Genomic DNA, 57,671 nt, shown 5'->3' with positions numbered 1-57,671 from the left:
GGCCGCGTGGAGCTCGAGATCGTCTTCGATCCGCGCTTCGACTACGGCGCGACCGAGACCACGCTCGAGCACGGCGAGCGCGGCGTGCTCGCGCGCGGGACGAGCGGCGACCGCATGGTCGCGGTGGTGCGCGACGCGAAGTGGAGCGCGCGCGAGCGCGGCTCGGGGCTCGCGACGCGCGTCTCGCTCAAGAAGGGCGAGCGCAGGTGGATGGTGCTCTCGTACGCGGGTCGCTCGCCCGAGCCGATCGAGGCGTACCGTCCGTTCGATCACCTGCGCGCGACGCGGCGCGCGTGGCGCCACTGGACGAGCCACGTGACCTACGACGGCCCGTGGCGACACCACGTCGTGCGCTCCGCGCTCTTGATGAAGCTGCTCACGTACGCGCCCACCGGCGCGATCGTCGCGGCGCCCACGACGTCGCTGCCCGAGTGGATCGGCAACACGCGCAACTGGGACTACCGCTACACCTGGACGCGCGACGCCGCGATGGCGGTGCACGCGCTCAACCTCGTCGGCTGTCAGCGCGAGGCGCGCGAGTTCTTCTACTTCGTGCGCGACTGCATGGAGCGCGAGGGCGGCCTGCAGGTGATGTACGCGATCGACGGCCTCGCGGTGCCCGACGAGAAGGTGCTCGAGCACCTCCGCGGTTTCGCCGACAGCCGCCCGGTGCGCATCGGCAACGGCGCGAAGACGCAGCTGCAGCTCGACGCGACGGGCCCGCTCGTCGACGCCGCGTCGATGTTCGAGCGCATGGGTGGCTCGCTCACGCTGCGCACCTGGCGCCACCTGCGCGACGTGGTCGAGATCGTGCGCTGTCGCTGGCGCGAGCCCGATCACGGCATCTGGGAGCCCCGCAGCGGCGAGAAGCACAACGTCGACAGCAAGGCGATGTGCTGGGTCGCGCTCGATCGCGGCGCGCGCATCGCGCGGCTCTTCGGCGACGTCGCGCAGGAGCACGCGTGGAGCGACGCCGCGCGCGACGTGCAGGCCGACGTGCTGCGCGCGGCGCTCGATCCGACCGGCAAGCGCCTGACCGCGGCGTACGGCGTCGACGTGCCCGACGCGGCGCTCTTGAGGTTGCCGCTGCACGGCTTCCTCGAGGCGCGCCACCCGTACGTCGTCGAGACCACCGAGTGGGTGCGCAAGGAGCTCTCGGTGGGGCCGTTCATCCATCGATATCGCCTCGACACCGACGACGGCGTGGGCGGCGACGAGGGCGCGTTCCTGCTGTGCGGGTTCTGGCTCGCGGAGAACCTCGCGCTGCAGGGACGCATCGACGAGGCGCTCGAGGTGTTCGTCGCGCACGCCGAGGCGTCGAACCACGTCGGCCTGCTCGCGGAGGAGATCGACGCGTCGAGCGGCGTGCTGCTCGGCAACTTCCCCCAGGCGTTCAGCCACCTCGGTCTGGTCAACGCGGCGCTGCGGATCGACCTCGGGATGCGCCTCCGCGACGAGGGCTCGCACGCCGCGCCGCACCTCATGATGGATGGATCGCGGCAGGCGGAGCCGAGATGATCCCTCGGCGCTTGCACGTCCCAGGGCCCCGTGCCATTCTCGGCGCCCTTTTCGAGAGGAGCCCTTCGTGAGCGAGGAGACGCAGCAGCGCCCGGAAGGCGCCCCGGCGCAGAACGGGGACGCGATCCAGGTCGGCGACGCGGTGCAGTGCAAGCCCGTCGAGGTCGTGGTCGGTGAGAAGGGCGTCGAGCGCGCGATCAAGCACCTCAAGCGCAAGATGGCCGCCGAGGGCATCCTCCGCGAGCTGAAGCGCCGCCGGCACTACATGAAGCCGTCGGTGAAGCGCCGGAAGAAGGAGTCCGAGGCCGCGCGTCGCCGTCGCAAGCGCGAGAAGCAGCTCCAGGCGCGCTGAGCGCGTCGCGAGAGCGCAGAACAAAGCCCGGCCGCTCGTGAGAGCGCGCCGGGCATTCGCGTTTTCAGCGTGCCGGGTTTCCCGTTCGATGTCTGGGGGATGGTCTCGCCCGCGCCCGCCGCCGGAGCGGTCGAGATGATCAAGATCGTTCGGTCGCCGGGCGGCGGATACCTCGTGCTCACCCGCGAGAACGGGTCCGAGCGCGATGGATGGGTCGAAACGATCGAGGAAATCGAGGCAGACCTCGACGCGCTGCGGGTCGACTGGCCACCGGAAGGGTGACAGCCGTCGTCAGCGCGCGAACACGGCGCGACGATCCGTGATCTCCTCGAGCGCGTCGTCGGGCACGTCCGGATCGATCAGCACCGTGACTCGGGTGCGGTTCCCCTCGAGCGCGTCGGGGTCCACGCACAGCTGGGCCTCGCGCTCGAGCTCTTGGCCGCGCGCCGACAGTCGCGTGATCAGCGCGCGCTCTCGCTCCGCCATCACACGATCCCCGCGATCTTCGTGGCGGTTCGCGCGGTGCTGGCGCTCGAGCGCGAGCCGTAACGTCGCGGTGAGCTGCGAGAGCTGCTCGTCGACGCAGCTCGCGCGCCGCACGTCACCGGCGCGGCGCGTCTCGCCGAGCAGGTGCTGGATGCGCGTCGCGCTGCGCTCGAGCGTGCGTACGACCTCGGAGGATCGCTCCTGCGCGGCGGCGGGCAGCGCGACGAGCGACAGGAACACCACGAGCACGAACGAGCGGTGCAGCATGTGCGCGATCGTGTCGCGCGCATGCGCCGGCGTTCACTCGTGGACCGCGCCCTCGCGGCGGCGCGGCTCGCGGATCGCGTCGCGCGGGACGTCGGCGTCGATGATCGTCGTCACCCGGGTGCGGCCGCTCTCGGTGTCGGCGTCGGGATCCACACAGCGCCGCGCCTCGCGCTCGAGCTCGCGCGCGCGGGGCAACAGGCGCGTGACCAGCGCGCGCTCGCGCTCGGCCATCTCCACGTTGCGCTCGCGCTCGTAGCGCTGGGTGCGCTGGGTGCGCTCGAGCGCGAGCCGCAGCGTCGCCGTGATCTGCGAGAGCTGCTCGTCGACGCAGCTCGCGTGCTGGGTCCGACCGGCGCGCCGCGTCTCGTCGAGCATCCGCTGCACGCGCATCGCCGTGAGCTCGAGCTCGCGCACGACCTCGCTCGGTCGTGGCTGCTCGGCGGGCGCGGAGCTCGTGTCCGCCGCGCGATCGGCCTGTTGGGCCGCCGCGCCGATCGGCGAGACGAGAGTGAGCGCGACGAACGCGAAGAGCGGGAGACGACGCGGCACGAGAGCCTCCGGCGCGGGGCGGCACAACGACCCCGATCGGTCGGAGGAGAGCACTGGACGTTCCAATCGTCGAGTCACGATGAGACGGAACGACAAGGCCCACGTCCGGAGACGCAGGCCCGCCGTTCTTCTCTCGCGCTAGCGGATCACCCCCCGCACAAAATCGGCTCGCCCGCCGGGCCCTACCGTCCGCGCGCTTTCGCGCGCTCCCGTCCGGGACCGGCGGGACGAGCACTCCTGTCGGGGCTCACGCCTCGATGCGCGTCGCGGCTTCGGTCGCGCCGTCGGCGCGGCGGCGGCGGAACGTCAGGTCGTCGCCGCTGCGCTCCACGACGATCGTGTCGCCGGGCTCGAAGCGGCCCGCGAGGATGTCCTCGGCGAGCTTGTTCTCGAGGTGCTTCTGGATCGCGCGCTTGAGCGGGCGCGCGCCGAACACCGGGTCGTAGCCGACCTCGCCGAGGAAGTCCTTCGCGCCGTCGCTGATGTCGAGCGCGAGCTCGCGGTCCGCGAGGCGCTGCGCGAACCGGCGCAGCTGGATGTCGACGATGCCGCGGATCTGCTCGCGACCGAGCCGCTTGAACACGACGATCTCGTCGAGGCGGTTCAGGAACTCGGGCCGGAAGTGCGCGCGCACCTCCTCCATCACCGCGACGCGGATGCCCTCGTCGTCGTCGAGCGCGAGCGTGTGCGTCGAGCCGACGTTGCTGGTCATCACGATGACCGTGTTGCGGAAGTCGACGGTGCGACCCTGGCCGTCGGTCAGGCGCCCGTCGTCGAGCACCTGGAGCAGCACGTTCCACACGTCGGGGTGCGCCTTCTCGACCTCGTCGAAGAGGATCACGGAGTAGGGCCGGCGACGCACCGGCTCGGTGAGCTGCCCGCCCTCCTCGTACCCGACGTAGCCCGGCGGCGCGCCGATGAGGCGCGACACCGCGTGCTTCTCCATGTACTCGCTCATGTCGATGCGGACCATCGCGCGCTCGTCGTCGAACAGGAACTCGGCGAGCGCGCGCGCGAGCTCGGTCTTGCCGACGCCGGTCGGGCCGAGGAAGAGGAAGCTGCCGATCGGACGGTTCGGATCGCCGAGCCCGGCGCGCGAGCGACGCACCGCGTTGCCCACCGCGACGAGCGCGAGGTCCTGACCGACGACGCGCGTGCGGAGCTTGTCCTCCATGTGGAGCAGCTTCGCGCGCTCGCTCTCGAGCATCTTGCTCACCGGCACGCCGGTCCACTTCGAGACGACCGCGGCGATGTCCTCCTCGGTCACTTCCTCCTTGAGGAAGCTCTTCTCGCGCTGGACCTCCGCGAGCTTCGCCTGCGCCTCCTTCACGCGGCGCTCGGACTCCGGGATCTCGCCGTGCTGGATGCGCGCGGCCGCTTCGTAGTCGCGCGTGCGCTGCGCGCGCTCGAGGTCGACCTTGAGGTCCTCGACCTCCTGCTTCGACTCGCGGATCTCCTCGATGAGCTCCTTCTCGCGGAGCCACTGCGCGCGCATCGCGCTCTTCTTCTCGTTGAGCTCGCTGAGCTCGATCTCGAGCTCCGAGAGGCGCTTCTTCGAGGCGGGATCGCTCTCCTTCTTGAGCGCCTGCTTCTCGACCTCGAGCGTGACGATCTTGCGCTCGACCTGATCGATCTCGGTCGGCAGCGACTCGATCTCCATCTTCAGGCGCGACGCGGCCTCGTCGACGAGATCGATCGCCTTGTCGGGCAAGAAGCGATCGGTGATGTATCGATCGCTCAGCACCGCGGCCGCGACGATCGCCGGGTCCTGGATGCGGATGCCGTGGTGGACCTCGTAGCGCTCCTTGAGGCCACGCAGGATGTTGATCGTGTCGGAGACCGTCGGCTGACCGACGAACACCGGCTGGAAGCGACGCGCGAGGGCGGCGTCCTTCTCGATGTGCTTGCGGTACTCGTCGAGCGTCGTCGCGCCGATCGCGCGGAGCTCGCCGCGCGCCAGCGCGGGCTTGAGCATGTTCGACGCGTCCATCGCGCCCTCGGCGGCGCCCGCACCGACGAGCGTGTGGAGCTCGTCGATGAAGAGGATCACGCCGCCCGCTGCGGTCTCGATCTCCTTGAGCACGGCCTTCAGGCGATCCTCGAACTCGCCGCGGTACTTCGCGCCCGCGACCATCGCGCCGAGATCGAGCGCGAGCACGCGCTTGTCCTTGAGCGACTCGGGCACGTCGCCCTGCGCCACGCGGTGGGCGATGCCCTCGACGATCGCGGTCTTGCCCACGCCGGGCTCGCCGATGAGCACCGGGTTGTTCTTGGTGCGGCGCGAGAGCACCTGGATCACGCGGCGGATCTCCTCGTCGCGGCCGATCACGGGATCGATCTTCCCGCCGCGCGCCGCCTTCGTGAGATCGCGCGTGTACTTCTCGAGCGCCTGGTACTTGCCCTCGGGCTCGGCGTCGGTGACGCGCTGGCTGCCGCGCACCTCGTTGAGCGCGGCGAGCACCTTGTCGCGCGTGAGGCCGCGCTGCTCGAAGATCTTCGTGAGATCGTCGCCGCGCTGCGCGGTGATCGCGAGCAGCACGTGCTCGGCGCTCGTGTACTCGTCCTTGAGCGCCTCGGTCTCCTTCCACGCGTCGGTGAGGAGCTGCCGGGTGCGCCGCGAGAGCGCGGGCTCGGCGCCGCCCTTCACCTTCGGCATGGTCGCGAGGCGCTGCTTCATCGCGTCGGCGAGCGCGCGCTGATCGGCGCCCGCCTTCTGCACGACGGGCCCTGCGACGCCGCCGTCTTGCGAGAGCAGCGCGAGCACGACGTGCTCGGGATAGAGCTCCGGGTTGCCCATCTCGGTGGCGATCTGCATCGCCGCCGCGAGCGCCTCGCGCGTCTTGTTCGTCAGTCGGTCGAGTCGCATTGGCGTGCCTCTCGGTGGAAGCAGGCGCGCAACATCCGCGCCAGCGAGCGGCCAAGCTAAACACGCGATCCGAGCGGTCAACGGTGCACGCGCGCGCGACGGAACGACGAGGCCCCGCGACGCGCGCTGCGACGCGGGGCCTCGTTCGTGTGGGATCGCTCAGCGGCGGCGGCGGCGCGTGACCGCTGCGGCGAGCGCGAGCGCAGCGAGCGCGAGGGGCGCGCGGGGCGCGCGGCCCGGGTGCGCACCGGGGACGCTGCAGCTGCAGCCTTCGTCGCCGCCGTCGGGCGGCGTCGTGGTGCCGGCGTCGCTGCGCGTGCCGGCGTCGTTGCCCGAGCCGGCGTCGACGCCGATCGTTCCGGCGTCGGTGCCGCCTGCGTCGACGTCGGAGCCACCGTCGACGTCGGAGCCACCGTCGACATCGGTGCCACCGTCGACATCGGTGCCGGCGTCGGTCTCGCTGCCGGCATCGGTGTCGCTGCCGGCATCGGTGTCGCTGCCTGCGTCGGTGCCGGCATCGCTCTCGGTCGTCGTGCCTGCGTCGGTGCCTGCGTCGACCATCCCGATCACGCCCGCGTCCTCGGTGCCCGCGTCGACGCCGAGCGTGGTGCACGTGCCGTCGCTCGTGCCGCCCGCGGCGATGCTGCACACCTCGCCCGCGCCGCACGCGCGCTCGCAGCACACGCCGTCGATGCAGTGCCCGCTCGCGCAGTCCGCCGCGGCCCCGCACGTGGTGCCCGTCGGGTCGCGGCCGATCGTGCGGGTGCGAACCCGATCGACTCCGTCGACCGCGACGTACGTCGCGAGCCACGGCCCGCCGGTCGCGCCCGCGAGGCTCACGCCGCCCTGCTCGAGCGCGCCGGTCGCGATGCCGAGCGCGGGCGCGTCGAGCACCGTGCCGTCGGTCGCGACGCGCGCGCCGAGCACGTCCGCGTCGCTCGCGGTGCGGCGCGACCACGCGACGAGGTACCGCGCGCCGTCGAACGCGACCGAGGGACCGCTCTCGAAGTCGGTGCTCGTCGCGACGCCGAACCCGCTTCCGTCGAGCGACGCGCCCGCCGCGGAGATGCGCGCCGCGTACACGTCGTCGGGCGTCGCGCCCCCGCTCCGCTGGTCCTGCCACACCACGAGGAAGTTGGTGCCATCGGACGCCACGTCGGGAAGGCCCTGGAGCGCGGCGCCGCCGGCGAGCAGCGTGCCGCCCGCGGGCGTGGGCGAGCTGGTGAAGCGCGCGACGCGCACGTCCGAGTCGCCCGCGTTGCGCGCGTCGGCCCATGCGATCAGGAACGCGCTCGAGCTCGCGGCGACCGACACCGTGCCCTGATCGCCGGGCTCGGTGACGATCGGCGCCGGATCCTGCATCGCGCCGGTGCCGGGGGTGAAGCGACGCGCGTAGACGTCGAACTCCGACTCCGCGTCGGGCGCCTGCTCCCACGCCGCGAGACATCCGAGGCTCGCGTGGCACGCGACCGCAGGCGCGCCTTCGATGCGCGTCGGATCGTTCGCGAGCGCGAGCGGGGCCCCGGCGAGCCCGCTCGTCGTCACGGTCACGGCGTAGACGTCGTTCGCCTCCGAGTAGACGACGACGTAGCTCGTCCCGGTGAACGCGGCGTCGGACACGGTCTGGCGGTCCGGACCGTCGGCGATCGCGAACGCGCTGCCGACGAGCGCGCCGCCTGCGCCGACGCGCGCGCCGTACACGTCGACGACGCCGCCCGCGGTCTCGACCCACGCGACGAGGAACGCGGTGCCGCTCGACGCGACGGTGCTCGCGAGCTGTCGCGACGGACCCGTCGTGAGCACGCGCGCGGTCGCGTCGGTGATCGTGCCGGACGAGCTCACGCGGCGACCGACGATGTCGGTCTGATCGGTGCCGAGCTCGGTCCACGCGACGAGGAACGTCGTGCCCAGCGTCGCGACGATCGGCTGGATGTCGTTGCCGTCGCCGCCGAGCACCAGCCCACCCGCGGTGCCGAGCACCGCGCCGGCGGCCGACACGCGCGTCGCGCGCACGTCGGTGAGCGCGAACGTGTCGTCGAGCGACTCGAGGTACGCGACGAGGAACGTCGCGCCGTTGTACGCGACCGCCGGGACGCGGTACTCGCGCGTCAGGTTCGGGCTGAGCTGCACCGCCGCCGGCGTGCCCACCGGGCCCGCGCTCGGCACGGACGCGCCGTGGATCGCCCAGCGCGTCCCGGTCGCGTCCACGCCCGAGTAGGTCACGAGCCAGTTGCTCGCGCCGCCCGCGATCGCGACGTCGACGCCGAAATCGTTCATCGAGAAGCTCGCGGCGTCCGTGAAGAACGCGCCCGACGGCGCGATGCGGCGCCCCTGCAGCTCCGCCGTGTCCGCTGCGGGCCACGCGACGACGAACGCTGGACCGCCGCCGACGCCCGCGCTCTGCTCGGTCGTCGCGATCGCCGTCGCCGTCGCGTCGAGGCGCGAGCCGTCGCCGATCAGCCGGATGCCGAGCACGCCGAACGGCGCGGCATCGCCGCTGCGCCACACGACGAGCGAGGTCTCGCCCGACGACGCCACGCGAGGCGCGGTCTCGTTCGCGGCGCTGTTCGCGAGCGCGGTGCCGCCGAGCGTCGCGACGGTGCCCGCCGCGTCGACGGTCGTCGTGTACACGTCCCAGTCGACGCCGTTGCGGCCGTCCTCCCACGCCACGACGTAGCGCGTCCCGTTCCACGCGACGCTCGGCGTGCCCTGATCGCCGAGCGCCGGCGCGATCTCGACGACCGACCCGATCGCCGCGCCCGCGGCGGTGAGGCGCAGCGCGCGGACGTCCCAGTCGCCGAAGACCGAGTCGGCGAACACGACGAGCCAGTTGGTTCCGTCGCTCGCGATGGCGGGATCGATCTGGTCGTACGCGAGCGGGCCGTTCACCGGCGTGCCCACCGCGACCTCGGGCCCGATCACCGGATCGAGCACCGCGGGATACCGCGACGACTCGACGAGCTCGCTCGGGACCACGAGCACGAGCTCGCTGCCGCTCCAGCGCACCGGCACGTGCGTGCGCGCGCCCTCGCCGTCGATCCACGTGCCGTGCCCGTAGCGCACGCCGAGCCCGCTCGCGGCCTCGCGGAAGTGCGCGCCTTCGTGGTCCGACGCGACGTGCGCCCAGCCATCGCTCGCGAGCGCGACGTGGACCTCGAGATCGCCCGCGCCCTCGGGGCGACGATCGAATCGCCAGCTCTGCTCGACGCCCTGCGCCGAGTCGCGCACCTGCTCGATCACGGCGCCGCGCGCGAGCTCGATCGTTCCGTCGTGCAGCGTGCGCGACGCCGCGTCGGTGTCGGCGCGCGTCTCGCCGCGCGCGACGCGCGCGGTGCGCACCACGAACGGCGTGCGCGCGCGGATCGCGTCGTCCTGCGAGGGCGGCGTGACCTGTGGCGAGATCGGCGCGCGCTCCCGAGCCGTCCAGTGCGCGGGCGTGAGCGCGATCGCGTCGCCCTGGATCTCCGCGAGGTGCGTGTCGATGCCGGCGACGATGCGCCCGTCGTGCTCGCGGAACCGAGTGCGTGCCTGGAGCACGACGTCGGCGACCTCGAAATGCGGGGTCGTCGTGGTCGCTGGGGGTGTGGGCGTCGCGATCGCGGCGCCGTCGGGCGTGCACCCCGCGAGCACGCACCCGGTCCAGAGCGCGGCGAGCCGCGCGCGTTCGTGTCTTCTCATTGCCCCTCCTCGCCTGATGGCGGCGCGGGGAGGTTACGAGATCACGGCCGTCGCGATCCCCTTTCGCGGCGAACTGGACGCGCGAGATCGCAGGGAGTAGGCGAGGACGATGCGTCGGGAGCTGATCGCGATCGCGGTGCTGGGCATGGTCGCGTGCGACGCGCCGCGCGGGGTCGACGCGCGTTTCTCGACGCCCGAGCACACGATCGAGACGCTGCTCGCGAGCTACGGGCTCGAGGACGCGACGCAGGAGGACATCCGCGCGCGCATGGCCGCGCACGAGCGCTTCGAGCTGCGCGATCGCGCGTCGTTCGAGGCGTGCTTCGCGGATCTCCCGCCGGGCCCGGTGGGCGAGGGGCTCGCGGGGTGGGTGCTCGGTGCGATCGCCGCGGGGCGCGACGAGCTGCGCGTGGAGATCTTCGGCGACCGCGCGACGGTCGCGCCGCGCGAAGGCGTGCGCATCGCGATGCGGCGCGAGGACGGCGCGTGGCGGATCGTGCTCGACGAGAGCGTGCCGAGCGACGTCCGGCGCGCGCTGGACGTGGTCGCGGAGCGGCACGATCGACGAGCGAGAGAGCAGGGGCTCCCGACGGAGTGAGAGCCCCACGCCCCGCGCTAGAGCGTCCAGCCTCCGTCGACGACGACGGTCTCGCCCGTGAAGTACGACCCGGCGTCGCTCGCGAGCAGCAGCGCGATCCCGCTGATCTCGTGCGGCTGCGCGACGCGCTTCAGCGCCGTGCGGCCGAGCACCATGTTCATGATCTCGTCGTTCGCGGTCAGCGCCGACGCGAACTTCGTGTCGACCAGGCCGGGCGCGATCGCGTTCACGCGGATGCCCGCGGAGCCGAGCTCCATCGCGAGCGTCTTCGTCATCGAGATCACCGACGCCTTCGTCATCGCGTACACGCCCTGGAGCGGCATCGCCATCAGCCCGGCGACGCTCGCGACGTTCACGATCGAGCCCGGCGCCTTGCGCGACATGCAGTGCTGCGCGACCGCGCGCGTCGCGTAGAAGTAGCCCTTTACGTTCACTTCGAACGTCTTGTCCCAGGCCGCGTCCTCGATGTTCGTCATCGGGCCGAAGTACGGGTTCGTGGCCGCGTTGTTCACGAGCACGTCGACCTTGCCGAAGCGCTCGACCGCGGCCGCGACCAGGCCCTCGACCTGCTCGCGCGAGCCCGTGTGGCACGCGTGGGCGAACGCCTCGCCCCCGTCGGCCTCGATGCCCGCCTGGACCGCCTTCAGCGCGTCGATCTTGCGCGACGCGAGCACCACCTTCGCGCCGGCCTTCGCGAACGTGCGCGCGATGGACTCACCGATCCCGCGGCTCGCCCCGGTGACGATCGCGACCTTGCCTGTGAGTTGGATGACGGGCTCCACGCTCATGTCCTCCGTGCGAACGTTGTCGAAAGGACGCGCATGATAGCGGCGGATCGCGCTACGTGTATCTTTCGCCCCGTGACCGCGCTCCCCCGTGACCTGGCCGAGTGGCTGCCCGGCGACCTGCCCGCGGGCACCATCGCGGACTGGGCGCTGATCGGGCGCTCGTTCGATCGCAAGCAGGGCGAGGCGCTGGTTCTGCGGCTCGCCGGAGGCGCTCCGTGCCTGCTCACGCGGCCGGAGCGCTTCGAGGCCTTCCGCGCGCTGCCGCTCGCCGGTGATCTCCCGCTGAGCCTCGCGTGGCGCACCGGCGAGCTGCAGCTCGAGGCGCGCACCGTCGACGGACGCGTGCTCGTGTTGTCGCTCCTCGAGATCGAGCGCGATGCGGTGCGGCGGGTGCTCGAGCTCGAGGAGATCGTCGAGGTGCGACGCTCGCCCTCGAGCCATCCGCCGGCGCGCCCGCGCCGGTCGGGCTCGGATCGGCCGTCCACGATGCGCCCGCCCGAGAGCGCCGAGATGGAGGTCGTCCGCATCCCGAAGACCGTGCGCGCCCCGGGCACGCAGCCGCCCCGCGACGTGCCCTCGTCGAGCCCCGCTCCGCGCGCGCCCGCGACGAAGCCCGGCGCGACGCCGTCACCCGCAGCGAAGAAGCCGGCGCCGCTCGCGCGTCGCGACCAGACCCCCGCCTCGATCTCGATCGGCAAGACCGCCGCCACCCGCGAGCCGAGCTCCGAGCCCACGCGCATCGGCGCGTCGAGCGGCAGCGTCCATCCTCCCGCGTTCGCGTCCGAGCCCGCGCCGATCGTGCGCAGCTCGCGCGATCTCGACGCGCTGCGCGCGAGCTTCCGCCACCACTGGGAGCAGGGCGCGCTCGACGAGGCGAGCCAGGTCGCGCGCGCGCTCGCGCACCTCCACGTCGCCGACGCGATGGAGCTGCGCCTCTCGCGCCTGCAGCCCGAGTCGCCGCCCGGCTTCCCGACGCCGCTCTCGCCCTATCTCTTCCGCGCGTTCCTCGCGCACGACGACGAGGACGCGGAGATCGGCCGCCTGCTCGGCGCGCTCTGGCCCGCGTACCTCCAGATGCGCGCGCGCTCCGATCGCGAGCTCGGCCTGCGCCCGCGCGACGAGATCGATCTCGCGCACGTGGGCGGCGGCGTCGGTCGCCTCTTCGCGCACGCCGCGCGCGCGTTCTCGCTCGATCGCCCGCGCTTCTTCCTGCGCACCGACGTCCCGGGCGGCATGGCGCACCTGCACGCGTGGCCCGTCGCGAGCCTCTGCGGCGGCACGCTCGCGACCGGCTTCGACGAGGTGTCGATGCTGCACGTGCTCGGGCACCACCTCTCGCTCTACCGGCACGAGGCGTACTTGATCGCGCTCGCGCCCGCGCAGCTCGAGCTCGAGGCGATCGTGCTCGCGGCGCTGCACCTCGACGGGCGTGTGCCCTCGCAGGACGCGCGCATCGTCGGCCTCGCCGACGCGCTCGCGCGCCACATGGTCCCGCCGGTGCGCGAAGCCCTGCAGAACGCGACCGCCGATCTGCGCCTCGCCGGCGCGGATCCGCGCGCCGAGCTCGCGCACGCGGTGCGCCGTCATCGCCGCGCGGTGCACCACACCGCGGTGCGCGCCGGGTTCGCGCTGTGCGGCGGCCTCGCGGTGTCGGACCGCATGCAGCGCATGATGCCCGCGGTGCCCGGCGTGCTCACCGACGATCTGATCGACGACCTGATCACCTACTCGGTCTCGCCCTCGTGGATGGCGCTGCGCAAGGAGCTCGGCGTCGCGATGGAGCCCTCGGGCGCGAACCCGCCGATCGGGCGCGCCTGATGCGCGTCACGGTGCTCTACTTCGCGGGCGCGCGCGACCTCGCGGGGCGAGCCGAGGAGCGCGTCGACGTGCCCGACGACGTGCGCACCGTCGGCGCGCTCGCGGCGTGGATCGAGCAGCGCGTGCCTGCGCTCGCCGGTCGCGGCGGGTCGCTGCGATGGGCGCGCAACGAAGCGTTCGCCGCGATGAGCGACGCCATCGAGGAGGGCGACGTGATCGCGATCATCCCGCCGGTCGCAGGAGGCTGCGCGTGAGCTGCGTGTCGATCGAGCGCGCGGCGCTGAGCACCGAGCGCGTCGCCGCCGAGGTGCGCCGCCCGGGCGCGGGCGCGATCGTCGTGTTCGAGGGCACGGTGCGCGACGTGAACGACGGTCGCGCGGTGACGCTGCTCGAGTACGAGGCGTACGAGGCGATGGCGCTCGCGGAGATGCAGCGGATCGTCGACGAGCTCGAGCGCGAGATCCCCGACGCGCGCCTCGCCGCGGCGCACCGCATCGGCGCGCTGCACGTCGGCGACGTCGCGGTCGTGTGCGCGGCGAGCGCGCCCCATCGCGGCGAGGCGTTCCACGCGTGCCGCGCGCTGATCGATCGCATCAAGGAGCGCGTGCCGATCTGGAAGCGCGAGCACGGCCCCGACGGCGCGTACTGGGTCGGCTGGGAAGACGCGCGCTGCACGCCGGATCACGGCCACGGCGGCCACGGTCACCACCACGAGTGATTGCGCCGGCAACGGATTCGTCGGACGACACTGAAAGAAATCGCTTGCGCGTCCGCCCTCGGATGCGGTACGAACGATCGACGCTCGGTGGACCCGGTCCCGAGCGATCCCGGCGCGCGCGAGGGCTCCGCGCGTGCACGCTGGACGGTCGATCTCCGGCCGTCGCGCGGCTTCGTGTGCCCGCGGAAGGAACGATGGAACCGCTCGTCTCCTCGCGCTCTGCCGTCGACAACCGTCTGCTGGAGGACGCGTTCCCGATCATCGTGAGCGTCGCGCCGATGCGCTACGACGATCGCACCGTCGATCGCATGGCCGAGCTCTTCGAGCAGCACTTCCAGCGCGGCAAGCGCTACGCGATCATCAGCGTCACGCCCGCCGAGGCGGAGGCGCCCGACGCGCGCCAGCGCAAGCGCATCGCCGACTGGGCGAGCTCGCCGCGCGTGCGCGACATGTCGCGCAAGCTCTGCGTCGGCTCGGCGACGCTCGTGAAGGACGCGCTCGCGCGCGGCGCGCTCACCGCGATCCTCTGGGTCTGGAAGCCCGCGAACCCGCACCACGTCACGACGTCGGTCGACGACGCGCTCGACTGGTGCCTCGCGAAGCTCGCGGAAGAGAAGCTCGCGATGCCGCTCGGCCCCGACGGCACGCGCTCGCGCGCGCTGTCGCTGATCCGCAAGAACCTCTGATCGGAGCGCCGTCGGTTCCCGCGCGCGGTCTTGTCGTCGCGCGCTCGAACCTATGTGCGCGTTCCATGCGTGTGCTGCCGGTCGTGCCTCAGCTGCCGACACGCATCGGCGATCTGCGGGTGATCGCTCGTCTCGGGTGCGGTGGGATGGCCGAGGTGTTCCTCGCGCGGCGGACGGGGATCGAGGGCTTCGACCGACGCGTCGTCGTGAAGCGCATGCTGCCGCACCTCGCGCACGATCAGGCGCTGTCGATGGCGATGCTCGACGAGGGCCGCGTGCTCGCGCGGCTGAGCCATCCGAACGTCGTCGCGGTCGAGGAGATCGGGCACGACGACAGCGCGTACTTCCTCGTGATGGAGTACCTGCGCGGCGCGTCGCTCTCGGGCGTCGAGCGCGAGCTGCGCGCGGAGGGACGTGGCATCGAGCCCGCGGTCGCGGCCCACGTCGTCGCCGAGGTCGCGGCCGGGCTGCACGCCGCGCACGAGCTCACGGACGCGAGCGGCCGGTGGCTCGAGCTCGTGCATCGCGACGTCACGCCGCACAACGTGTTCCTCACGCTGCACGGCGAGGTGAAGCTGCTCGACTTCGGCATCGCGCACTTCGCCGATCGCTCGTCGCGCACCAACACCGGGGTCGCGAAGGGCAAGTTCGCGTACATGGCGCCCGAGCAGTTCGAGGGCGCGGCGCCCGATCGCCGCGTCGACGTGTTCGCGCTCGGCGTGGTGCTGCACGAGATGCTCAGCGGGCAGCGTCTCTTCGCGCGCACGACCGAGGCCGAGATCGTGCGCGCGGTGGTCGACCAGGAGGTCCCGCGTCCCTCCGAGGTCGCGCCCGACGCGCGCATCCCGCGCGCGCTCGAGGACGTGTGCATGCGCGCCCTCGCGCGCGATCCCGACGAGCGCTTCCAGACCGCGGCCGCGATGCGCGCGGTGCTGCGCGCCGAGCTGCGCTCGCTCGATCCTTCGCAGGACGTGCGCGATCGCGTGGCCGAGCTCGCGCGCGCCTACGCCGCCGACGCCGGCGATCGACAGGCGATGGTGCGCGAGACCGCGACGTTGCCCGAGGTGCCGTGGACGGTGCGCGGGGCCGACGAGGCGGGATCGATGCCGCCGCGCGACGTCGGGAGCGACCGCGAGACGGCGCGCGCGCCGTTGCGTCCGACGGCGCTGCAGCGCGTGCCGTGGATCGTCACCGGCGCGCTGGTGACCGCGATCGCGGGAACGCTCGCGACCCTCTCGCCGGCCGCGTCGATCCCGACGATCGCGAGCGCGCCCCCGCGCGTGCCGATCACGATCGACAGCGTGCCGAGCGGCGCGCAGGTGCGGATCGACGGCTCGGTGCGTGGTGAGACGCCCCTCACGTTCGACGCGTCGCGCGCGACGTCCGCCGTCTCGGTGCGCATCTCGCGCGATGGCTACGTGACGAGCGAGGCCGAGGTCGTGCCCGACCGTCCGGTGTCGCTGCGGCTCCACCTCGCGCGTGCGCACTGACACTCCCCCACGTCTTCCGTATCCGTCCGATGTGATACTTTCGAGCCTAGACGTCGGGCGTCGGGAGCCGCTCGTCGGATCACGAGGGACTCGCGCGATCCGACCGGGCCCCTCGCTCGGATGGCGCACGTACCGACGAGGCTTGCCTGGATGAAATGGGTCGTCTTCCCGCTCGTGATCGCATCGCTCTCGCTCGCCCGACCCGCGCACGCGCAGGAGATGCCGCGCGCGTCGTTGCTCCAGACGGGGCGCTCGGGCGGCATCGAGGAGGGCACGGCGCGCGCAACGGATCGCATGCTGCGCGAGCGCATCGACTCGCTGCACGTGGTCGACGTGAGCGGCGCCGTGGTGCTCGACCTCGAGCAGGTGCAGCTCGCGTTCGGGTGCATGGGCGAGAGCGTCTCGTGCCTCGAGCAGGTCGCGCACGAGCTCGACGTGCAGGTGCTCGTCGTGCCGTCGCTCGATCGCGCGGGTGACGAGATCGTCGCGACGCTGCTGCGCTTCGACGCGCGCGACGGATCGCAGCAGCGCGTGGTGCGTCGGGTGCAGAGCGACGCGGCGCTGCTCCAGGAGGTCGAGCCGATGCTGCGCGAGCTCTTCGGGCTGCCGCCGCAGGCCGAGGGGCAGGGCACGCTGGTCGGGACCCCGGAGGGCGAGCGCGACACGACGCCGGTCGCGCCGGTGCGCGAGCCGGCGGGGATCTCGCCGTGGCCGATCGTGGTGATGAGCGTGGGCGCGCTCGCGCTCGTCGGCGGAGGCATCGCGGGCGCGATGTCGTCGGACGACGCGAGCGCGTTCCGCGATGCCGATCCGAGCACCCAGGCGGAGGCCGACGAGGCGCATGATCGACTGTCGCGCGCCGAGACCGAGGCGACGGCGGCGAACGTGCTGTTCGTGAGCGGCGGGGTGTTGCTCGCCGGCGGGCTCGCGTGGCTGCTCGCGGCGGGACGCGAGGATGGGAGCTCGGTGTTCGCGCTCGCGCCGTACGCCGGACCCGAGGGTGGCGGCGTGGTGATGGCCGGACGGTTCGCGCTCGGAGGAGGTCTCTGATGCGCGCGACGTGGATCGCGATGATCGTGATCGCGGCTGCGGGATGCAGCGTCGATCGCGGCGCGCGCGAGTGCGCGGGCTACGGCGACTGCGCGGCGGGCGAGGAGTGCTACCGCGGGTTCTGCGTGGAGGGCGGCGGGATCGATGCGGGCGTGGACGCCGAGGTGGACTCGGGGCCGCCCGTGACGTGCGAAGAGACCGAGGTTCTCTGCAACACCGGGCGCGACGGCGTGTGCGAGCAGGGCGTCGAGCTCGCGTGCAGTGACGGCACGAGGCCCTGCGAGTCGCTCACCGTGCAGTCGAACGAGTCGTGCAACGGGGACGACGACGACTGCAACGGCGTCGTCGACAATGGCTTCCCGCTCGACACGGAAGAGAACTGCGGGATGTGCGGGGCGAGCTGCGCCGATGGCTTCGACTGCTGTCCCGCACGGGGCGGCGCCCCCGGCGAGCGCGTCTGCGTGAACCTGACCGGCGGCAACGACGAGTACTGCGGCGGGTGCAACATGCGCTGCCGCATCGAGATCGGTGAGCGCTGCTGCCCTGGCATCGGCTGCATCAACGTCCTCGACAGTCCGTCGAACTGCGGTGCCTGCGGGCGCGTGTGTGCCGCGGGCACGACGTGCTGCGACGGCGAGTGCGTCATCGAGGACACCGATCCCGAGCACTGCGGCGGGTGCGGCAACGAGTGCGAGATCGGACAGCAGTGCTGCCGCGGCCAGTGCGACGATCCCGAGTCGGCCCGCTGCGGCTCGTGCACCGAGGACTGCTCGCTGACCGGTCGCTCGTGCTGCAGCGGCAGCTGCGTCGACACCCAGACCGACCGCAACGCGTGCGGCGCGTGCGGCAACGTCTGCGGCGAGGGCGAGCTCTGCTGCGGCGGCGACTGCGTGCCCGACGACGCAGAGGCGAGCTGCGGTGCGTGCGGCGTGGTGTGCGGCGAGAATCAGCTCTGCTGCGGCAACCGCTGCGTCGACGAGAACACTGCGAACTGCGGCACCTGCGGCACGACGTGCGAGCCCGGCGAGAGCTGCTGCGGCGTGGACGGCTGCGCCAACCTCGCGAACGATCCGACGAACTGCGGCGATTGCGGCGTGGTGTGCGACGTCACGACGCCGGCGTGCAGCAATGGGCACTGCTGCCCCGCGGGTCGAACGTGGTGCGACGGCGAGTGCGTCAACACCCAGACCGACGGCGGCAACTGCGGTCGCTGTGGGCGCACCTGCCTGCTCGGGTGCACCAACGGGAGGTGCAACCTTCTATGAGCGCGATCGACGAGCACGACGACGACGAGGAGCTCGGCGAGAACGATCCCGCGCTCGCGATGATCGGGCGCACCGTCGCGGCGCGCTATCGCATCACCAGCGTGCTCGGCCGCGGCGGCATGGGCGTCGTGTACGCCGGCGTGCACCTCGAGCTCGAGCGCGACGTCGCGATCAAGGTGCTGCCCGGGGTCTACGCGCGGAGCGCCGAGGCGATGAAGCGCTTCGAGCGCGAGGCGCGCACCGCGAGCCGCATCTCGCACCCGAACGTCGTCACGATCTTCGACTTCGGGCGGCTCGACAGCGGCGAGCCCTACCTCGTGATGGAGCGCCTCACCGGGCGCGATCTCGACATGGTGCTCGTCGAGCGGCGGCGCGTGGACGCGCGCGAGCTCGTGAAGCTGCTCGCGCAGATCGGCGCGGCGCTCGACGCGATGCACGCGCAGGACGTGGTGCACCGCGACCTCAAGCCGTCGAACGTGTTCTACGCGGCCGATGGCACCGTGAAGCTCGGCGACTTCGGGCTCGCCGCGCTCGCGACCGGCAAGGGCGAGCGCCTCACCGAGCACGGCACCGTCGTCGGCACCGCCGAGTACATGGCGCCCGAGGCCGCGCGCGGCGCGCTCGTCGATGCGCGCGGCGACGTGTACTCGCTCGCGGCGATGGCGTACGAGCTGCTCTGCGGCGCGCTGCCGTTCCACGGTCAGCCGGTGCAGGTGCTCGTCGACAAGGTGAGCCAGCCCGCGCCGTCGATGCTCAAGGCGTCGGGGCTGCGCTTCTCCGAGGAGGTCGAGCGCGTCATCGCGCGCTCGCTCGATCGACGGCCCGCCGCGCGCCACGCGAGCGCGGGCGACTTCGTGCGCGAGCTGACCGCTGCGCTCGAGGCCTCGCCGGTGGTCGTGAAGGATCACTCGGTGCCGCCCGCGCCCCGCGAGCGTGGCGACTCGACCGACGCGGTTCCGCCTCCGCCGCAGAGCCGCGGCCGCGCGTGGATCGCGGCGGCGCTGCTCGTCGCGCTGCTCGGCGTCGGCTTCGGCGTGTGGAGCGTCGCGGGGGGTGGCGCGGAGACCGCCGCCGCGAGCACGCCGGTGCCGACGATCGTCGTCGTTCCCACGGTGCCGCTGGTGCCCGGGCCCGAGGTCACCGCGGTCACGCCGCCTCCGGTCGCCGCGCCGCCGGTCGAGGTGCCGAGCGATCCCGTGGTCGCGCCGACCGTGCCGAGCGAGCCCACGTCGCGCGGCGGCACGCGGCGCACGGCGGTGACGGCGCGCTCGCCCGAGCAGGTCGCCGCGACGAGCGGCGCGCCCGAGCGCATCACGCCGGCCGAGACCGCGCCGCCGGTGCGCGTCGATCCTCCGCCCGACGCGCCGCCGCGCGAGGACGGGGCCGCGCGCGCCGCGGAGCTCGTCCGCGAGGCACAACGCGCGCTGCTGCGCGGTGAGGTCCCGCGCGCGCGAGAGCTCTACCGCGAAGCCACCGGCGCGGCGCCGCGCGATGGTGCCGCGTGGCGCGGCCTGGGCCTCGCGAGCGAGCGAATGGGGCTCACCCCCGAGGCGATCCAGGCGTACGAGCGCTACCTGCGGATCGCACCGAGCGCAGGCGACGCCGACGCGATCCGCGAGCGCATCGCGCGCCTGCGGGGCTGATCCCGCTTGGGCGCACGCCCGCTGGCGGCTAAGTAGCGCGCGTGCGTAGCGAAGCTCTCCGAGCCGCGCCCGCGGTCTCCCCGGCGCGTCGCTTCTCGTCGTGGACGAGCAGCGCGCTCGTCGCGCCGTTCCTCGTGGCGCTCGCGCTGCGGCTCGCGCTCGCGGTCGCGTTCCCGGTGAGGCCCGTCTGGGACGGCGTGATCTACGAGCGCGCCGCCGACGCGATCGCGCGCGGTGAGGGCTACACGCGCGGCTCGATCGATCCCGACGCGCCCGATGCCGGCGAAGCGACCGCGTTCTATCCGGTCGGCTTCTCCGCGATGATCGCGCCGCTGCGCTGGGTGCGCGCCGCGCCCGCGCTCGACCTCGTCGCGCAGTCGTGCGCGGGCGCGCTCATCGTGATCGGCGCCGGGCTGCTCGGACGTCGGGTCGGCGGCGCGCGCGCCGGGCGTCGCGCCGCGTGGCTCGTCGCGCTCTGGCCGGGCGGGATCCTGCTCTCCGCGTCGTGGCTCAGCGAGCCCTTCTTCGCGCTCTTCGTGTGCGCCGCGAGCCTCGTGATCGTCTACGCGCGACGGCGCCACGCGCTGCGCGCGACCGCGCTCGCCGCGCTCATCCTCGCGGTCGGCGCGTACGTGCGGCCCACGTCGCTCCCGATGCTCGCGCTGATGGTGATCGGCATCGCGCTCGTCTCGTCGCGCGACCTCGCCGGACGCGCGCGCTCGCTCGTCACGCACGGCGCGGTCGCCGCGATCGTCGTCGCGCTCGTGCTCGCGCCGTGGGCGCTCCGCAACGCCTCGGCGCTCGACGGAGCCGCGCTCACCTCGACGAACGGCGGCGCGAACCTGCTCGTCGGCACGCGCGGCGAGGGCGGCTACTCGACGCTCGAGGCGGACGACGACGGCGACTGCGGCGGGCTCGGCGAGGTCGCGCGCGATCGCTGCCTCGCGGACATGGCGATGGCGCGCATCGAGGCGGACCCGCTCGCGTGGCTCGCGCGCGGCGTGCTCAAGCTGACCTCGACGTTCGGGCACGAGTCGAGCCCCGCGCAGGCGTGGGCCGAGGCGACGCAGCGCGCGGGCGTGAGCGGCGAGGCGCACGGGCTGTGGGCGCTCGCGATCGAGCGCGCGTGGTGGCTCGTGTTCCTCGCGGGCGTGATCGCGGGCGCGGTGATCCTCCTGCGTCGATCGCGCGACGGACGCGTGAAGGTCGCGATCTTCGCGCCGCTGCTCGGGCTCGCGGCGCTCCACTTCGTATTCCTGGGTGGGGATCGCTACCACGCGCCGGTCGTGCCGCTCATGGCGGCGCTCTGCGCTCTGGCGGTCAGCGCGGCGCGGCGTCCGGCGCGGTGATAGCTTCGCGGTCGTGCGACGCTCGATCTTCTCCTTGGTGCTCGTCTCGCTCGCGCTCGGTTGTGGTCCCTCGCGCACGCTCGACGGCGACGACACGCAGCCGGTGCGCATCGGCTTGGTCTTGTCGCTCTCCGGTGATCTCGGGGCGTCGGGCCAGCATCGCCTCGACGCGGTGCGGCTCGCGGTGCGCGAGGTGAACTCCGCGGGTGGCGTGCTCCCCGCGCGGCGCGTCGAGCTCGTCAGCGCCGATGGCGAGAGCGTGCCCGAGGTCGCGGTGAGCGCCTCGCGCGACATCCTCGAGGACGACCGCGTCGTCGCGCTGATCGGCGATTCGGGGAGCACGAGCACGCTGCGCATCGCGATGGACGTCACGCAGCCCGCGGGCATCCTCCACGCGAGCGGGAGCTCGACGTCGACGCTGCTGACCGACCTGCAGCGCTCGCTCGAGGAGGACGAGCGCTGGTTCTTCCGCACCGCGCCCTCCGACGCCGCGCAGGCGCCGGTGCTCGCCGAGGTCATGCACGCGCGCGGGTGCGAGAGCGTGATGATCGTCCACCTCGACAACGACTACGGCATGCCCTTCGAGGCCGGGGTGCGCGAGCGCTTCATGCAGCTCGCGGGCGCGGGCGCGCTGATGCCGTCTCTCGCGATCATGGACAACCGCGCCGACTACACGAGCGACGCGATGGCGGTCGCGGCCGCCGCGCCCGCGTGTGCGGCGCTGGTCGCGTATCCGGGCTCGGGCGGGCGCCTGATGCGCGCGTGGAACTCGATCGCGACGCGCCCGAACGTGCGGTGGTTCGGCGCGGACGCGCTGCGCCAGCCGGCGTTCGTCGAAGAGGCGGGCTCGGGCGTGCTCACCGGGTTCCTCGGCACCGCGCCGCTGACCGATCCCGAGACCCCCGCGAACAACGCGTTCCGTGCCGCGTACGAGGCGACGTTCGGGCGCCAGGCCGCGACGTTCGACGCGAGCTTCTACGACGCGGCGGCGCTCATCCTGCTGTCGATCGCGGCGGCGGGCGTCGACGAGCCCATCGCGATGCGCGAGGCGCTGCGCACGCTGTCGGATCCCAGCGGCGTCGTGGTGCGCGCGGGCTCGCTCGCCGAGGGCATCCGGCTGCTGCGCGACGGGCGCGTGATCAACTACGAGGGCGCGAGCGGCCCCGTCGACGTCGACGATCTCGGCGAGGTCGAGGGCGTGTTCGAGGTCTGGCGGGTCAACGCCGAGGGCGCGTTCGAGCGGGACGAGACGCTGTACCCCGCGGGGCTCTAGGCCGCGACGCAGGACGAGCTCGCGCTCGGCGACGACGAGCTGAGCGTGCAGCCCGTCGTCGCGCGTTTCTCGATCAGCGCACTGCGAGCGTGCCGTAGCCCGGGATCGTGATCGCCGTGACGCTCGCGTCCGGCACCGGCACGTACACGATGCCGCCGTCGACGTGGCTCACCGGGAGCAGCGTCGCGTCCGCCGCGATCTCCCCGCTCGTCGTGGCCCACGTCGCGTCGAGCGCGTCGCCGTCGGGCGCGAACACGAGCTCCACTTCGCTGCCCCACGAGAGCGATCCGTCGACGTCGACGACCACCGTCGCGTAGCGCGTCGGCGTCCCCGACACCGACGCGATGCCGCGCACGCCGCGGATGCGCTCGAAGACCAGCCGGTAGTTGTAGTCGCTGATCCACTGGTTGTCGCAGTAGCCCATCACGTCGGTGTGCTGCGACGGATTCAGCAGCTGGTTCTGGAGCAGGTCGTAGCCCCAGCTTCCGATGCGACCGCCGGAGTACGGGTACGACGCTTCGGCGCCCGAGGCGCCTCCGCACGGCGCGTGCGGGCGACCGAGCGAGTGCCCGACCTCGTGCACGAACGTGTCCTCGGTGCCGCGATATCCGAGCCCGATGCTCGCGCGCGAGAACGTGTCGCGCACCGACGGCACCGGCCCGAGGCCCGCGACGCATCCTCGCCCGCAGAACTGCGAGAACGACGACGCCGGACTGAACAAGCAGTAGTAGTAGGTGTCCGCGGGCGGACGATCCGACTGGCGCAGGTTCATGCACTCGTTGAGCAGCTGCGACCATCCGCTGCCGTCGGCGCCGATCCCGCCGTTCCACACGAGCGGGCTCGAGCGCACCGTGATCTCCACGTCCTGCACCGGGAAGACGCTGCGCATGAAGTCGCGATACGCGGCGACGTTCGCCGCGCTGGTGTCGGGCAGTCGGTTCGAGCCATCGGCGGCGTAGCGCACCGGCACCAGCACGACGCGGAACGTGCCGCCGTTGGATCGCGCGGCGAGCGTCGCGGTGCCCGAGCTCGGGAAGCGCGCCCCGCCGGTCGCGCCGCCGCCGCCGCACGTCGCCGCGACGTCGTAGATCCCCACCGCGATCGGCACCTCCGGCGTGATGCGATCCCCGGGGATCCGCACGTTCAGCGTCGACGCGAGATCGGCGTCGGTCGACGAGCCCTGGATGCGCCCGCGCACCTCGATCGGCGCGCCGTCGCCGAGCTCGACGCGCGCCACCACCTCGCGCGCGACGAAGCCCGCGCGCGGCTCGACGAACAAGCGCAGCAGCGCGTCGCGCCCGGCGACGATCGGCGCGCTCGGCGCGACCGCCGCGCCCTCACGCGCGATCGTGATCTTCACGCCCTGGTAGATCGCGACCTCGCGCAGCGCGGCATCGCCGATCGGCGTCTCGCCCGCGGGCGGGAGCAGCGCGTCGTAGTCGCAGCGACTCGCCTCGATGCGGCCCGTGCGCGCGATGCCGCCCACCGTCGCCGACCACTCGCCCGTCGCGCCGCTCGCCGTGCGGGTGAGCGTCACCGTGATCGACGTCGGCGCGCACGCGCCGTCGTCGCTGCACATCGTCGCGGTCGTGGTGAACGGCGAGGCCGCGCCCACTTGGACCGGCACGAAGCGCGTCGCGTCGGGCGTCGTGAACGAGCGCGCGTGCGCCATGCAGTCCGCGGGCTCGCTCGAGAGCACCAGGAATTCGCGCTCCGCGCCCTCGCTGCAGCGCGTGCCGATCGTCGCGCTCGGGTAGAGCGGCGCGGGCACGAACGCGTCGGGCGGATCGACGACGATCCCCGAGTCGATCGGACCGGGCGGCGGTCCTCCGTCGACGCCGGGCGGGACCCACGCGTCGACGCCGGGCGGGACCCACGCGTCCACGCCGGGCGGGATCGGCGTACCTCCGTCGACCGGTGGCGACGTCCGCCGGCCCGGTGCCTCGGAGAGCTCGCCGACGCAGCCGGCGAGCGTGGTGAGCAGGGCGAGCGCGAGGTGGGCGAGGCGGAGGTGCTGCACCTCGGCCCTGTGCGTCGCGATGCCACAGAGCGATCACCCGCCCGCCGATTTTGGTGGGCGCGTGTGCGCCTACTCGGGGAGGCCCACGGTGAAGTCGGACACGTCGATCGGGGTCTCGCCGTCCGCGCCCGCGAGGCGCTCCGAGAGCGCGCGGAGCTCGAGCGCCTCGGGCTGGAGCGCGAGGGCGCGCGTCACCGACTCGCGCGCCCGCTCGAGCACGCCGACCTGCGCGTAGTAGAGCGCGTCGACGTAGTGCGCCCAGAGCAGCTGGTTGCGGGTCTCGGGGTCGTCCTGCCGCGGCCCGAGCGCTCGCGCCAGCGACTCGAGCGACGCCGCGCGACGCGCCGCTCCGCCGCGCACGTCCGCGTCGGTCGCGCCTCCGTCGACGACCTCGTAGAACCCGGGGCCCGGCACGATCGTCTCGTACAGCGCGCGGGGCACGCGCACGTCCATCTCGATCAGCAGCGGGCGCGACGCCGCGAGCGACTGCAGGTACGGCTGGCGCAGCTCGCCGTCGACGAGATAGCCGCTCAGCAGCTCGCGCAGCGAGGGGTCGCGCTCCACCAGATGATCGACGACGCCCGGGTAGCCGAGGAACGGGATCGGCACGAGCGTCACGTCGGGGCGCGCGTGCTCGGTCTGCGCGAGCTCCCAGTGGCGGAACACGGTCTGCGGCAGGTGCGCGATCACCACCGCGCGCGGCGGCAGCGCGCGGATGCGGCGATCGTCGAAGTCGTCGGTCGCGTGGAACGTCGCGAGCGACGCGTGGGCGCGGCTCTGGTCGAGCTGCGCGAGCCCGAGCGCCGCGGTGACGAGCGCGAGCACCGTCAGCATCGCGCGCGGGGCGCGCGCGCTCCCTCCACCGAGCTGCGCCATCAGCGCGCCGACGAACGCGGCGGCGAGCGCCGCGATCCCCATGAACGCCGGGAGGAGATACCCGAGCGCGTCGGGGTTGCCCGCGGTGTGACCCAGCCAGGTGCGCCCGAGGCACGCGAACAGCACGATCGCGGCCCACACCCAGCCGAGCCGTCGCGCGCCCGGCGCGCGCAGCAGCGCCCAGAGCCCGGCGAGCGCGAGCACGAGCAGCAGCGGGTGCACGGTCTCGACGATCGCGATCATCACGTCCATCGCGCGCTCGATCGGACCCGCGTCCTCGAGCACGTTCGTGTGCTGGTACGCGCGCGCCGAGACGACCCAGAAGAAGCGCGAGAGGTCGGTCGGGTGGCCGAGGTCGACCGGCGGATCGGTGCTCGAGCGCACCGGGAGGTACACGTACGCAGCGAGCCCTGCGGCGAGCGCGCCGAGCGCGACGACGAGCGAGCGCGCGCCGCGCGCGCGGTACACGCGGGCGAGCGTCGGCGCGATCGCGGGCAGCGCCATGACCGCCATGAAGTGGTGGTTCGCGAGCGCGAGGCCGAGCGCGAGCGCGGCGACGGAGAGCGGCCGCACGTCATGGGTCGGCCACGCGGCCTCGAGCGCGACGATGCGCTCGATCGCGATCGCGAGCAGCAGCGCCTGGAGCGCGTAGACCTCGGGGCGCACCGACTGGAACCACCACGCGTACGAGCACGCGACGCTCCACGTCGCGCCGAGCGCGATCGGGATCGACAGGCGATCGTGGCGGACCTCCATCGCGCGCACGGTCGTGTCGATCGCGCGGAAGAGGAACCCCGCCGCGATCGCGCCGCACAGCGCCTGGGCGAGCGCGACGCGCAGCGCGAGCGGGCCGAGCGGCACGAAGGTGAAGAGGTGCCCGACGAGCGCCGCGAGCGGATGCCCGGGCGGATGCGCGATGTCGAGCGCGACGGCGGCGCCGGCGAGCTCGCCCGAGTCGAGCCAGTACGCGTGCGGCGATGCGGTCGCGAGGTACGCGGCGAAGGGCACCCCGATCGCGAGCGCGTACGCGACGAGCGAGACGCTGGGGTCGCGCGGGTGCTTCGGGATGAGGGCCATCTTCGGGCGGGCCGATGATAGCTGGCGGTTCGGTGAGAGGCGCGTGGGGGGTGGGTCCTCCGGGATGCGAGACGGTGAGGCTTCGGCGAGAGGCGCGTCGGGGTGGGTCCTCCGGGATGCGAGACGGTGAGGCTTCGGCGAGAGGCGCGTGGGGGTGGGTCCGACGCCCGGGGTGCTGTCGTAGTCAAGTGCGGACGCGTGTGATCGCCGGATCGGGCGCGTCTCGCACCCGCTGATCCGCACACCGGGCCCTTCTTGCGCGAGGTGGCTCGCCGCGAACGAGGGTTGGTGTGCGGTGGCTTCAGGCGGTCGGATCGGAGAGCGACGGGACGGATAGGCCCGAACTGTCTTGTCGGACGTCCGCGTGAGCGGCGTCGGGTCGGCCTCGTTGGGCATTTCGCCCGCCGCGTCGATCTCGAGGGTGCGCTGGGACTCGCGGTGCAGCCTCGCGGGCTCGAGCACCCCAGGTGAGCGTCACCCGCTCGATCTTCGCGCCTTGGAGCGGAAGCGAAGAGAAGAGAGCGCGAAGCTCGCCGTCAGGAGCCGGCGAGCGAAGATTGTCCGGCGTCGCGCGAGGGCGACGCGGTCACAGCGGTCATCGAGCGCGTGTCGAAGAGCTTGGTCGCATCGAAGGGCGCTCCTCGCGCGACGTGCACCATCGCGCGCGCGAGCTTTCGCATCAGCGCGACGACGGCCTTGAGCTTGATGTCGGCGCGGTAGCCCTTTCGCGCTCGGTACCACTCACGCGCGACGGGGTCGCTCTGCACGAAGCGCAGCGCTGCGAGGAAGAGGTACCGACGCGCGCGTCCGGGACCTCGCTTCGTGATGTGGATCGTGTGCTGCCCGGCGTTGTTGCCGCTGCTCTGGACCCTGAGGTTGAGGCCCATCGCCTTCTCGAAGGACGCGGACGATTCGTAGTCGGCGGGATTGCCGAGGTCGGCGACGAGCGCAGCGGTCGTGACGGCGCCGAACGCGGCGCGGATCGAGTGGAGCTCGCGATGATTGGCGAGCTCGGCCTCGATGCGCTTGTCGACATCGCGGATGTGCTCGCGCAACGCGAGCATGTGACGCGCGAGCGAGCGCAGGAACGAGCGCTCCTGATCGTGCATCGACTCGCCGAGCGAGCTGACGGCGCAGCCGACGATCTGCTCGATGCGCTCGAAGGAGAGCGCCGCGCGCGAGACGCGTCGGAGCAGCGCGACTGCATCGCCGCGTCTGGCGCGGACCTCGGCAGGGCCGGGCATCTCGCAGAGCAAGTGCAGGTGCCACGCGGCGTCCATGTCGAGGTGCTGGGAGAGCTCGGGCCAGTGACGCGCGACGAGCGCTTCGAGCCGTCCGTACGCGGTCTCGAAAGGTCGAGCGTAGAGGTCGCGCTCGTCGATCAGACTGCGCATCGCCCTCTGGACTGCGCTCCGCTCTTTCCAGCGCTTCGAGATGCCTTGCGCGTGAAGATGCGCGAGCAGCGTGCACGCCTTGGCGTCGTGCAGGCTCGGCACTCCGTCGAGCAGCGCGGCCGCATCGTGGACCTTCTTGGCGTCGACGCGGAACACGGGGATGTCGCGCAGAGTCAGCTGATAGCGGAGCGCGTCGCCGTAGACGCCCGTCGGCTCCATCGCGACCTCGAGCGCGACGCCGAGCTCACGAAGACGGCAGAGCAGCTCGAGGAACAGGCGCGTCTGCTTCGGGTGCTCGAAGCGGACGATCTCGATACAGCGACCCGCTGCGCTCGCGAAGCCGGCGAACATCTTCGTCTTCGCGAGGTCGATCGCGACGATGCAGCACGCTCCGAGCGCAGTGGCGAGCTTGCTCGCGTCGACGTGTTGGATCTCGACGGTCCGATAGGTACGCTTGGCCACGGGGACGACCTCCTGCACGGCAGTTTCGACTGTCTCTTCGAGGCGTCCCCAACTCTCCTACAGCCGACTCGCGGGCTGCTGTCATGAGACGGCGCGAGCGTCGGGAGGCGGTGGGCGCATCGCGGCGCGCGCGTTGCGCTCTGCCGCGATGCTTCGTTCAGGATGTGGTCGGAGTCTGCGAGCCCCCGTCGCACGAGGGCGTCGGCCCCACCCCCACGCGCCCGGTACCGCGGTTCTGCCGTCGCATTGGGTTGCGGTTGGGTGGCTCGCGACGTGGCCGCGCTTCGCCGCGTCCACGACGCTCGCGGTTCGGGCTCTGCTGCGCAGACGGACGCGCGACGCGCTCGAGCCCCCCGGCTCGAGCGCGTCGCTTCGCTTCGCTCACAGGCGCGTGATCGTCACCTCGCCGTCGCCCTCGCGCACTGCCGCGGTGTTGGCCTGGTTGGCGCCGCCGTTGAACGAGCTGCCGCCGCCGCCGATGCCGACCCACGTCGCGTAGCCGCCGTCGTAGCCGCCGCCGCCGCCCGCGTTGTCGCGATGGCCCGCGCCGCCGCCGCCGCCGAAGCCGCCGACGTGAACGCCGCCGTCGCAGCCGGTGCTCGAGCCGCCGACCGCGCCGTTCACGAAGCTCCGACCGCCGGTCGAGCTCACCGCGCTCCCACCGTCGCCGAGCATCCCGCCGCCGCCCGAGCAGCCGCAGCCCCTCGAGTCCCCGGCGCCGCCGGCGCCCGTGCCGCCGAACGTGATCGTGCCGCCCAGGCCGTCGCCGTTGCCGGTGCCCGCGCCGCCACCCGCCACGATCAGCGGCGAGTCGTCCGAGCGCGCGACGAAGCTGCCGCCACCGCCGCCCGAGCTCGTGCCCATCTGGCCGACGACGATCGTCAGCACCGTGCCCCGCGTCAGCACGAAGTCGCCGCGCACCCGCGCGCCGCGTCCGCCGACGAAGCCGCCGTCCGAGCCGCCCTGCGCGCCCGCGACCTCGATGCGATAGGTGCCGTCCGACGGCACCGTCCACTGCTGATAGCCCTGGGTCGTCATGCCGAAGAACGACGCCGACTCGTCCCACGTCGTCGTGTACGCGCCGCGACACCCCGCGAGCGTCGGCCCGTTCGGGCCGCTCGCGCCGCAGCTCGTGAACGTGTGCGCCGTGAACGCGTAGAGCGAGGGCGTGCAGCTGCCCGTCCCGTTGCCCACGTAGCCCGGCGCGCAGGTGCCGCAGATCGAGGTGCCCGCCGCCGTGCAGGTCAGGCCGCTCGCGCAGTTCGCGATCGGCGTGCACGCGGTGCAGCTGCCGGTGCCGCTGCCGTAGTAGCCGCTCGCGCACGTCGGGCACGTCAGGCCCGCGCCGGTCACCGCGTTGCAGAGCTCGGTCGCCGCGCAGTTCGCGATGGTCCCGCAGTCCGCGCACGTCGCGCCCGCGTCGTAGGTGCCGGCCCCGCACGCGGTGCACGCGCTCGTGCCGTCGCCGCCGAAGCCCGGCGCGCAGGTGCCGCAGGTCGAGCTGCCCGCCGACGTGCACGTCAGCCCGGCCGCGCAATTCGTGATCCCCGTGCACGCGGTGCAGGCGCCGGTGCCGTTGCCGAAGGTCCCGCTCGCGCAGGTCGGGCAGACCAGGCCGGTGCCGTCGACGACGTTGCACGTCTCGACCGCCGCGCAGCTCGTGATCGTCCCGCAGTCCGCGCAGCTCGCGCCGGCGTCGTAGGTGCCGGTGCCGCACGCGGTGCAGGCGCCGGTGCCGTCGCCGATCATCCCCGGCGCGCAGGTGCCGCAGATCGAGTCGCTCGCCGTGGTGCACGCGAGGCCCGCCGCGCAGCCAGCGATCGGCGTGCACGCGGTGCAGCTGCCGGTGCCGCTGCCGTAGGTGCCGGGCGCGCAGGTCGGGCACACGAGGTCGCTGCCGTCGGTCACGTCGCACGTCTCCGTCGCGGTGCAGCCGTCGATCGTGCCGCAGTCGACGCACGCCGTTCCGTCGCTGTACGTCCCCGCGCCGCACTGGGCGCAGGTGCTCGGCGCGCCGCTGCAGAGCCAGCCCGCCTCCTGCGCGCACGCCGACGAGCATCCATCGGCGTCCGCGGTGTTTCCGTCGTCGCAGATCTCGCTCGCGGTCGTGTTGAGGTGGCCGTCGCCGCACTCCACCGCGGTGCAGTCGGCGTTGCAGGTCGCGCTGTCGACCGCGCCCGAGTCGCACTCCTCGTCGCCGTTGGTCACCGCGTCGCCGCACGCCGGCGCGATGCAGAAGCCCGCGGTGCACACGCCGCTCGCGCAGTCGGCGGGCGCGCTGCACGCGCCGCCGGTGTCGCAGGGATCGCAGGTCGCGCCGCCGCAGTCGGCGTCGGTCTCGTCGGCGTTCCGCACGGTGTCCGTGCACGTCGGCACCGCGCACGTCGACGTGGTCGCGTCGCACACGCCGCTCGTGCAGTCCTCGGCGACCGCGCAGCCCGCGCCGTCGTCGCAGCGATCGCAGGTGTCGCCGCCGCAGTCGACGTCGGTCTCGGCGCCGTTCTCCACCCCGTCCTCGCAGGTCGCGGGCGTGCAGGTGCCGGCCTCGGGGTCGCACACGAGGCTCGCGCAGTCGCTCGCGAGCTCGCACGTGCTGCCGTCGCCGCAGGGGTCACAAGCGTCGCCGCCGCAGTCGACGTCGGTCTCGGCGCCGTTGAGCACCTCGTCGGCGCAGGTCGCGGGGACGCAGGTCCCGGCGGGGCTGCACACGCCGCTCGTGCAGTCGTCGGCGGCGTCGCAGGGGCTCCCGTCGGCGCACGCGTCGCACTCCGGGCCGCCGCAGTCGACGCCGGTCTCCGCGCCGTTGCTCACGCCGTCGTCGCAGGTCGGCTCGGCGCACTCGCCGGCGGTGCAGACCCCGCTGGGGCAGTCGGTGCCGACCGCGCACTCGGCCTCCGGCGCGTCGGGGGTGGCACCGGCGTCGTCACCGCCGTCGCTGGGCTCGCCGCCGCAGCCGGCAGCGAAGATCCCGGCCAGCCCGACGGCGACGACGCCGACCAAGACGAGTTTGCATCGATGACGGATTTGTTCCATTCGGATGAACAGACTCGGCCGTCCGACGTTGCGCTGCAAGCGAAATCATCCGCCATTGTGGAATCCGCCGCCGCAGACCGGCGTTCGGCGCGCCTGGGACGCCCCTCGTTCGCCCCTCCGAGGCGCCCGGTCGCCCGGCGGTCGCGGACGCTCGCGCCCGCCGGGCTTCCGCCGCGCTCCCAATGGTTCCGACGGGTTCCACGCGCCGATCCCGCCCGCGTCGGAAGCTCGGGGAGCGCGTCGGAAGCTCCGGGAGCGCGTCGGAAGCTCCGGGAGCGCGTCGGAAGCCTCCCCGAGCGCGGCGATCGTCCCGGGCGGACGCGTCGGAAGCGTTCGGGGCGCGTCGATGGCCTCGAACCGCCGCCGGAGCGGCGGATGTATCGCGTCCGAGTCGCGCGCAGGCGCGTCTCAGGCGTCCTTCGGCGCGTCCTCGGCCGGCGCCTCGCCCGCGCTGCGGGCGCGCCGGGTCGCGAGGCCGAGCCGGATCAGGTCGTCGCGCCGGCGGATCACGGCGCGCGTGATGTCGCTCCACTCCTCGTACCACCCGCGCAGGCGCACCAGCGCGTTGCGCCGCTCGCGCTCGGTCCGCTCGGCCGCGGGGTCGATCGGCGCGAGCGGGCTCGCGCTCTTCGCCGCCTTCACCAGGCGCGCGAGCCGGTCGCGCTCCGCCGCGTCGATGCCGCGCCGCGCGAGCGTCGCGATCGCCGCCTGATCTCCGCGGTCGCGGCTCTCCCCGAGGGCGTCGAGCCGCTCGAGCAGCGTCGCGACGACCACCACCGACTCCGCGCCGGTCGACGCGTGCAGCCCGGCGAGCACGCGCGTCGCTTGCGCGGGGTGACGGGCGCGCAGCGACGCGCGCACGATGCGCAGCAGTGGCTCGTCGATCGCCTCGAGCTCGCGCATCGCCTCGACGACCGCGGCGTCCTCGTCGGGCTCGGAGCGCTCGTCGAGGAACCCGATCGTCGCCTGGATGAGCGACCAGCCCTCGCGGTGCGCGGCGGCGTCGTAGCCCCGCGCGAGGAGCGCGCGGCGGATGCGGAGCGAGCTCCCAACGGCGCGGAGCAGGACCAGCGCGCGCGCGGGTGTCTCCTCGAGGATCTCGTCGGTGACCGTGGCCTCGAGCTCCTCGAGCTCGGTGGTGTCGTCGTCGCGGGTCGTGGGCATGAGCGCACCTCCGCCGCCGATCGTAACGAGCCCCGCGAGACCGCGGACGCGGACGGCGCGCGCGTCAGCGGCGGCGCCCCTCGAACGTCATGTGGCCGGTCGCGCAGAGCCCCTCGACGTCGGCCTCGTACTGCATGTCGCCGGAGAGGAAGTCGCCGTCCAACACCAGCATCCCGCCTGTGACCATCATCGTGAGGTGCCGGAAGTCGGGCAGGGTCGTGAGGCATCGCGTGGGGGCGAACGCCGCCTCGGTCTCGGAGCGCACGTCCAGCGGGAGCCGGCACGCGCCGTTGACGAACGCGTCGCCGTCGGACGTGTCGATGCGCCAGACCGACGACGTGACCGTCTCCATCGGGTCGAACCCGCCGCACGCGGCGACGGTCTCGGTGACGGTCACGTCGTAGAGGCCGACCCAAGCGTTGTCGGCGTCGCGGCAACCGGCGGCGAGCGTGAGTGGGAGGACGGCGCAGCAGAGGGCTCGAAGTCGCATGGCGCGAGGTCTGTCACGACGCGCGCGCCCGCGCCCTGCGCAGGCATCGCACCACTGCGCTCGGCCGTCTCTCAGGGCTCCACGGCGACCGGCGTCGACTGCGCGCCCGAGGCCTCGTCGCCGAGCTGTCCCGCGGCGTCGTCGCCCCAGCAGTACGCGGCGCCCGACGCGCCGAGCGCGCAGGTGTGGCTGCCGCCCGCGGCGATCACCGCGACGTCGTCGAGGTCCATCACGCTCACCGGCGTGCGGCGGATGACCGGGAGGCCGCTGATGTCGGAGCCGTCGCCGAGCTGTCCGCGCGCGCCGTAGCCCCAGCAGCGCGCGGTGCCGTCGGCGAGGCGGGCGCAGGCGTGGCGGGAGCCGGCGGCGATCCCGAGCGCGCCGGTGATGCCCGGGACCGGCGCGGCGGTGGGGCGATCGCCGCTGCTGCCGTCGCCGAGCTGGCCCGCGTCGCCGGCGCCCCAGCACGACACGCTGGTCGCGGTGCGGGCGCAGGTGAACCCCTGGCCGCCGTCGAGCTCGAGGACGCCGGTCACGCCGGTGACCTCGACGGGCGCGGTGCGGTTCTCGGTGGTGCCGTCGCCGAGCTGGCCGTCGGTGTTGAGCCCCCAGCACCGCACGCCACCGCCCGCGAGCACGGCGCACGAGTGGTAGTCGCCGGCGCCGATCGCGATCGCGCCGGAGATCCCGGGGACGGTGACCGGCGCGGCGCGGTCGGTGGTGGTGGCGTCGCCGAGCTGGCCGAATCCGTTCGCGCCCCAGCAGTGCACGGCGCCGCCGGCGAGCGCGCACGAGTGCGACGCGCCGAGGGCGATCGCGGTGACGCCGGTCAGGCCCGCGATGGTCGCGGGGACGCTGGAGCCGACGCTCGTGGTGCCGCGTCCGAGCTGCCCGTCGGAGTTCTCGCCCCAGCAGGCGACCGAGCCGTCCTCGAGCACGGCGCACGAGTGGTCCTCGCCGCCGGCGATCGCGACGACGGCGCCGAGCTCCTGCACGTCGGCGGGCGTCGACACCGCGGCGCCGGTCTCGGGCAGGCCCGCTTGTCCCAGCGCGTTCGAGCCCCAGCACTGCGCGGTGCCGCCGGTGGTGATCGCGCAGGAGTGGCGGTAGCCGAGCCCGAGCGATGCGTAGCCCGCGCCCGCGCCGGCGTCGTCGTCGGGCGACGCGGCGGCGTCGGTCGTGGGGGCGTCGGGCGGGGCGCTCGCGTCGACGGTCGGGCCGGCGTCGCGGGTCGCGTCGTCGTCGGAGCCGCACCCGGCGAGGAGCGCGAGGGCGAGCACCGCGACGCAACGCGGAGCACGAGGTGACGTGGTGGGAGCGAGGCGGTGCGGCATGGCCGCGATGGACTCGCGGGCCCCGTCCGATATTCGCGACGACGATGCCTCGGACATCAGTAGAGCGCGTCGACGACGGACGACATCTCGGCGCCCAAGCCGCGCCCGGTGAGCACGTACACGCGCTGATCCGACGCGGTCGCGGCGTAGGCTGCGTAGTGGATGCCGGTGACCGGCGTCCCGAGCGCCCACGCGTTCGTCACCGGGTCGAAGACGTGGGTCGCCCGCTCGACGTCGCCGGTCGTCGCGTGGACGCCGCCGGTCACGATCATCCGGCCGTCCGAGCGGAGCGCGGCGACGTTCCAGTGGAGCCCGACCGGCATCGGCGCCGCAGTGGTCCAGGTGTCGTGCGCCGGCGAGTAGATCTCGTTGAGGGTCGAGATCGCGCCGAAGATGTAGCCGCGGTTGCCTCCGGTGACCGCGATCCGCCCGTCGGGCAGCGTGACCGCGGTCGCGCGCTGGCGCGGGCTGAGCATCGGTGCGCCGGTCGTCCACGCCTGCGTGGCCGGGTCCAGGATCATCGTGCGCGACGTGACGTAGAGGGCGCCCGGGGTCGCCGCGTCCTGAGTGGCGAACACGTAGATGCGGCCGTCGGCGCCCAGCGCGCACGCGTGCTCGTGGGCGGCGAACGGCATGAGCGGGCCGGGGACGAATCGATCCGTCATCGGGTCGTAGACCGCGACGGTGGGGACGGGCGCGCCCGACGGGCTGCCGCCGATCAGGTAGATGCGACCGTCGCGGGCGGTCACCGCACAGCTCCGGTACGGCACGTACGGCGCGCTGGCGCCACGCCGGACGGTGCCGCTCGCGGGGCTGTAGATCTGCGTGAACGCGTTGAAGCCGACGCCGCTGGTGAACGCGCCGAAGACGACGATGCGCCCGTCGTGCGTGGGCGCGGCCGAGCCGCCGTACACCGGCACGAGCTCGCTCGGGGTCGAGCCGTGCCACGTCGGTCCGCACGCGCCCGCGGTGCAGAACTGCGCGGCGCCGCACGCCGCGCCGTCGGGGCGCGGCGAGTACGCCGTCGTCGAGGCCGCGGGCGCGCATGCGCGGCACTCGTTCGCGGGGTCGAGCGCGTCCGGCGCGCGGAACGCACCCTCGACGAAGCAGCCGCTCCGGCAGCTCCCCGCGTCGCACACCGCGCCGTCGCCGCAGCGCTCGCCGTCGGGGCGCGTCGTCCACTCCGTGGTGCTGGTCGAGGGCGCGCAAGCCCGGCAGGGGCTCGAGGGATCGCTGCTGTCCGGCGCGCGGACCGCGCCGTCGACGAAGCACCCGGGCGCACACGCGGCGGCGCTGCACACCGCGCCGTCGCCGCAGCCGGTGCCGTCGTCGAGCGGGGTCCACGCGGTCGTGCTCGCCTCGGGCGCGCAGCGCCGGCACGGGGTCGCGGGGTCGATCGAGCCGGGCGCGCGGAGCGCACCATCGATGAAGCAGCCCGCGACGCACGCGAGCGCGTCGCAGATGAGTCCCGCGCCGCATGCGGCGCCGTCGGCGCGGGGCGACCACGCGCGTGGATCGATCGTCGGGTCGCACTCGAGGCACGGGTCGTCCGGGCTCGTCGCGGCGGGCGGGTAGCTCGCGCCGTCGATCAGACAGCCGGTCCCGCACACGCCCGCGGCGCAGACCTGGCCACCGCCGCACTCCTCGCCGTCGGCGAGGCGCGTCCATCCGCTCGCCGACGGCGAGGGATCGCATCGCTCGCACGGGTTGTCGGGGTGGAGCGCGCCGGGCTCGAAGGTGGCGCCCGAGATGCGGCAGGCAGGCGCGCAGTCCGCCGCGTCGCACCGGGCGCCGGAGTCGGCTGGACCGGCGTCGTGCGGCGCCGCGTCGGCGGGGTCGGTGTCGTCGGAGGCGCACGCGGCGAGCGCGACGGACAAGGCGAGGGCGAGGCGAAGCGAGGACTGCATCGGGCCCCGATGCTACCGCGCCGCGTTCCCGCGCGGCGCTGCCGCTCAGTCGTCGAGCGCGACGTCGTCGAGCAATTCTCCAGTCGTGTGCGCGATCTGCAGGTCCGCGCTCACGAGATCGATCATCGCGCGCAGCCGCCGGAGCTGCGCGTTGCGGAGCTCGGACTGCGCCTCGAGCACGACCGTCGGCGTGCTCGCGCCGAGCTCGAAGCGCTCCTGCTCCGCGCGCGCGAGCTCCTCGGCGATGCGCACCGTCTCGTCGGCGAGCGCGAGCCGGCGGCGCGCGACGCTCGCGCGATCGAGCAGCGTCGCGGCCTCGGCGCGCACGCGATCGCGCGCCGCTTCGAGCCTGCGCTCTGCGACCTCCACCGCGAGGCTCGCGCGCTCCATCTGCGCGCGGCGCTGCGCGTCGTCGAGCGGCATCTCGAATTCGAGCGAGACCATCCCGGTGACCGCCGCGAACCGGCCGACCTGCGCGAAGGGCTCGCCCGCGTCGTCGTAGCCCATGCCGTGCAGCCCGAGCTCGCCGCTCAGATCGAGGCGCGGCTCGAGCGCGGCGCCCGCGGTGCGCTCCGCCTCCTCGGCGCTGCGCACCTGCATCTGCAGCTCGAAGAGCTCGGGCGAGCGCTCGATCGCGATCGCGATCACGTCGGCGTCGCGCGGCGCGGGGAGCGTGGGCGCCTCGTCGTGCGGTGAGAGCGCGGTCGATCGCTCGCCGCCGATCACGCGCGCGAGCTCGAGCTGGCGGACCCGCAGCTCGCCCTCGGCCGCCGCGACGGTCTCCTCCATCGCCGCGAGCTGCCGCGCGAACGAGAGCACGTCCGCGGGCGCGACGCTGCCGAGCTCGCGCCGCGCGTTCGCGTCGGCGTGCTGGGTCGCGGCGACACGTCGCGCCTCGACGTCGACCTCGAGCGCCTGCCGCGCGTACCAGAGCTCCCAGTACGCCGAGAGCGCGTCGCGCACGAGCTCGCTCGCGGCGCGGTTGCGCGAGGCGGTCGCGGCGTCGAGCTCGACCCGCGCCTGGCGCAGCTGCGCGAGCCCGTTGCGCTCCCAGCCGTTGCGCAGGAGCGACTGGGTGACGCCGAGCGTGACGTCGAACGAGTACCCGGGGCCGATCGCGATCGGCGTGGGGATGGTCGCGAGGAGGATCGCGCGGCGGAACTGGCGCGCGCCCGCGACGCGCAGCTGCATCGACATGCCCCACTCGAACGCGCGCGAGAGCTGCGCGCCGAGCACGACCTGCTCGTGGTAGCTCTGCGCGACGCCGACCTGGGTGAGCGAGGGCGTGTCGCCGATGTCGAGCGACGCGTCCATGCCGAGCACGAACGTGTAGCGAGCCTCCTCGGAGAGGACGAGCTGCGACGCGCGGCGTCGCTCGAGCAGCGCGGCGCGCAGCGTGGGGCTCTGATCGGCGGCGAGCGAGACGACGCCGCCAGGGCTCAGCACGTCGCTCGTCTGCGCGTGGACCGGCGCGGCGACGAGCAGCACCGCGAGGATCGCGATCCACCTACTCATGTCGCTGCGGCTCACTCATGACAGTGCAGCTCACTCATGTCGCAGCGCCTCGATGGGATCGAGCCGCGCCGCGCGGCGCGCCGGGTACCACCCGAAGAACACGCCGACGAGCGCGGAGAACACGAACGACCCGAGCACGACGTCGGCGCCGAACACGAACGGCAGGCCGAGCCCGCGCGCCGCGAGCGCGCTCGCGCCGAGCCCGAGCGCGATCCCCGCGAGCCCGCCGACGACCGAGAGCACGACCGCCTCGATGAGGAACTGCGAGAGGATCTCGCGCGAGCGCGCGCCGATCGCGAGGCGGATGCCGATCTCGCGCGTCCGCTCGGTCACCGAGACCAGCATGATGTTCATGATCCCGATGCCGCCGACGAGCAGCGACACGCCGGCGATCGCGCCGAGCAGCGCGGTGAGCACGCCGGTGACCACGCCGAGCATGTTGCTGACCTCGCGGAGGTCGCGCACCGAGAAGTCGTCCTCCTCGCCGTGCTGGATGTGACGGCGCTGGCGCAGCAGCGCGGTGATCTCCGACTGCACGCGCGACGTCGCGCCGTCGTTCGCGGAGACCGCGATGACGCCGATGTCGTCGCTGCCGAGCAGACGGCGCTGCACCGCCACCAGCGGCATCACGACGAAGTCGTCCTGGTCCTGGCCGAACGTCGACTGACCGCGCGACTCGAGCACGCCGATCACCTCGCACGCGACGCTCGCGACGCGGACCCGCGCGCCCACCGGATCGCCGGAGCCGAAGAGCTCGCGGCGCACGGTCTCGCCGAGCACGCAGACCGCGGTGCCCGAGCGCACCTCGCCCTCGTGGAAGCGGCGTCCGATCGCGACGTCCCAGTCGCGCACCACGAACCAGTCGTTGGTCGCGCCGGTGATCGAGGTGCTCCAGTTGCGCGAGCCGTAGACGATGCGCGCCGCGGCACCGGCGTTGGGCGCGACCGCGAGCGCGTCGGGGATCTGCTCGTCGATGGCGCGCGCGTCGGCGAGGGTGAACGGGCGCGAGACGCTCGAGGGGCCGCGCTGGTTCGCGGCGCCGGGCACGACGATGAGGAGGTTGTTGCCGAGCGAGGCGATCTCGTTGGTGACCTTCGCGGTCGCGCCGCGCCCGAGCGTGACCATCGCGATCACCGACGCGACGCCGATCACGATGCCGATCGTCGTGAGGAACGAGCGCAGCGGGTTGCGGCGCAGCGAGCGCAGCGCGAGGAGGATCGTCGCGCCGATCACGACGGGGCCTCGTTCTTCGCGTCGGAGAGGATGCGCCCGTCGCGGAAGGTCACGAGCCGCTCGCAGTACGCGGCCATGTCGGGCTCGTGGGTGACCATCACGATCGTGATCGACTGCTCGCGGTGGAGGCGCTGGAGCAGCTGCATGATCTCGACGCTGCGCTGGGAGTCGAGGTTGCCGGTGGGCTCGTCGGCGAGGATGACCGCGGGATCGGTGACCAGCGCGCGCGCGATCGCGACGCGCTGCTGCTGGCCGCCCGAGAGCTCGCTCGGCATGTGGCGCGCGCGATCGGCGAGGCCGACGCGCTCGAGCGAGGACATGGCGCGCGCGCGTCGCTCGTCGCTGCGCACGCCGCGATAGAGCAGCGGCAGCTCGACGTTCTCGAGCGCGCTGGTGCGCGCCAGCAGGTTGAACCCCTGGAACACGAACCCGAGGTGCAGGCGCCGCAGCATCGCGCGCTGATCGCGATCGAGCCCGCCGACCGAGACGCCGTCGAAGAGGTACTCGCCGCCCGTCGGCTGATCGAGGCAGCCGAGGATGTTCATGCACGTGCTCTTGCCCGAGCCGCTCGAGCCCATGACGGCGACGAACTCGGCGCGCCCGATCGCGAGGTCGACTCCGTCGAGCGCGCGCACCTCGGCGTCGCCGTGCCCGTAGACGCGCTCGACCTTGCGCAGCTCGAGCAGCGAGGTGGTCACGGCTCGACCACCCCGGTGAGGACCTCGGTGCCCTCGGAGATGCCCTCGCCCTCGATCACGGTGCGCACGCCGTTGCTGGCGACGACGCGCACGACGTGAGGACGCGGCGAGCCGTTCTCGAGCGTCCAGATGCGCGCGCCCTCGGGCAGGCTCGCGGTGGGATCGGGGCCGCTGCGCGGCGCGGGCGGCGCGAAGCGGAGCGCGGGATCGGGCACCAGCAGCACGCCGTCGAAGCGCTGGGTCACGATCGTCGCGGTCGCGGTCATGCCGGGGCGCAGGAGGGCCTCGGCGTTGTCGACGTCGAGCATCGCGCGGTACGCGACCACGCCGCCCTCGGTCGTCGGCGCGAGATCGACGCGGTGGATCGTCGCGTCGAACGTGCGATCGGGGTAGGCGTCGACGGTGAACGTCGCGCGCTGACCTTCTTGCACGCGCCCCACGTCGGCCTCGTCGATGTCGACGGTGAGGCGCATGCGCGCGAGATCCTCCGCGACCTCGAAGAGCTCGGGCGTCTGGAACTGCGCGGCGATCGCCTGGCCGGGCTCGACCGTCCGCGTGAGGACGACGCCGGAGATCGGCGAGCGGATGACCGCGCGCTCGAGGTTCGCGTCCTGCCGGGCGAGGGTCGCGCGCGCGACCTCGAGCTGCGCGTTCGCGCTCGCGAGCTGGGCCTCGGCGCGCTCGCGCGCGGCGTTCGCCTGCTCGAGCTCGCTGTCGGGCACCAGGCCGCGGCCGTGCATCGCGGCGGCGCGGGTCGCGGTGCGCGCCGCTTCCTCGGCGGTCGCGCGCGCGACGCGCAGCGAGGCCTGCACCGCGGACACGTTCGCGCGCGCCTCGCGCACCTGGGCCTGGAGCTGGATCGGATCGAGCTCGACCAGCACGTCGCCGACGTTCACCCGATCGTTCGGCTCGACCAGCACGCGCGCGACGCGGCCCGAGACCTCGGCGCCGATCGTGACGGTGTTCGTCGCGGCGAGGGTGCCGGTCGCGGTGACGGTCGCGGTGAGATCACCGCGCTCGACGCGCGCCGACTCGTAAGGCGAGGGCGGCGGGGTCCGGCGCCGCCACGCCATCACCGCGAGCGAGAGCGCGGCGATCGCGACCACGACCGCGAGGGCCACGAACACCGTGCGGCCCCGCGACCGCGTCGGGATGCCGAGGCGCTTCAGCGCGTGCGCGTCCGCCATGATGGGCGAGGTGTGTACCCGCCGCGCGGCCGAATTGCATCCGGGCTTCGCAGTTCTTTACGCAGATCCGCTCACGGCGCGAGGGCGCGCGCGACCGCCTGCGAGAGCTCGGCCTCGTCGTACGGCTTGGACAGCACCTCGCGAACGTCGAGGTCGCGGGCGGGCTCGACGTCGTCGCTGGTGGGCACGAGCCCGGTCGTCATGACGACGCGCACCACGGGATCGATGGCGCGCAGCGCGAGCGCGGTCTCGCGTCCGTCCATGCCCGGCATGACCATGTCGAGCACCACCGCGCCGATGCGGTCGTGCGCATCGCGGAACGCGTCGACCGCCTCGCGCCCGCTGCCCGCGGCGATCACGTCGTAGCCCAGCGATTCCAAGGTGTGCGCGGTCATGCTGAGCACGAGCGGCTCGTCGTCGACGACGAGGATCGTGCCGCTGCCGCGCACGACGTGCGACGTCGCGGGCGTGGTGCGCTCGGCCGGCACGTCGCACGCGGGCAGCCACACGCGCATCGTCGTGCCCGCGGCGGAGGTCTCGGCGATCTCCGCGGTGCCGCCGTGGGCGCGCGCGACGCCGTACACCGTCGAGAGCCCGAGCCCGGTGCCCTTCGTCGCGCCGACGAGCTTGGTCGTGACGTAGGGCTCGAACACACGATCGCGCACCGCGGGATCGACGCCTGGGCCGTCGTCCACGACGTCGAGCACGAGGTGATCGCCGGGCGCGAGCACGGGATGGCCCTCGGGGACGTGCTCGCGCCGGGTGCGCACCACGATGTGCCCCGGCCCGGGGAGCGCGTCGCGCGCGTTCATCACGAGGTTCATCACGACCTGCTCGAGCTCGGTCGGATCGCCGAGCACGACGTCGGCGGACGCCTCGAGCTCGGCGCGCACGACGATGCGTCGCTCGAAGGTGCGCTGCGCGAGCTCCACGATCGGCGCGACCACGTCGGCGAGCGAGATCGGACGCGCGGCGTGCTGTCCGCGCCGGGCGAAGCCGAGCAACGAGCGCGTGAGCTTCGCGGCGCTCGCCGCGACGTCGTCGAGGTGCTGCACCAGCGCGAGGCGGGTGGGATCGCGCTCGTCCTTGCGCAGCTGCGTCGCGACGAGCTTCACGATGGCGAGCAGGTTGTTGAAGTCGTGCGCGATGCCGCCCGCGAGGCTGCCGACCGACTCGAGCCGGCGCATCGCGTGCAGGCGCTGCTCGCTCTCGGCGCGCATGCGCTCGGTCTCGACCTCGCGCGTGATGTCGGTGAACGCCTCGACGACGTAGGCGATCGCGCCGTCGTCGTCGAAGAGCGGTCGCGCGAGCACGCGCAGGTAGCACTTCGTCGCGTCGTGGCGGTGGATGACGAGATCGTCGATGATCTCGGTGCGCTGGCTACGCATGACGCGCTCGAAGGGCATCTGGTCCTCGGGGTACGGCGCGCCGTCGGGCAGGTGCACGCCGTAGGGCCCGACGTAGTTGCCGCGCGCCGCGCCCTCCGGCGGGGTGATGCCGAGGATGTGCTCGAACTCGCGGTTGACGTAGACGACCTCGCCGCCGGGCGCGCGGCCGACCCAGACCGCGACGGGGAGCGCGTCCGCGAAGCGGACGACGGCCTCGAGCTCTTCTCGCGCGCGCGACATTTCGCAGCGCGAGCATATGCGCACCGCGCGCGCCGAGATCACCCGGCGAGCGAGAGCGCGGCGCGATCGGCTGCGCGCGCGAGGATCTCCTCGGTGTGCGCCGCGATGCGCTCGCCGCGCTCGCGCGAGATCAGCGGGACGGTGTGGCCCACCGCGATGGTGAGCGTGCCGCGGAACGTGCTGACCGCCGCCAGGAGCGAGCCGAGGATCGAGGGCGCGGCGGCGAACCCGCAGGCGCGCACCTCGAGCGGTCCGTACGCGTGCTCGAGCCCGAGCTGCTCCAGCACGCCGAGGTTCGTCACCGCGAGCGCGCCGGTGAAGACGTGCTTCGGGAGCAGCGACGAGGTGAGCGCGCGACCCATGAGCTGCGTCGCCGCGACGATCACCGCGCCGCCGCCCGGCGCGCTCGTCCAGTGCTCGCCCGCATCGATCGCGCGGCGCACGCCATTCGTCGCCTCGCGCGCGAGCGCGAGCGGATCGCCCGCCGGGTCGGTGCGCAGGCGCGTCGAGACCGACGAGACGTAGTAGCCGACGACGTCGCGCGGCATCTCGGGCACGCGTCGCCGCAGATCGACGGGGTGCATCACGTCGAGCACGACCTCGCCGCGCTCCATCTCGCGCGCGACCGCCATCGCGAGCGCCGCGGAGACGAGGCCGTGCAGCGTGGCGCCGGTCTCGCGCGCGGCGCGCGTGAGCGCCTCGGTGCGCTCGGGGTCGATCACGATCGGGCGGACGACGACCTCGCTCTCGTCCGGCGTGGCGAGCGCGTCGGGGCGCAGCCGCACCGGCTGAGGCGGGCGCTGCATCGCGGAGAGCGCGGCGAGCGTGGGGCGCAGACGACGCCATCCGCGCACGGGCTCGGGGTAGTACGCCGCCTGTCCGGGGGACTCGACCGGGGGCAGCGCGCGACCCGGCTCACCGAGCAGACGCAGCAGATCGCGCATCACCATCACACCGGAGCGCCCGTCGCTGACGAGGTGGTGGAGCGTGAGCACGAACGTGCGCTCGTGCGGACCGTGACGAACGACATCGAGCACGCCGCGCGGCCCGGCGTCGTCCCACACGCGATGTCGGTAAGAGAACGAGGCCCAGGCGTCTTGCGCGTCGCGGAACGAGAGCGCGATCGGCGGCGCCTCGCCGAGCGCGAACTGCGTCGCGAGCCCGGCGCGTCGGATCACGCGCGCCGAGAGCAGCGGATGGCGCTGCGAGAGCGCGCGCAGCGCATCGGGGATGGCGCGCTCGTCGAGCTCGCCGTGCACGCGCGCCAGCGTGCTGAAGTCCATGGTGAAACAGCGATCGAGCGCGTCGGTCATCCGCTCGGTCAGGTTCGTCGCGCGTGTGCTCGTCACGTCGCGCAGCGTCCCATGCGCGCGCGCATCGCGCTGCGACCAGGAGGCGCTTCGTCGGGGGCCACGCGCGGTCCGATCGTCGTCGTTCACGTCCACGTCTACGGTCGACGCGACGACGTCGTTTCACGCGGAAGGGGGCGGCCAGGTCGAGACGCGATTGCGACCCTTGCGCTTCGCGTCGTAGAGCGCCGAGTCCGCGCGCGCGACCAGCGCCTCCGCGGTCTCGCCCTCGCGCGCCTTCGCGACGCCGACGCTGATCGAGAGTCGACCGAGCGGCTGGTCCTTCGTGCCCGGCAGCTCGATCGCGGCGACCGCGGCGCGCAGCTTGTCGCCGACCTTCGCCGCCTCGTGCTCGTCCGCGCCCGCGAGCACGACGAGGAACTCCTCGCCGCCGACGCGCGCGACCGTGTCGACCTCGCGCACACCGCGCGCGAGCACGCGCGCCACCTCGACGAGCACCGCGTCGCCCGCGGGATGACCGCAGCGGTCGTTCAGCTTCTTGAAGTGGTCGACGTCGATCGCGAGCAGCGACACCGCGTGCCCGAAGCGCCGCGAGTCGGCGAGCGCCTTCGCGAGACGCTCCTCGAACAGTCGGCGGTTCGCGATCCCGGTGAGCGCGTCGTGGGTCGAGCGCGCCTCGAGCTCCTCGAAGAGCTGCGCGTTGTGGATCGCGAGCGCGACCTGATCGGCGAGCGCCTCGACGTAGCGCGTCTCTTCCTCGGTCAGCGGATCGGTCGGCGGGCGGGTCAGCGCGAGCACGCCGATCATCGCGCCCTTCACCTGGATCGGCACCGACATGAACGAGCCGGTGCGCGGGACCTCGCCCCAGAACGCCAGGTACTCGGGCGCCGCCGCGACGTCGGGCACCACCACCGACTCGCCCTTCGCCGCCGCCTCGCCCGAGAGCCCCTCGCCGACGCGGATCGTGCGCCCGAGCACGGTGCTGGGATCGGTGAAGCCCCACGCGGCGCGGATCGCGAGCCGCTCGCCCTGCTGGATGAGCACCGCGACCTCGCGGAAGCGCAGCGCGGGCCCGAGCCGGTCGACGAGCGCGCGCAGCACCGAGTCGAGGTCGTGGCTGCTCGCGCTCTCGCGCAGCACCTCGAAGAGCAGCGCGCGCTCGCGCAGCCTGGCCTCGAGCTCCTCGGTCTTCCGCGCGAGGTCCGCGGCGAGCTTGCGCTCGCGTCGCGTGGCGTCCTGCTCGCGTCGCGCTTGCGAGCTGGTCGCGGCGATGCGCATCTCGAGGAAGCGCGCCACCGCATCGAAGCGGCGCGTCGCGCGGCGCACGGCGAGCGCGCCCGCGATCGCGGCGCCGATGCCCGCCCACGTGACCAGCACCGGCGCGAGTGGAACGGCGAGCGAGAGCGCGTGCACCACGAGCGCAGCGAGCGCCGAGCCGAGCGCGGCGCCCAGCGCGGATGCGAGCGGAACGGTGCGCGCCAGCGATCGCGCGAGGCCTTCGCGCGTCGCATGGGACCCTGCGCGTCCCTGTCGCTCGCCGGGCCCCCCGGCCCCGCGCTCGTCCATCCGAACCAGCACCACGCACCTCGACCCGGGGCAGCGCACCGGGGTTCGCGCGCAACGTCCGCGTCGCGCGCTCCATTTCTTCCCGCTCGTCCGCTCGCGCGCCAGCCGGGACGCGCAGCCGCTCGCGATTTTCGCGGTGGCGACGTCGCGCCGAGATCGGCCTCAGGTGGGCCGAGCCGCCAGAACGTCGAAGCCCCGGACCGCTGGCACGGCCGGGGCTCGATGATCTCACGGAGATGATGGCGACGAGTGGAATCGAACCACTGACCTAGCGCGTATGAAACGCCCGCTCTAGCCGACTGAGCTACGTCGCCGTTTCGCTCGTTTTCCGCGGAGTTTTGGGCCCCACGGTCGAGGTAGCGGCGGAGTATTGGAGAGAGGTCGCAGGCTGTCAAATCCGATCTCGGGTCGCGCTCGAATCCTTGCGCCGGGCGCCTCGTTGCGATACCCGCAGCCCTCGTCGTGGCAGGTCCTGCACGCGTTCCTCCGGTGGTCTGGCTCGCGCTCCCGCTCGTCGGGGCGGCGCTCGGTGCGGTGGCCCTCGCGTTCGCCGGGGAAGAGGCGGGCGAGATCGTGGTCGAGACCCGGCGCGACCAGCCGAGCCCCGATGCGGGTGTGGTGGTCGCGGCGAGCACGCCGGAGGACGCCGGCACGCACGACCCGCGCTTCGCGCCCGACGGCGCGATCCTCGCTGCGCCGAGCGACGAGGACTACGCGTGCCTGCGCCCGGCGCTCGAGTACCCGCGCGATCCCGCGTGCGACGAGGGCGCGCCGTATCCGCGGTGTCGCTGGCAGCTCCCGACCGGGCGCGAGTCGGGCGGGCTCTGGCGCACGTGGCGCAACACCACCGACGATCATCGCTGGGCGCGCCCCGGGCTCGTCTCGCTGATCGCGGCGACGGCCGCGGAGTACCAGCGTCGCTGGCCCGGCGAGGTGGTGACGGTCGGCGACCTCGATGCGGCGGGGCCGCGCCATCAGACCCACGATCGCGGCGTCGACGTCGACCTGTACCTCGAGCACGCGATGATCGCGCAGAACATCGGGGGCGGGCGTTATCCCGACAACTACGCGCAGCGCTCGGCGCGCGAGGTCGAGCTGCTGCGCGCGCGCGTGATCGACCTCGCGAAGATCCTCGCGACCTGCTCGGGCGGTCGGCTGCGCATCTACTACAACGACCCCGATCTGGTCCGCGACTTCCGCGCGTGGTTCGAGGGGCGCGGCATGACGAGCGACGTCGGGCCGCCGATGCTGATGCACAACCCGCTGCATCGCTTCCATTTCCACATGACCGTCGCGGAGGATCTCGCGGTCGTGCCCGCCGCGAACGACTGATCTCCGCGGCGCGCGCGAACTACGAGCGCGCGCAGTGGAACGGATAGGCTCCTCGCGCGTCCCAAGGTCCGCACCCACGGCGAATCGCGTCGCGTGGGTCGTACGACGCGTGACCAGGAGCTCCATGCGCACGAGCCCGCGCTCTCTTCTTCTCTTCGCTCTCGTCCTCTTCGCCCCAGCGCTCGCCCGCGCACAGGACGCCGACGCCGTGGATCCCGCGAGCCCGGTGGGCTACGAGCTCGCGCTGCACGGGAGCACCGCCGCCGAGCGCGGCGCGATGGTGCGCCTGCACGGCACCGCGTACGAGGTCCAGGGCCTCTCCGATCTGCGCCCGACGCCGGGGCTCGAGCTCGACGTCACGCTCACGCAGCAGCGAAGGGTAGGGCACGGCCGCGAGGTGGTGCTGCGCGCGCACGCGCGGAGCGTCGAGCAAGGACGTGTGACCATCGAGGTGCCGGTGCCGCTCGAGGATCTCGCGGCGCCGTGGATCGAGGTGCACGTGCATCGCGCCGGGATCGCGGGGCGCGTCTTCCGGTTCCCGATGACGCAGCTCGCGGCGCGGGGCGTCGACGTGCTGACCGATCGCAATCGCTATCAGCCGGGCGAGACGGTGCGCGTCTGGTCGCTGGTGCGCGCGGTGCGCGATCGCGCGCCGATCCCGAGCGCGCCGATCGTCTTCCGACTGCACGATCAGCAGGGCACGATGGTCGCGGAGCGGCGCACCGAGACCGGCGCGTCGGGCGCGGCATCGGTCGAGATCGTGATCCCCGAGGGCGCGGCGCTCGGGCGATGGACGGTGCAGGCGCAGGCGGAAGGCGCGCCGCTCGCCGCGCGTGCGATCACGATCGTGCGGCGCACCGTCGAGCGGCTCGCGGTGGAGGTCACGCTCGACCGCGAGGTGCTCGAGCCCGGCGCGCCGCTCGGCGGTCGGGTGCGGGTGACGACGCCCTCGGGCACGCCGGTGCGCGGCGCGCGCGTGTCGCTGACGGTCGGCGACGAGAACGCATCGCCGCTCGAGCTGGTGACCGACGACGAAGGCATCGCGGTGATCGACGCGCGCGCGCCGAGCTTCCTCGCGGGCGACGCGGCGCCGCGGCAGGTGATCGCGCGCGTGAGCCACGCGGCGCACGGCACGCTGGTGGGCTCGGCGGCGTACACGCTCGCGCGCACGCGATGGTTGGTCGCGGCGACGCCCGAGGCGGGCGGGCTGGTGCCCGAGATCGACACCGAGCTGTACCTCGCGGTGAGCGACCCGCGCGGGCGGCCGATCTCGCAGGGCGTGGAGCTCGAGGTGCGTGGGCTCGGCGTGCCGAACGGACGCGCGACGGCGCGCACCGATGCGCACGGGCTCGCCTCGGTGCGGGTGCGCCTGCCGCGCGGTGCGGCGGCGCGCGCGCAGGGTGGGGCGTGCGCGGGGCAGCCCGCGACGAGCTTCGAGGTCGAGGTGCGCACCCAGCCGGCGTCGACGCTCGCGACGGTGTGCGCGCGGGTGGCGCTCGAGGCGGGCGTGCTCGCGCGGGCGCGCACGCCGGTGGTCGCGCCCGGGTCGCGGGTGGAGATCGAGCTGATCCGGCGTCCGCGCGCGAACGGACGCCTGGTGCTGGTCGAGGCGCTCGCGAACGATCGCGCGGTCGCCGCGGCGTGGGGTGATGCGAGCGCGCGGAGCGTGACGCTCGTGTTGCCGGCCGACGTGCAGGGCGTGCTCCGGGTGCGCGCGCGTCCGGTGTCGGCGGCGGATGCGTCGCGCCCGATGGGTGAGCTCGGCGCGGCGCTGATCGAGCGCGGCACGATCACCGCGATCCTCGTGCGTCCCGCGGACGCGTTCGCGCTCGACGTGACGCCCGAGCGCGAGCTGCATCGGGTGCGCGAGCGCGCCGACGTCGCGGTGCGTGCCAGCGTGTCGCCGGAGCGGGGGTGGATCGCGCTGCTCGCGCGCGACGAGGCGGCGCACGGTGGGGAGAGCGATTTCGCGCTCGAGTGGATCGCGGGCGAGCTGCGCGACGTGCTGCGCGGGCCCTTCGACGCGACGAACGAGCGCTACGTGCGCGCGTCGCTCGCGAGCTCGCTGCCGCTCGACGGCGCCGTGACGCAGCCCGCGCCGCTGGTGCAGGAGCCGTGGGACACGCACGAGAGCCCGACCGGCAGCGCGCCGGTGCTCGCGGGCGGCGTGCTGCGCGATCCGATCGCGGCGCGCGAGGAGCTGCGCCGTCGTGGTCTCGCGCCGGTGATGCACGCGATCGAGCGCGCGGTGGCGCAGCTGGGGTCGGACCGCGCCGCGCGCGATGCGCTGGTGCGCACGAGCGGCACGCGCGTGGAGCTGCGACCCGATGTGGTGGAGCGCGTGGTCGCGATGCACCTGCTCGCGCCCTCGCAGGCGCTCACGCTCGGTGGTCAGCCGCTGACGCTCGCGATGATCACCGCGGCGGATCCGAGCTTCACGTTCGATCGCATCGCGCGGCGTGTGGCGCGCGAGCGGCTGGTGCGCTTGCTGGTCGCGCTCACGCGGTTCGCGAATCCGGACGACGATGCAGCGCTGCGTGCATCGGCGGGGGAGCCGCCCGAGCGCTGGCTCGCGCGCGTGGTGCAGCTCGGGATGCTTCCTGCGGACGCGCTGATCGATCCGTGGGGTCGGCCGTTCGCGCTCCGTCGCGTCGGAGGGCGTGGCCCCGCGCTCGTCGTGTCGTCGCGCGCGGTCGACTACGAGCTCGCGTCGCCGGGGCCCGATGGGCGCGCGGGCACGGCCGACGACGTGCGTGATCCGTTCGAGCGCGCGGTGCCGGCGCGCACGCCGTACGCGGTGATCTCGGGCGAAGACCGCTTGATGGAGCAGCTCTCGCGGCTCGCGCCGGGAGAGCGCGTGCTGCAGGCGCTGGTGACCGCGTACCGACGGCTCGGGCTCGCGGCGGAAGAAGAGCGACGCGCCGGGCCGGTGACCGCGACGGTGAGCGAGTCGGACATCCGACTGCAGGCCGAGCTCGCCGACATGCAGGCCGAAGCTGATCGGATGGCGCGCGAGATCGAGCAGCAGGCGATGGGCGGCGCCGCCGCCAGCGGCGAGAGCGTGGCCTACGACTTCGCCGACGACGCCGAGGGTGGCCGCGGCCGTCGCGCGCGAGACGCGCCTGCGCGTGAAGCACCGCAGGCCCAGGCCCCCGCGCAGCCCGTCGCGCCGGATCGCCTCCAGGCAATGGGCTCGGTGGTGCGCGAGGAGTTCCCCGCGACGCTGTTCTTCGTCGGCGAGGTCGCGCTCGATGCGAGCGGCACCGCGCGCATCACGATCCCGCTCGCCGACGCGCTCACGACGTATCGCCTCGAGGCGATCGGCTGGACCACGTCGGGCTGGATCACCTCGGGTCGCGGCAGGGTCCGCGTCGATCAGGAAGCGATGGTCGACGCGCCGGTGCCGCCCGCCGCGCGCATCGGCGACCTGATGCGCCTGCCGGTGCGCGTGCAGAATCGCACCACCGAGCCGCTGCGCGCGCGCTTCGAGATCACGATCGAGGGCGCGGCAGGGCTCGACGTCGAGCCGCTCGCGCCGATCGAGATCCCGCCCGGCGACTCGCGCGAGGCGATCGCGGTGGTGCGTGCGCGCGCCGCCGGTGAGGGCGCGATCGTGGTGCGCGCGCTGCGCGAGGACGGCACCGCGCTCGACGCGGTGCGCCGGCCGATCGTGGTGATCGAGGACGCACGACGCGTGGTCGAGCAGCGTCGCGAGCTCGTGGGGAGCGGCGACGAGATCACGATCGACGTGCCCGCGCGCGCGCTGCAGCGCGGCCCCGGTCAGCTGCGCGTCGCGGTGGGCGGCGCGATCGTCGGCGACCCCGCGGAGTGGGCGAGCGATGGAGACGCGGTGCAGGCCGCCTGGGCGCTCGCGATGGCGCGCCGCCCGATGCCCGACGTCGCGCGCGACGCGGTGCTCTCGCAGCTGCCGACCGACCCCGGCGTCGACGAGGGCTGGTTCCGCGGCTGGGACCCGCTGCACCTCGCGACGCTGCTCGGGGCGGGATGGACGCTGCCCAACCTGAGCGAGGACGCGGCGGCCGCCGCGCTGCGCTCGCTCGCGACGCAGCTGCCCGAGGAGGTGCGCGACGCGCGCATCGTGCGCCCCGACATGCCGGTGTTCGCGCCCGCGTCGGCGATGCTCGTCGCGCTCGCGCCGGCGATCCGCGACGTCGATGCGCACCCGAGCGCGCGCGACGATCTGCTGCGCCTCGTCGATCGCCTTCGCCGCCTCGCGTCGGCCGAAGGCGCGCGTGCCTCCGACGCGCCCGCGACGTGGGCGCGTGTCGCCGCCGCGCTCGCGCTGAGCCGCCGTGGCGCCGACGATCCGCGCGCGAGCGAGATGCTGCGCCGCGCCGAGCGCCACGTCTTCGCGCTGCGCTCGTCCGACGGAGGCGATCAGGCGTGGCTCGAGCCCGACGCCGACGACGGCGGCATCGAGCCGCGCGTCGAGCCCACCGCGCACCTCGCGCTCGCGCGCATCGCGATGGGCGAGCCAGAAGGCGCGATGCCGCTGCTCCGCAACATCGCCGACATCGCGCGCGGCGCGCACCGATGGCCGCCTCGGGTGCGCGCGCTCGCATCGGCGGCCGCCGCGCTGCTCACGCGCGGGGCGATCGAGTCGATCGCGGTGACGCTCGACGGACGCGCGATCGAGAGCGCGCTCGAGGGCGGCGTCGCGAGCGCGACGCTCGACGGGCTCGGCGCGCCGGGCGCGCATCGCATCGTGATCACGTTGCCCGAGGGCGCGCTCGCCCTCGCGACGATCGATCTGCGCTACGCGCTCCCGTGGGACGTCGCGCCCGCGCGCAGCGCGCGCCTCGATCTCGCGTGGACCGGCGAGACCGGCGCGCGCGACGTGCGCTCGGGCTCGCTGCTCACCGTGCACAACCGCGGCGCGCGGGTGATCGCGCGACCGATCGTCGAGATCGAATTGCCCGCGGGCGCCGAGCTCGACGAGCCCACGCGCGAGGCGATGACCGCGCTGCTCGCCGCACCGCCCGAGCTCGAGGGCGCCACGCTGCGCCTGCACCTGCGTCCGATGGCGCCCGGCGGCTTCACCGCGATCCCGGTGCGCGCCCGCTGGTCGGTCGGCGGCACGCTGCGCGGCCTCGGCGCGAGCGCGTGGGACGACGCCGCGCCGCCGCGCGCCGACGTGCGCGCGGTGAGCGTGCTGCCCTCGCGCGAGCTCGTGATCGCCGACGACGGCCCCGAGCCCGAGCCGCCCGAGGCCGACGCGTCGCCGCCGCCCGAGCCCAGACCTCCGGTGCCGATGCCGCGCCCGCTGTGGGAGGTGGCGCGATGATGATGCGTAACATCTCGATTCTGCTCGCGATCTCGCTATTCACCGCCTCCGCGGCCGCCCAGAGCGCGGGCCGCACGTCGCTGCGCGGCGCCGAGATCCAGGGGCTCGAGCTCGGGCTCGAAGGGGCGCTCAGCGCGCCGCGCGGCGGGCATCTGCGGTGGTTGCTCACCGCGTACGAGGTGATCGGCACCAGCGATCTGCGCCCCGGTGCCGACGCCGGGATCCAGCTCACCACCGCGCTCGATCCCAGCGCTCCGACGGTCCCGATGCGGACCGACGCGTCGGGCCGCGCGACGCTCGAGCTCGCGATTCCCGAGGACGCGCCGGACGCGTTCCCGGTGGTGCTGCGCGTGCTCTCGCGCGGTGTGGTGCGCCGCTTCGAGCTCACGGTCCGCGTGACCGAGCCTCGCGCGATCCAGCTCTGGGTCGCGCGCGCTCAGGTGCCGCGTGAAGGACGCGTGCACGCGTTCGGTCGTCTCAGCGAAGCGCGCACCGGGCGTGCGATCGCGAACGTCGAGGTGCGCCTCGTCGCGCGCGACGCACACGATCATCCGCTCGGCGCGCCCATCGTGGTGCGCACCGACGCCGCGGGCCTCTTCGCGCACGTCTTCGCGGTGGGTCGCGACGTGGTCGGTCAGGTGAGCATCGAGGCGCGCGCCGAGGACGCCGAGGAGAACGTGGTGAGCGCGCGTGCGAGCGCGCTCGTCGCCGAGCCGGCTGCGCCTGCGCTGCTGGTGTCGATCGCGCCCGAGCGCCGCGTGATCGAGCCCGGCGCCGCGATCGCGGTCGACGTGGTCGCGCGGCGTCCCGATGGGCGTCCGGTGCCGAACGCGCTCGTCGAGCTCTCGGGCTTCGAGCACGACGATCCCGGTCGCACCGCGCGCACCGACGCGACGGGCCGCACGCGCATGGCGTGGCGCGCGCCGGCGATCGGCGGCGCGTGGTCGGACGCGACGATCCACGCGACGGTCACGCGCGAAGGCCTGGGGCGCGGCGACGGTCAGGCAACGGTGCGGGTGTCGCGCGTCGATCACGTCGCGTCGCTCGCGGTCGAAGGCGGCGCGCTGATCCCGGAGCTCGGCGGGCGCATCTTCGTCCGCGTCGTCGATCTCGAAGGACGCGCGGCGAGCGCAGGCGTGCCGGTGCGCATCTCGGGGCCACGGCTCGGCGCGGAGCGCACCGCGACCACCGACGCCAGCGGCGTGGCGACGTTCGACGTCTCGATCACCGGCAACGACGCGAGCGGACACTGTGGCGGCGACGCGCAGGCCGCGGTGACGATCCGCGTCGGCGATGGTCCGCGCGCGTTCGAGCGCGAGGTGTGCCTTCCGCTCGACGCCGACGGCACCGCGCGCGTGCGCGCCGACGAGGTGCGGGTGCGCAGCGGCGCGTTGTTGCGTCTCGAGATCGCGCGCGCCGCGTCGGTCGCGCGCGCGCCGATCGCGGTGTCGGTGCTCGCGGTCGAGAGCGGCCTGCAGCACGCGGTGGCAGCGCGCGTGCTCGCGCCGGGCGAGACCCGCATCGAGCTCCCGATCCCCGAGGACGTCGCCGGCCCGCTGCTGGTGCGCGCGCGCCCGATCATCGAGGGACGCGAGGTACGCGGCGGCAGCGCGCTGGTGTTCGCCGAGGCCGGCGCACCGCTCGCGATCGATGCGGCGCTCGACGCGAGCGGGCTCCGCACCGCGTCGACCACGTCCGACGTGATCACCGCGCGCGCGTGGACGATCGCGCTGCCGCTCGACGAGGCGCGCGCGCTCGCGCAGACGATCCGACACGACGCGCTCGGCCCGCTCGCGACGCTGCGCACCGAGCCCGCGACCGCGAGCCCGGCGCTGATCGCAGGCGCGCTCTCCGCGGCGACGCCGATCGACGTGGGCGCGCCCTTCGTGCTCCGCGAAGGACGCACGATCCCGATGCCCACGCCCGACGATCCCGTCGCGCAGGGACTGCTGCGCGATCCCTGGCGCGCGCAGTCGCGCTTCCTCACCGGGCGCCTCGCGCTCGTGTTCTCGGCGATCGAGCGTCAGGTCGCGGGCGCGGTCCCGGGGCGCATCGACGACGTCGCGGTGCAGACGAACGGGCGCTGGGACTTCAACGCGCAGATCCTCGCCGCGCTCGAGGGCTCGGGCGATCTCGGCGCGGAGGGCGCGACCGGGCTCGGCGGCGAGCCGCTCACCATCGAGCAGCTGCGTCGTGTCGATCCCGCGTTCACCTACGATCGCGTCGCCGCGCGCATCACGCGCGAGCGGCTCTATCGGCTGATGGTCGCGCTGCGCCGCTTCGTGCAGTCGAACGGGTTCGACCTACCGTGGGCGCGCCTCGGCGATCCCTCGACCTGGCTGCGTCATCTCTCCTCGATGTGGATCGACGGAGTTGGGCAGATCCCGGCGCGCGAGCTCGTGGACGCGTGGGGCCGCCCCTTCGTGCTGCGCGCGATCACCGGTCGTGCGCGCTTCGCTGCGTGGTCGCCCCTGCCGGGATGGGAGCTCTTCTCGAGCGGGCCCGACGGGATTCCTGGCAACGGCGACGACGTCGCCGATCCCAGCGCGCGCGTGCTGCCCTCGGGCTCGCCCTACGCCGAGGCGGTCGGCGAGGACGCGCTCGTCGCGCGGCTGCGCGGCGCCGAGCTCGGTCGCGCGACGATCGAGCTGCTGCAGCACGGCGGCATCGTGCCGGTCTCGGTCGGCGCGGTGCCCTCGCAGCCCGCGGCGGCCGCGCAGGAACAGGGCGCGCGCCTCTGGAACGATCTCCCCGGTGAGCTCGAGGTCGATCCCGAGCCGCTCGCGCTGCGCCGTCCCACCGAGCCCGGCGTCGGCGCGGGCGGTCGCATCGTGACGCTCGGCGAGCGCGTCGCGCTCGACATCGACGAAGAGCCGCGCACCTGGGGCGCGCTCGTGGTCGCGTTCACGCCCGAGGGCAGCGTCGCGCTCGCCGAGGCACGCGCGCGGCTCGGTGCGCCCCTGATCGTCACCGGCGCGATGCCGGCGCGGCTGCGCGCGGGCGAGCCGGTGTCACTGTCGCTCGTCGTGACGAACGCGTCGCCGCAGGATCGCCAGCTCGCGATCACGGTGGGCGGTGCTGCGCCGATCGAGGGCACCAGCGAGTCCCTCGCGCTGCCCGCGGGCACTGCGCGCGCGATCACGATCGAGCTGCGCGGCACCGCGATCGGCGCGGGCGAGGCGACGATCACGCTCAGCGAGTCGAACGAGCCGATCCGCACCGTGCGCTGGCGCGTGGCGGTCGACGCCGGCTTGCATCCGTGGCGCGTGCGCAGCGCGACCGCGCTCTTCCGCGAGCAGTGGCAGACGCGCCTCGAGCAGCCCGCGAGCGCGACGCGCGCGATCGCGCGCGTCGTCGTGATGCACCCGAGCGCGCTGCATCGCGATCCCGATCTCGTCGAGCGCCGCGAGCACGACGCGGCGACCCTCGCTTGGGCAGCGACGATGGCGGGCGCACCGATCGATCCCGAGCTGCGCGCGCGACTTCTCTCGGCGCAGCAGCCCGACGGATCGTTCACCGGCCACGATCGCGCGGTCGCGACGGCATGCGCGATCGTCGCGCTCTCCGCGCTCGCCGAGGAGGACGACGACGCGGCCGCCGCGCTGCAGCGCGCGCGCTGGGCGCTGCAGTCGACCTCGAGCGACGACCTCGCGTCGTGGTCGCAGCAGCTCGTCGCGCTCGCCGCCGCAGGCGTGCCCGATCCTGCCGATGCCGAAGAAGCCGAGCTCGATCCGGTGAGCGCGTACGCGGCGCAGCTTCGCACCCGCATCCGACGCGCGCTGCGTCGGGTGCCCGAGGAGCCCGTCGTGCTCGCGCGCCTCGCCGCGGGCCTGTTGCTCGCCGATCCGCGCGACGCGTACGGACGCGTGATGTTCGAGCGCGCCCGCGCCGCGGTCGTCGACGTCGAGAGCGGCGGTGGTCTCGTGGTGCGCACGCGCGAGCCGCGCGACAGCGGCTTCGAGCAGCTCTCGTCGACGCTCGCTCTCGCGCTCGCCGCGCATCAGCTCGGCGAGAGCGAGCTCGCGGTGCGCCTCGTCGCGGGCGCGCTCGATCGCGATCACGTGATCGCGCGGCGCGGCGGCGAGCCGCTCTTCTGGATGCTCGCCGCCGCGAGCTACGGCGTGCTCGGCGCCGGCGATGCGCCCTCTCTCGCGCTGGTCGCGAACGGTCGCTCGTACGCTGTCGAATTCACGAATGGAATCGCGGTGATCCCGATCGACCACGCGCGCGATGTCGACGTCTCGCTGCGCCGCGGCGGGCCCGGCGTGCACGTGATCGCGCGCGCCGAGACGGTGCTCGATCTGCCGTTCCGCGCGATCGATCGCGCGCCGATCGAGCTCTCGCTCGACGGCGATCCCGGCGACGCCGGCGACGTCGCCGCGCTCGAGCTCACGGTGCGTGCGCGTGAGCGCATCCCGAGCGGCGTGGTGGTCGACCTGCAGCTCCCCGCGGGCGTCGAGGCCGACGAGGCGCTCCTCCAGCTGGTGCGCGATCGCGGCGCGCTGGACGTCGCGCGTCGCGAGCCGCGCTTCGTGCGCGTCACGCTGCCCGCGATGGAGGCGGGTGTGGCGGCGGTGCTCCCGCTGCCGCTGCGCTGGTCGGTGCACGGCACGCTCGAGGGGCTCGCGGTGATCGCGCATCCCGCCGACGCGCCGGGGGCGATCACGGTGCTCGCGCCGCGCCCGCTCGAGGTCGCGCCCCCGCGCGACGTCGAGTGAGCTCGGATACCCTGTGCGAATGGCCCAGCTCCTCGCGATCGGGATCGGTGCGCTCGCGTTCCTCGCCTGGCTGAGCGCGGCCGTGCACGCGCTGCTGCTGCTGCCGCATCGCCGCGACGACGTCTCGCTCGGCGCGCTGTTCTTCCAGGGCTGGCGCTTCTACGCGCGCGACACCTGGAAGGAGTCGGGCCACGCCGTCCATCGACGCTTCCTCGGCTCCACGGGCGCGTTCTTCGCGCTCGTGCTCGCGGGCATCGTCGTGAGCGTGCTCGCCGCGCGCTGATGCGAGTTTGCGCTACATGAAATCGACCACCTCTGGAGGCCACGCCATGTCGATGCGTCCATCCGTCATCGCCCTCGCGACCCTCTCGCTCCTGCTCGCGCTCGCTGCGCCGCAGTCGCGTGCGCAGGAAGACCACGCGGACGACGAGACCGCCGCCGCGCCCGCCGAGCCGCCCACGACGCGCGGGCGCGACGAAGCGACCGCCGCCGTCGGTCAAGCGGGCATGACCTTCGAGCTCGGCAGCGGCTTCCGCGTGTTCGTCCCCGCCGGCCTGCCGATCGGCGATGCGCGCCGCATGCGCGTCGCCACGGCGCGCGCCGCGCTGAACCCCGCGCACGTCGCGGAGGGCTTCCGCCGCGTGGGCCCGATCGTCTCGTTCGACGGCGCGATCAACGCGACGCGCAGCCCGGTCGTCGTGTCGCTGCGACAGCCGCGGGATCCCGGGCGCGCGAACCTGCGCCTCGTGCTCGCGATGGAGCAGGCGACGATCTGTCGCGAGGGCCTCGATCCGCTGCCGAACGTCGCGAACCTGTGCAGCGGCTGGGAGCTCGTCGACGCGACGTGGACCGACGGCCGCATCGAGGCGCGCCTTCCCGCGCCGGGCGGTTATCGGCTGGTGTTCGGCACCGTGCCGGTGCCCGCGGAGCCCGCAGCGACCGAGGAGTGATCGCGCGCGCGCTCGGATGGCGAAGCGCCGGCGGAGCGACTGATCACTTCAGCATCCACTGACACGCGCGCGCGCTCG

At 73.8% G+C, this 57,671-nt stretch carries 40 protein-coding genes and 1 tRNA gene (2 of these 41 only partly in view); 19 read left to right on the top strand and 22 right to left on the bottom strand.

The annotated features are described in order from the left end of the window. From DB32_RS37430 to DB32_RS37420, 3 genes are all read left to right on the top strand, one after another. On the top strand, positions 1-1,518 hold the 3' portion of the coding sequence (locus tag DB32_RS37430; RefSeq protein WP_053237447.1) for a glycoside hydrolase family 15 protein. It extends 420 nt beyond the left edge of the window; 1,518 of the gene's 1,938 nt are visible here — the last part of the coding sequence; the start codon falls outside the window, past its left edge; it ends in the stop codon at positions 1,516-1,518. A gap of 67 nt (positions 1,519-1,585) precedes the next feature. Further along, complete coding sequence (gene rpsU / locus DB32_RS47580) at positions 1,586-1,870, top strand: 30S ribosomal protein S21 (RefSeq protein WP_053237446.1); 285 nt, start codon at positions 1,586-1,588, stop codon at positions 1,868-1,870. A gap of 99 nt (positions 1,871-1,969) precedes the next feature. Then, entirely contained in the window at positions 1,970-2,152 is a 183-nt protein-coding gene (locus tag DB32_RS37420) for a hypothetical protein (RefSeq protein WP_053237445.1), read from the top strand. Positions 2,153-2,161: 9 nt separating this feature from the next. Here DB32_RS37420 and DB32_RS37415 read toward each other — a convergent pair whose 3' ends face one another. From DB32_RS37415 to DB32_RS37400, 4 genes are all read right to left on the bottom strand, one after another. Further along, entirely contained in the window at positions 2,162-2,623 is a 462-nt protein-coding gene (locus DB32_RS37415; RefSeq protein ID WP_053237444.1) for a hypothetical protein, read from the bottom strand. A 33-nt stretch (positions 2,624-2,656) separates the two neighbouring features. After that, positions 2,657-3,172, bottom strand: coding sequence for a hypothetical protein (locus DB32_RS37410; protein WP_053237443.1), 516 nt, complete (start codon positions 3,170-3,172; stop codon positions 2,657-2,659). 247 nt (positions 3,173-3,419) lie between these two features. Continuing rightward, complete coding sequence (gene clpB, locus DB32_RS37405; RefSeq protein WP_053237442.1) at positions 3,420-6,038, bottom strand: ATP-dependent chaperone ClpB; 2,619 nt, start codon at positions 6,036-6,038, stop codon at positions 3,420-3,422. A 159-nt stretch (positions 6,039-6,197) separates the two neighbouring features. Then, entirely contained in the window at positions 6,198-9,716 is a 3,519-nt protein-coding gene (locus DB32_RS37400) for an MYXO-CTERM sorting domain-containing protein (protein ID WP_157069930.1), read from the bottom strand. A 109-nt stretch (positions 9,717-9,825) separates the two neighbouring features. Here DB32_RS37400 and DB32_RS37395 point away from each other — a divergent pair, with 109 nt between their 5' ends. Beyond that, positions 9,826-10,314, top strand: a complete 489-nt coding sequence (locus DB32_RS37395; RefSeq protein WP_053237440.1) for a hypothetical protein — start codon at positions 9,826-9,828, stop codon at positions 10,312-10,314. A gap of 17 nt (positions 10,315-10,331) precedes the next feature. On the opposite strand, the gene DB32_RS37390 is transcribed toward DB32_RS37395, so the two are convergent. Continuing rightward, on the bottom strand, positions 10,332-11,102 hold the full coding sequence (locus tag DB32_RS37390; RefSeq protein ID WP_053237439.1) for a glucose 1-dehydrogenase: 771 nt from the start codon (positions 11,100-11,102) through the stop codon (positions 10,332-10,334). A gap of 72 nt (positions 11,103-11,174) precedes the next feature. Between DB32_RS37390 and DB32_RS37385 the strand changes: the two genes are divergently transcribed. From DB32_RS37385 to DB32_RS37340, 10 genes are all read left to right on the top strand, one after another. Continuing rightward, on the top strand, positions 11,175-12,920 hold the full coding sequence (locus DB32_RS37385) for a hypothetical protein (RefSeq protein WP_053237438.1): 1,746 nt from the start codon (positions 11,175-11,177) through the stop codon (positions 12,918-12,920). After that, complete coding sequence (gene moaD, locus DB32_RS37380) at positions 12,920-13,174, top strand: molybdopterin converting factor subunit 1 (protein ID WP_053237437.1); 255 nt, start codon at positions 12,920-12,922, stop codon at positions 13,172-13,174. The genes DB32_RS37385 and moaD overlap by 1 nt, the downstream gene beginning before the upstream one ends. Beyond that, positions 13,171-13,638 (top strand): molybdenum cofactor biosynthesis protein MoaE, encoded by a 468-nt coding sequence (locus DB32_RS37375; RefSeq protein ID WP_240481299.1) that lies wholly within the window; start codon positions 13,171-13,173, stop codon positions 13,636-13,638. Before moaD ends, DB32_RS37375 begins: the two co-directional genes overlap by 4 nt. A gap of 194 nt (positions 13,639-13,832) precedes the next feature. Then, the gene (locus tag DB32_RS37370) at positions 13,833-14,324 is read left to right on the top strand and encodes a hypothetical protein (protein WP_053237436.1); all 492 of its coding nucleotides are present in this window, start codon (positions 13,833-13,835) and stop codon (positions 14,322-14,324) included. A 65-nt stretch (positions 14,325-14,389) separates the two neighbouring features. After that, positions 14,390-15,814, top strand: a complete 1,425-nt coding sequence (locus DB32_RS37365; RefSeq protein WP_053237435.1) for a serine/threonine-protein kinase — start codon at positions 14,390-14,392, stop codon at positions 15,812-15,814. A 150-nt stretch (positions 15,815-15,964) separates the two neighbouring features. Then, a complete protein-coding gene (locus tag DB32_RS37360) occupies positions 15,965-16,864 on the top strand; it encodes a hypothetical protein (RefSeq protein WP_053237434.1) in 900 nt (299 codons plus the stop codon). After that, positions 16,864-18,129, top strand: a complete 1,266-nt coding sequence (locus DB32_RS37355; RefSeq protein ID WP_053237433.1) for a hypothetical protein — start codon at positions 16,864-16,866, stop codon at positions 18,127-18,129. The genes DB32_RS37360 and DB32_RS37355 overlap by 1 nt, the downstream gene beginning before the upstream one ends. After that, positions 18,126-19,772, top strand: a complete 1,647-nt coding sequence (locus DB32_RS37350; RefSeq protein WP_053237432.1) for a serine/threonine-protein kinase — start codon at positions 18,126-18,128, stop codon at positions 19,770-19,772. The genes DB32_RS37355 and DB32_RS37350 overlap by 4 nt, the downstream gene beginning before the upstream one ends. A gap of 41 nt (positions 19,773-19,813) precedes the next feature. Further along, the gene (locus DB32_RS37345; RefSeq protein WP_053237431.1) at positions 19,814-21,121 is read left to right on the top strand and encodes a hypothetical protein; all 1,308 of its coding nucleotides are present in this window, start codon (positions 19,814-19,816) and stop codon (positions 21,119-21,121) included. Between the two features lie 13 nt (positions 21,122-21,134). Beyond that, positions 21,135-22,394, top strand: coding sequence for an ABC transporter substrate-binding protein (locus DB32_RS37340; RefSeq protein WP_169791683.1), 1,260 nt, complete (start codon positions 21,135-21,137; stop codon positions 22,392-22,394). Positions 22,395-22,467: 73 nt separating this feature from the next. Here DB32_RS37340 and DB32_RS37335 read toward each other — a convergent pair whose 3' ends face one another. From DB32_RS37335 to DB32_RS37260, 16 genes are all read right to left on the bottom strand, one after another. Continuing rightward, positions 22,468-24,414, bottom strand: a complete 1,947-nt coding sequence (locus DB32_RS37335; protein ID WP_053237429.1) for a M66 family metalloprotease — start codon at positions 24,412-24,414, stop codon at positions 22,468-22,470. Positions 24,415-24,483: 69 nt separating this feature from the next. After that, positions 24,484-26,367 carry a protein O-mannosyl-transferase family gene (locus DB32_RS37330; RefSeq protein WP_053237428.1) on the bottom strand — a complete coding sequence of 628 codons (1,884 nt, stop codon included), beginning with the start codon at positions 26,365-26,367 and terminating at the stop codon, positions 24,484-24,486. A 536-nt stretch (positions 26,368-26,903) separates the two neighbouring features. Continuing rightward, on the bottom strand, positions 26,904-28,223 hold the full coding sequence (locus DB32_RS37325; protein WP_157068918.1) for a transposase: 1,320 nt from the start codon (positions 28,221-28,223) through the stop codon (positions 26,904-26,906). A 381-nt stretch (positions 28,224-28,604) separates the two neighbouring features. Further along, positions 28,605-31,223, bottom strand: coding sequence for a hypothetical protein (locus DB32_RS37320; RefSeq protein WP_053237427.1), 2,619 nt, complete (start codon positions 31,221-31,223; stop codon positions 28,605-28,607). Between the two features lie 441 nt (positions 31,224-31,664). Then, positions 31,665-32,420 carry a hypothetical protein gene (locus tag DB32_RS37315; RefSeq protein WP_053237426.1) on the bottom strand — a complete coding sequence of 252 codons (756 nt, stop codon included), beginning with the start codon at positions 32,418-32,420 and terminating at the stop codon, positions 31,665-31,667. A gap of 64 nt (positions 32,421-32,484) precedes the next feature. Then, positions 32,485-32,910: a hypothetical protein gene (locus DB32_RS37310; protein WP_053237425.1), complete on the bottom strand. Its 426-nt coding sequence runs from the start codon at positions 32,908-32,910 to the stop codon at positions 32,485-32,487. A 71-nt stretch (positions 32,911-32,981) separates the two neighbouring features. Further along, a complete protein-coding gene (locus DB32_RS47575; protein WP_053237424.1) occupies positions 32,982-34,190 on the bottom strand; it encodes an RCC1 domain-containing protein in 1,209 nt (402 codons plus the stop codon). Between the two features lie 110 nt (positions 34,191-34,300). Then, positions 34,301-36,151 carry a kelch repeat domain-containing protein gene (locus DB32_RS37300; RefSeq protein WP_157069924.1) on the bottom strand — a complete coding sequence of 617 codons (1,851 nt, stop codon included), beginning with the start codon at positions 36,149-36,151 and terminating at the stop codon, positions 34,301-34,303. Positions 36,152-36,196: 45 nt separating this feature from the next. Further along, positions 36,197-37,666 (bottom strand): TolC family protein, encoded by a 1,470-nt coding sequence (locus DB32_RS37295; protein ID WP_157069922.1) that lies wholly within the window; start codon positions 37,664-37,666, stop codon positions 36,197-36,199. Positions 37,667-37,696: 30 nt separating this feature from the next. Beyond that, entirely contained in the window at positions 37,697-38,899 is a 1,203-nt protein-coding gene (locus DB32_RS37290) for an ABC transporter permease (protein WP_053237421.1), read from the bottom strand. Beyond that, the gene (locus DB32_RS37285) at positions 38,896-39,597 is read right to left on the bottom strand and encodes an ABC transporter ATP-binding protein (protein WP_053237420.1); all 702 of its coding nucleotides are present in this window, start codon (positions 39,595-39,597) and stop codon (positions 38,896-38,898) included. Before DB32_RS37285 ends, DB32_RS37290 begins: the two co-directional genes overlap by 4 nt. After that, complete coding sequence (locus tag DB32_RS37280) at positions 39,594-40,784, bottom strand: efflux RND transporter periplasmic adaptor subunit (RefSeq protein WP_053237419.1); 1,191 nt, start codon at positions 40,782-40,784, stop codon at positions 39,594-39,596. Before DB32_RS37280 ends, DB32_RS37285 begins: the two co-directional genes overlap by 4 nt. Before the next feature lie 71 nt (positions 40,785-40,855). Then, a complete protein-coding gene (locus tag DB32_RS47570; RefSeq protein ID WP_053237418.1) occupies positions 40,856-42,412 on the bottom strand; it encodes a hybrid sensor histidine kinase/response regulator in 1,557 nt (518 codons plus the stop codon). A 38-nt stretch (positions 42,413-42,450) separates the two neighbouring features. Beyond that, positions 42,451-43,761, bottom strand: coding sequence for a phthiocerol/phthiodiolone dimycocerosyl transferase family protein (locus tag DB32_RS47565; RefSeq protein WP_157069919.1), 1,311 nt, complete (start codon positions 43,759-43,761; stop codon positions 42,451-42,453). Between the two features lie 123 nt (positions 43,762-43,884). Continuing rightward, positions 43,885-45,288: a GGDEF domain-containing protein gene (locus tag DB32_RS37265; protein WP_053237416.1), complete on the bottom strand. Its 1,404-nt coding sequence runs from the start codon at positions 45,286-45,288 to the stop codon at positions 43,885-43,887. A gap of 240 nt (positions 45,289-45,528) precedes the next feature. After that, positions 45,529-45,602: transfer RNA gene (locus DB32_RS37260), tRNA-Met, on the bottom strand. Between the two features lie 148 nt (positions 45,603-45,750). On the opposite strand from DB32_RS37260, the gene DB32_RS37255 reads away from it, so the two are divergent. The 5 genes from DB32_RS37255 (at position 45,751) to DB32_RS37235 (ending at position 57,593) form a co-directional block, all read left to right on the top strand. Next, positions 45,751-46,620 (top strand): penicillin-insensitive murein endopeptidase, encoded by an 870-nt coding sequence (locus tag DB32_RS37255; RefSeq protein ID WP_157069917.1) that lies wholly within the window; start codon positions 45,751-45,753, stop codon positions 46,618-46,620. A 208-nt stretch (positions 46,621-46,828) separates the two neighbouring features. Further along, positions 46,829-51,925, top strand: coding sequence for an MG2 domain-containing protein (locus DB32_RS37250; protein WP_169791682.1), 5,097 nt, complete (start codon positions 46,829-46,831; stop codon positions 51,923-51,925). Beyond that, positions 51,922-56,643 (top strand): alpha-2-macroglobulin family protein, encoded by a 4,722-nt coding sequence (locus DB32_RS37245; RefSeq protein ID WP_157069911.1) that lies wholly within the window; start codon positions 51,922-51,924, stop codon positions 56,641-56,643. Before DB32_RS37250 ends, DB32_RS37245 begins: the two co-directional genes overlap by 4 nt. Positions 56,644-56,662: 19 nt before the next feature. Then, on the top strand, positions 56,663-56,926 hold the full coding sequence (locus DB32_RS37240; protein WP_053237412.1) for a hypothetical protein: 264 nt from the start codon (positions 56,663-56,665) through the stop codon (positions 56,924-56,926). Positions 56,927-56,972: 46 nt separating this feature from the next. Next, entirely contained in the window at positions 56,973-57,593 is a 621-nt protein-coding gene (locus DB32_RS37235; protein WP_053237411.1) for a hypothetical protein, read from the top strand. A gap of 43 nt (positions 57,594-57,636) precedes the next feature. On the opposite strand, the gene DB32_RS37230 is transcribed toward DB32_RS37235, so the two are convergent. Continuing rightward, positions 57,637-57,671: the 3' end of a DUF1501 domain-containing protein gene (locus DB32_RS37230; RefSeq protein WP_053237410.1), read on the bottom strand. Its footprint extends 1,486 nt past the window's final position; 35 of the gene's 1,521 nt are visible here — the last part of the coding sequence; the start codon falls outside the window, past its right edge — the gene reads right to left on this strand; it ends in the stop codon at positions 57,637-57,639.

The organism is Sandaracinus amylolyticus (assembly GCF_000737325.1).
Classification (GTDB): domain Bacteria; phylum Myxococcota_A; class Polyangia; order Polyangiales; family Sandaracinaceae; genus Sandaracinus; species Sandaracinus amylolyticus.
Note: the sequence above shows the minus strand (reverse complement) of the source record. Positions and strands in the feature narration are given on the sequence as shown.

Bases quoted from the DNA above. Each gene is read 5' to 3' on its own strand.
- DB32_RS47570 (WP_053237418.1), bottom strand. From the start codon at position 42,412: ATGTCGCGCGCGCGAGAAGAGCTCGAGGCCGTCGTCCGCTTCGCGGAC.
- clpB (WP_053237442.1), bottom strand. From the start codon at position 6,038: ATGCGACTCGACCGACTGACGAACAAGACGCGCGAGGCGCTCGCGGCG.
- DB32_RS37360 (WP_053237434.1), top strand. From the start codon at position 15,965: ATGAAATGGGTCGTCTTCCCGCTCGTGATCGCATCGCTCTCGCTCGCC.
- DB32_RS37350 (WP_053237432.1), top strand. From the start codon at position 18,126: ATGAGCGCGATCGACGAGCACGACGACGACGAGGAGCTCGGCGAGAAC.
- DB32_RS37310 (WP_053237425.1), bottom strand. From the start codon at position 32,910: ATGCGACTTCGAGCCCTCTGCTGCGCCGTCCTCCCACTCACGCTCGCC.
- DB32_RS37390 (WP_053237439.1), bottom strand. From the start codon at position 11,102: ATGAGCGTGGAGCCCGTCATCCAACTCACAGGCAAGGTCGCGATCGTC.
- DB32_RS37235 (WP_053237411.1), top strand. From the start codon at position 56,973: ATGTCGATGCGTCCATCCGTCATCGCCCTCGCGACCCTCTCGCTCCTG.
- DB32_RS37300 (WP_157069924.1), bottom strand. From the start codon at position 36,151: ATGCAGTCCTCGCTTCGCCTCGCCCTCGCCTTGTCCGTCGCGCTCGCC.
- DB32_RS37365 (WP_053237435.1), top strand. From the start codon at position 14,390: ATGCGTGTGCTGCCGGTCGTGCCTCAGCTGCCGACACGCATCGGCGAT.
- DB32_RS37280 (WP_053237419.1), bottom strand. From the start codon at position 40,784: ATGGCGGACGCGCACGCGCTGAAGCGCCTCGGCATCCCGACGCGGTCG.
- moaD (WP_053237437.1), top strand. From the start codon at position 12,920: ATGCGCGTCACGGTGCTCTACTTCGCGGGCGCGCGCGACCTCGCGGGG.
- DB32_RS37370 (WP_053237436.1), top strand. From the start codon at position 13,833: ATGGAACCGCTCGTCTCCTCGCGCTCTGCCGTCGACAACCGTCTGCTG.
- DB32_RS37295 (WP_157069922.1), bottom strand. From the start codon at position 37,666: ATGAGTAGGTGGATCGCGATCCTCGCGGTGCTGCTCGTCGCCGCGCCG.
- DB32_RS37315 (WP_053237426.1), bottom strand. From the start codon at position 32,420: ATGCCCACGACCCGCGACGACGACACCACCGAGCTCGAGGAGCTCGAG.
- DB32_RS37355 (WP_053237433.1), top strand. From the start codon at position 16,864: ATGCGCGCGACGTGGATCGCGATGATCGTGATCGCGGCTGCGGGATGC.
- DB32_RS37265 (WP_053237416.1), bottom strand. From the start codon at position 45,288: ATGGACGAGCGCGGGGCCGGGGGGCCCGGCGAGCGACAGGGACGCGCA.
- DB32_RS37420 (WP_053237445.1), top strand. From the start codon at position 1,970: ATGGTCTCGCCCGCGCCCGCCGCCGGAGCGGTCGAGATGATCAAGATC.
- DB32_RS37400 (WP_157069930.1), bottom strand. From the start codon at position 9,716: ATGAGAAGACACGAACGCGCGCGGCTCGCCGCGCTCTGGACCGGGTGC.
- DB32_RS37415 (WP_053237444.1), bottom strand. From the start codon at position 2,623: ATGCTGCACCGCTCGTTCGTGCTCGTGGTGTTCCTGTCGCTCGTCGCG.
- DB32_RS37245 (WP_157069911.1), top strand. From the start codon at position 51,922: ATGATGATGCGTAACATCTCGATTCTGCTCGCGATCTCGCTATTCACC.
- DB32_RS37240 (WP_053237412.1), top strand. From the start codon at position 56,663: ATGGCCCAGCTCCTCGCGATCGGGATCGGTGCGCTCGCGTTCCTCGCC.
- DB32_RS37395 (WP_053237440.1), top strand. From the start codon at position 9,826: ATGCGTCGGGAGCTGATCGCGATCGCGGTGCTGGGCATGGTCGCGTGC.
- DB32_RS37330 (WP_053237428.1), bottom strand. From the start codon at position 26,367: ATGGCCCTCATCCCGAAGCACCCGCGCGACCCCAGCGTCTCGCTCGTC.